The sequence below is a fragment of the Gallibacterium melopsittaci genome (genome assembly GCF_042433085.1).
Lineage (GTDB): Bacteria > Pseudomonadota > Gammaproteobacteria > Enterobacterales > Pasteurellaceae > Gallibacterium > Gallibacterium melopsittaci.
Window position 1 is genome coordinate 31,378 of sequence record NZ_JBHLWA010000014.1, and the last position, 57,671, is coordinate 89,048.

60 protein-coding genes, 1 tRNA gene and 2 pseudogenes (1 of these 63 running past the window's edge) are annotated in these 57,671 nt (G+C 36.6%); 24 read left to right on the forward strand and 39 right to left on the reverse strand.

The window, feature by feature from the left end:
- Together ACFFHT_RS03580 and ACFFHT_RS03585 are read left to right on the forward strand one after the other, a co-directional pair.
- A partial coding sequence (locus tag ACFFHT_RS03580; protein ID WP_382373542.1) for a restriction endonuclease subunit S occupies positions 1-612 on the forward strand: 612 nt, incomplete at its 5' end.
- A gap of 87 nt (positions 613-699) precedes the next feature.
- Positions 700-1,644 carry a site-specific integrase gene (locus ACFFHT_RS03585; protein WP_382373544.1) on the forward strand — a complete coding sequence of 315 codons (945 nt, stop codon included), beginning with the start codon at positions 700-702 and terminating at the stop codon, positions 1,642-1,644.
- 61 nt (positions 1,645-1,705) lie between these two features.
- On the opposite strand, the gene secB is transcribed toward ACFFHT_RS03585, so the two are convergent.
- From secB to ACFFHT_RS03600, 3 genes are all read right to left on the reverse strand, one after another.
- Positions 1,706-2,233 (reverse strand): protein-export chaperone SecB, encoded by a 528-nt coding sequence (gene secB / locus ACFFHT_RS03590; protein ID WP_382373546.1) that lies wholly within the window; start codon positions 2,231-2,233, stop codon positions 1,706-1,708.
- A gap of 23 nt (positions 2,234-2,256) precedes the next feature.
- Positions 2,257-2,688 (reverse strand): rhodanese-like domain-containing protein, encoded by a 432-nt coding sequence (locus ACFFHT_RS03595; protein ID WP_382373548.1) that lies wholly within the window; start codon positions 2,686-2,688, stop codon positions 2,257-2,259.
- 232 nt (positions 2,689-2,920) lie between these two features.
- The gene (locus ACFFHT_RS03600; RefSeq protein ID WP_065237373.1) at positions 2,921-3,604 is read right to left on the reverse strand and encodes a 2,3-diphosphoglycerate-dependent phosphoglycerate mutase; all 684 of its coding nucleotides are present in this window, start codon (positions 3,602-3,604) and stop codon (positions 2,921-2,923) included.
- A gap of 169 nt (positions 3,605-3,773) precedes the next feature.
- Between ACFFHT_RS03600 and envC the strand changes: the two genes are divergently transcribed.
- From envC to ppx, 5 genes are all read left to right on the forward strand, one after another.
- Positions 3,774-5,003 (forward strand): murein hydrolase activator EnvC, encoded by a 1,230-nt coding sequence (gene envC / locus ACFFHT_RS03605; protein WP_382373550.1) that lies wholly within the window; start codon positions 3,774-3,776, stop codon positions 5,001-5,003.
- Positions 5,004-5,016: 13 nt separating this feature from the next.
- Complete coding sequence (locus ACFFHT_RS03610) at positions 5,017-5,841, forward strand: divergent polysaccharide deacetylase family protein (protein WP_382373552.1); 825 nt, start codon at positions 5,017-5,019, stop codon at positions 5,839-5,841.
- A 96-nt stretch (positions 5,842-5,937) separates the two neighbouring features.
- The gene (gene tamA, locus ACFFHT_RS03615; RefSeq protein ID WP_382373555.1) at positions 5,938-7,677 is read left to right on the forward strand and encodes an autotransporter assembly complex protein TamA; all 1,740 of its coding nucleotides are present in this window, start codon (positions 5,938-5,940) and stop codon (positions 7,675-7,677) included.
- Entirely contained in the window at positions 7,674-11,624 is a 3,951-nt protein-coding gene (gene tamB / locus ACFFHT_RS03620; RefSeq protein WP_382373557.1) for an autotransporter assembly complex protein TamB, read from the forward strand. Before tamA ends, tamB begins: the two co-directional genes overlap by 4 nt.
- An 18-nt stretch (positions 11,625-11,642) precedes the next feature.
- On the forward strand, positions 11,643-13,127 hold the full coding sequence (gene ppx / locus ACFFHT_RS03625) for an exopolyphosphatase (RefSeq protein WP_382373559.1): 1,485 nt from the start codon (positions 11,643-11,645) through the stop codon (positions 13,125-13,127).
- A 34-nt stretch (positions 13,128-13,161) separates the two neighbouring features.
- On the opposite strand, the gene glpE is transcribed toward ppx, so the two are convergent.
- The 15 genes and pseudogenes from glpE to recA all read right to left on the reverse strand — a co-directional run bounded on the left by glpE (position 13,162) and on the right by recA (position 23,901).
- The gene (glpE, locus tag ACFFHT_RS03630; RefSeq protein WP_382373561.1) at positions 13,162-13,494 is read right to left on the reverse strand and encodes a thiosulfate sulfurtransferase GlpE; all 333 of its coding nucleotides are present in this window, start codon (positions 13,492-13,494) and stop codon (positions 13,162-13,164) included.
- Between the two features lie 140 nt (positions 13,495-13,634).
- Positions 13,635-13,931, reverse strand: a complete 297-nt coding sequence (locus tag ACFFHT_RS03635) for a DUF5374 domain-containing protein (RefSeq protein WP_382373563.1) — start codon at positions 13,929-13,931, stop codon at positions 13,635-13,637.
- Complete coding sequence (locus tag ACFFHT_RS03640; protein WP_382373565.1) at positions 13,921-14,574, reverse strand: DUF2572 family protein; 654 nt, start codon at positions 14,572-14,574, stop codon at positions 13,921-13,923. Before ACFFHT_RS03640 ends, ACFFHT_RS03635 begins: the two co-directional genes overlap by 11 nt.
- Positions 14,571-15,281: a Type II secretory pathway, component PulJ gene (locus tag ACFFHT_RS03645; RefSeq protein WP_382373567.1), complete on the reverse strand. Its 711-nt coding sequence runs from the start codon at positions 15,279-15,281 to the stop codon at positions 14,571-14,573. Before ACFFHT_RS03645 ends, ACFFHT_RS03640 begins: the two co-directional genes overlap by 4 nt.
- The gene (locus tag ACFFHT_RS03650; RefSeq protein WP_382373569.1) at positions 15,271-15,795 is read right to left on the reverse strand and encodes a prepilin-type cleavage/methylation domain-containing protein; all 525 of its coding nucleotides are present in this window, start codon (positions 15,793-15,795) and stop codon (positions 15,271-15,273) included. The genes ACFFHT_RS03645 and ACFFHT_RS03650 overlap by 11 nt, the downstream gene beginning before the upstream one ends.
- 131 nt (positions 15,796-15,926) lie before the next feature.
- Positions 15,927-16,406 (reverse strand): ClpXP protease specificity-enhancing factor, encoded by a 480-nt coding sequence (locus ACFFHT_RS03655; protein WP_382373655.1) that lies wholly within the window; start codon positions 16,404-16,406, stop codon positions 15,927-15,929.
- 15 nt (positions 16,407-16,421) lie between these two features.
- The gene (gene sspA, locus ACFFHT_RS03660; protein WP_382373571.1) at positions 16,422-17,060 is read right to left on the reverse strand and encodes a stringent starvation protein SspA; all 639 of its coding nucleotides are present in this window, start codon (positions 17,058-17,060) and stop codon (positions 16,422-16,424) included.
- Positions 17,061-17,168: 108 nt separating this feature from the next.
- Positions 17,169-18,140, reverse strand: coding sequence for a sigma 54-interacting transcriptional regulator (locus tag ACFFHT_RS03665; protein WP_382373656.1), 972 nt, complete (start codon positions 18,138-18,140; stop codon positions 17,169-17,171).
- Between the two features lie 270 nt (positions 18,141-18,410).
- Positions 18,411-18,746: pseudogene (locus ACFFHT_RS03670) on the reverse strand (ACT domain-containing protein); the annotation flags it as partial.
- A gap of 122 nt (positions 18,747-18,868) precedes the next feature.
- On the reverse strand, positions 18,869-19,546 hold the full coding sequence (yjjG, locus tag ACFFHT_RS03675; protein WP_382373573.1) for a pyrimidine 5'-nucleotidase: 678 nt from the start codon (positions 19,544-19,546) through the stop codon (positions 18,869-18,871).
- A complete protein-coding gene (gene dusC, locus ACFFHT_RS03680; RefSeq protein WP_382373575.1) occupies positions 19,536-20,480 on the reverse strand; it encodes a tRNA dihydrouridine(16) synthase DusC in 945 nt (314 codons plus the stop codon). The genes yjjG and dusC overlap by 11 nt, the downstream gene beginning before the upstream one ends.
- Positions 20,471-21,082 (reverse strand): DUF2238 domain-containing protein, encoded by a 612-nt coding sequence (locus tag ACFFHT_RS03685; RefSeq protein WP_382373577.1) that lies wholly within the window; start codon positions 21,080-21,082, stop codon positions 20,471-20,473. Before ACFFHT_RS03685 ends, dusC begins: the two co-directional genes overlap by 10 nt.
- On the reverse strand, positions 21,082-21,954 hold the full coding sequence (djlA, locus tag ACFFHT_RS03690; protein WP_382373579.1) for a co-chaperone DjlA: 873 nt from the start codon (positions 21,952-21,954) through the stop codon (positions 21,082-21,084). The genes ACFFHT_RS03685 and djlA overlap by 1 nt, the downstream gene beginning before the upstream one ends.
- A 272-nt stretch (positions 21,955-22,226) precedes the next feature.
- Complete coding sequence (gene recX, locus ACFFHT_RS03695; RefSeq protein WP_382373581.1) at positions 22,227-22,673, reverse strand: recombination regulator RecX; 447 nt, start codon at positions 22,671-22,673, stop codon at positions 22,227-22,229.
- Between the two features lie 172 nt (positions 22,674-22,845).
- On the reverse strand, positions 22,846-23,901 hold the full coding sequence (gene recA, locus ACFFHT_RS03700; protein WP_382373658.1) for a recombinase RecA: 1,056 nt from the start codon (positions 23,899-23,901) through the stop codon (positions 22,846-22,848).
- 245 nt (positions 23,902-24,146) lie between these two features.
- Between recA and mutS the strand changes: the two genes are divergently transcribed.
- The 4 genes from mutS to ACFFHT_RS03720 all read left to right on the forward strand — a co-directional run bounded on the left by mutS (position 24,147) and on the right by ACFFHT_RS03720 (position 29,420).
- The gene (gene mutS, locus ACFFHT_RS03705; protein ID WP_382373583.1) at positions 24,147-26,729 is read left to right on the forward strand and encodes a DNA mismatch repair protein MutS; all 2,583 of its coding nucleotides are present in this window, start codon (positions 24,147-24,149) and stop codon (positions 26,727-26,729) included.
- Between the two features lie 24 nt (positions 26,730-26,753).
- Positions 26,754-27,755 (forward strand): ornithine carbamoyltransferase, encoded by a 1,002-nt coding sequence (gene argF / locus ACFFHT_RS03710; RefSeq protein ID WP_382373585.1) that lies wholly within the window; start codon positions 26,754-26,756, stop codon positions 27,753-27,755.
- 42 nt (positions 27,756-27,797) lie between these two features.
- Positions 27,798-28,187, forward strand: a complete 390-nt coding sequence (locus ACFFHT_RS03715; protein WP_382373587.1) for a RidA family protein — start codon at positions 27,798-27,800, stop codon at positions 28,185-28,187.
- A 75-nt stretch (positions 28,188-28,262) separates the two neighbouring features.
- The gene (locus ACFFHT_RS03720; RefSeq protein ID WP_382373589.1) at positions 28,263-29,420 is read left to right on the forward strand and encodes an iron-containing alcohol dehydrogenase; all 1,158 of its coding nucleotides are present in this window, start codon (positions 28,263-28,265) and stop codon (positions 29,418-29,420) included.
- Positions 29,421-29,473: 53 nt separating this feature from the next.
- Here ACFFHT_RS03720 and nagE read toward each other — a convergent pair whose 3' ends face one another.
- Positions 29,474-30,946, reverse strand: a complete 1,473-nt coding sequence (nagE, locus tag ACFFHT_RS03725) for an N-acetylglucosamine-specific PTS transporter subunit IIBC (protein WP_382373591.1) — start codon at positions 30,944-30,946, stop codon at positions 29,474-29,476.
- Positions 30,947-31,254: 308 nt separating this feature from the next.
- Here nagE and ACFFHT_RS03730 point away from each other — a divergent pair, with 308 nt between their 5' ends.
- Positions 31,255-31,569 (forward strand): helix-turn-helix transcriptional regulator, encoded by a 315-nt coding sequence (locus ACFFHT_RS03730; RefSeq protein ID WP_382373593.1) that lies wholly within the window; start codon positions 31,255-31,257, stop codon positions 31,567-31,569.
- Between the two features lie 71 nt (positions 31,570-31,640).
- On the opposite strand, the gene ACFFHT_RS03735 is transcribed toward ACFFHT_RS03730, so the two are convergent.
- From ACFFHT_RS03735 to ACFFHT_RS03750, 4 genes are all read right to left on the reverse strand, one after another.
- Entirely contained in the window at positions 31,641-32,108 is a 468-nt protein-coding gene (locus ACFFHT_RS03735; protein ID WP_382373595.1) for a Cif family virulence factor, read from the reverse strand.
- A 102-nt stretch (positions 32,109-32,210) separates the two neighbouring features.
- On the reverse strand, positions 32,211-32,780 hold the full coding sequence (locus ACFFHT_RS03740; protein WP_382373597.1) for an NAD(P)H-dependent oxidoreductase: 570 nt from the start codon (positions 32,778-32,780) through the stop codon (positions 32,211-32,213).
- Between the two features lie 3 nt (positions 32,781-32,783).
- Positions 32,784-33,533 carry a carboxymuconolactone decarboxylase family protein gene (locus tag ACFFHT_RS03745; protein WP_382373598.1) on the reverse strand — a complete coding sequence of 250 codons (750 nt, stop codon included), beginning with the start codon at positions 33,531-33,533 and terminating at the stop codon, positions 32,784-32,786.
- Positions 33,534-33,543: 10 nt separating this feature from the next.
- Positions 33,544-34,395: an aldo/keto reductase gene (locus ACFFHT_RS03750; RefSeq protein ID WP_382373600.1), complete on the reverse strand. Its 852-nt coding sequence runs from the start codon at positions 34,393-34,395 to the stop codon at positions 33,544-33,546.
- A gap of 117 nt (positions 34,396-34,512) precedes the next feature.
- Here ACFFHT_RS03750 and ACFFHT_RS03755 point away from each other — a divergent pair.
- A pseudogene (locus tag ACFFHT_RS03755) lies at positions 34,513-34,689 on the forward strand (helix-turn-helix domain-containing protein); the annotation flags it as partial.
- Positions 34,690-34,704: 15 nt separating this feature from the next.
- Positions 34,705-35,412, forward strand: coding sequence for a LysR substrate-binding domain-containing protein (locus ACFFHT_RS03760; RefSeq protein WP_382373660.1), 708 nt, complete (start codon positions 34,705-34,707; stop codon positions 35,410-35,412).
- An 11-nt stretch (positions 35,413-35,423) separates the two neighbouring features.
- Here ACFFHT_RS03760 and ACFFHT_RS03765 read toward each other — a convergent pair whose 3' ends face one another.
- On the reverse strand, positions 35,424-36,284 hold the full coding sequence (locus ACFFHT_RS03765; protein ID WP_382373602.1) for a YicC/YloC family endoribonuclease: 861 nt from the start codon (positions 36,282-36,284) through the stop codon (positions 35,424-35,426).
- A 30-nt stretch (positions 36,285-36,314) separates the two neighbouring features.
- Positions 36,315-37,673, reverse strand: a complete 1,359-nt coding sequence (pssA, locus tag ACFFHT_RS03770; protein ID WP_382373604.1) for a CDP-diacylglycerol--serine O-phosphatidyltransferase — start codon at positions 37,671-37,673, stop codon at positions 36,315-36,317.
- 142 nt (positions 37,674-37,815) lie between these two features.
- Here pssA and ACFFHT_RS03775 point away from each other — a divergent pair, with 142 nt between their 5' ends.
- Entirely contained in the window at positions 37,816-38,805 is a 990-nt protein-coding gene (locus ACFFHT_RS03775; protein WP_382373606.1) for a TrmH family RNA methyltransferase, read from the forward strand.
- 43 nt (positions 38,806-38,848) lie between these two features.
- Here the strand turns inward: ACFFHT_RS03775 and dnaE are convergent, their stop codons facing one another.
- The 7 genes from dnaE to ACFFHT_RS03810 form a co-directional block, all read right to left on the reverse strand.
- Complete coding sequence (gene dnaE / locus ACFFHT_RS03780) at positions 38,849-42,322, reverse strand: DNA polymerase III subunit alpha (RefSeq protein ID WP_382373608.1); 3,474 nt, start codon at positions 42,320-42,322, stop codon at positions 38,849-38,851.
- A gap of 91 nt (positions 42,323-42,413) precedes the next feature.
- On the reverse strand, positions 42,414-42,668 hold the full coding sequence (locus ACFFHT_RS03785) for a BolA family protein (protein WP_382373610.1): 255 nt from the start codon (positions 42,666-42,668) through the stop codon (positions 42,414-42,416).
- 11 nt (positions 42,669-42,679) lie between these two features.
- A complete protein-coding gene (locus ACFFHT_RS03790; protein WP_382373612.1) occupies positions 42,680-43,015 on the reverse strand; it encodes an STAS domain-containing protein in 336 nt (111 codons plus the stop codon).
- A 1-nt stretch (position 43,016) separates the two neighbouring features.
- Positions 43,017-43,661 (reverse strand): phospholipid-binding protein MlaC, encoded by a 645-nt coding sequence (mlaC, locus tag ACFFHT_RS03795; RefSeq protein ID WP_382373614.1) that lies wholly within the window; start codon positions 43,659-43,661, stop codon positions 43,017-43,019.
- A 21-nt stretch (positions 43,662-43,682) separates the two neighbouring features.
- The gene (gene mlaD, locus ACFFHT_RS03800; protein ID WP_382373616.1) at positions 43,683-44,177 is read right to left on the reverse strand and encodes an outer membrane lipid asymmetry maintenance protein MlaD; all 495 of its coding nucleotides are present in this window, start codon (positions 44,175-44,177) and stop codon (positions 43,683-43,685) included.
- A 32-nt stretch (positions 44,178-44,209) separates the two neighbouring features.
- Positions 44,210-44,980 carry a lipid asymmetry maintenance ABC transporter permease subunit MlaE gene (mlaE, locus tag ACFFHT_RS03805; protein ID WP_382373662.1) on the reverse strand — a complete coding sequence of 257 codons (771 nt, stop codon included), beginning with the start codon at positions 44,978-44,980 and terminating at the stop codon, positions 44,210-44,212.
- Between the two features lie 11 nt (positions 44,981-44,991).
- Positions 44,992-45,786, reverse strand: a complete 795-nt coding sequence (locus ACFFHT_RS03810; RefSeq protein WP_382373618.1) for an ATP-binding cassette domain-containing protein — start codon at positions 45,784-45,786, stop codon at positions 44,992-44,994.
- A gap of 138 nt (positions 45,787-45,924) precedes the next feature.
- Between ACFFHT_RS03810 and lptC the strand changes: the two genes are divergently transcribed.
- From lptC to ACFFHT_RS03850, 8 genes are all read left to right on the forward strand, one after another.
- Complete coding sequence (gene lptC, locus ACFFHT_RS03815; protein ID WP_382373620.1) at positions 45,925-46,476, forward strand: LPS export ABC transporter periplasmic protein LptC; 552 nt, start codon at positions 45,925-45,927, stop codon at positions 46,474-46,476.
- The gene (gene lptA, locus ACFFHT_RS03820; protein WP_382373622.1) at positions 46,460-46,978 is read left to right on the forward strand and encodes a lipopolysaccharide transport periplasmic protein LptA; all 519 of its coding nucleotides are present in this window, start codon (positions 46,460-46,462) and stop codon (positions 46,976-46,978) included. The genes lptC and lptA overlap by 17 nt, the downstream gene beginning before the upstream one ends.
- Before the next feature lie 8 nt (positions 46,979-46,986).
- Positions 46,987-47,712 carry an LPS export ABC transporter ATP-binding protein gene (lptB, locus tag ACFFHT_RS03825; RefSeq protein ID WP_382373624.1) on the forward strand — a complete coding sequence of 242 codons (726 nt, stop codon included), beginning with the start codon at positions 46,987-46,989 and terminating at the stop codon, positions 47,710-47,712.
- A gap of 20 nt (positions 47,713-47,732) precedes the next feature.
- Positions 47,733-48,233, forward strand: a complete 501-nt coding sequence (ptsN, locus tag ACFFHT_RS03830; RefSeq protein ID WP_382373625.1) for a PTS IIA-like nitrogen regulatory protein PtsN — start codon at positions 47,733-47,735, stop codon at positions 48,231-48,233.
- A gap of 30 nt (positions 48,234-48,263) precedes the next feature.
- The gene (gene rapZ / locus ACFFHT_RS03835; RefSeq protein ID WP_382373627.1) at positions 48,264-49,136 is read left to right on the forward strand and encodes an RNase adapter RapZ; all 873 of its coding nucleotides are present in this window, start codon (positions 48,264-48,266) and stop codon (positions 49,134-49,136) included.
- A 12-nt stretch (positions 49,137-49,148) separates the two neighbouring features.
- Positions 49,149-49,225 (forward strand) — tRNA-Arg (locus ACFFHT_RS03840).
- Positions 49,226-49,243: 18 nt separating this feature from the next.
- Entirely contained in the window at positions 49,244-49,765 is a 522-nt protein-coding gene (tadA, locus tag ACFFHT_RS03845; protein ID WP_382373629.1) for a tRNA adenosine(34) deaminase TadA, read from the forward strand.
- A 129-nt stretch (positions 49,766-49,894) separates the two neighbouring features.
- Positions 49,895-50,722 carry a class II glutamine amidotransferase gene (locus ACFFHT_RS03850; protein ID WP_382373631.1) on the forward strand — a complete coding sequence of 276 codons (828 nt, stop codon included), beginning with the start codon at positions 49,895-49,897 and terminating at the stop codon, positions 50,720-50,722.
- 78 nt (positions 50,723-50,800) lie between these two features.
- Here the strand turns inward: ACFFHT_RS03850 and ACFFHT_RS03855 are convergent, their stop codons facing one another.
- From ACFFHT_RS03855 to ACFFHT_RS03880, 6 genes are all read right to left on the reverse strand, one after another.
- On the reverse strand, positions 50,801-51,394 hold the full coding sequence (locus ACFFHT_RS03855) for a restriction endonuclease subunit S (RefSeq protein ID WP_382373633.1): 594 nt from the start codon (positions 51,392-51,394) through the stop codon (positions 50,801-50,803).
- Positions 51,366-53,444, reverse strand: a complete 2,079-nt coding sequence (locus ACFFHT_RS03860; RefSeq protein WP_382373635.1) for an N-6 DNA methylase — start codon at positions 53,442-53,444, stop codon at positions 51,366-51,368. Before ACFFHT_RS03860 ends, ACFFHT_RS03855 begins: the two co-directional genes overlap by 29 nt.
- Entirely contained in the window at positions 53,428-54,579 is a 1,152-nt protein-coding gene (locus tag ACFFHT_RS03865) for a type I restriction enzyme HsdR N-terminal domain-containing protein (protein WP_382373637.1), read from the reverse strand. The genes ACFFHT_RS03860 and ACFFHT_RS03865 overlap by 17 nt, the downstream gene beginning before the upstream one ends.
- Positions 54,580-54,650: 71 nt before the next feature.
- Complete coding sequence (gene ubiA, locus ACFFHT_RS03870; protein ID WP_382373639.1) at positions 54,651-55,505, reverse strand: 4-hydroxybenzoate octaprenyltransferase; 855 nt, start codon at positions 55,503-55,505, stop codon at positions 54,651-54,653.
- Positions 55,506-55,513: 8 nt separating this feature from the next.
- Positions 55,514-56,284 (reverse strand): DeoR/GlpR family transcriptional regulator, encoded by a 771-nt coding sequence (locus tag ACFFHT_RS03875; protein ID WP_382373641.1) that lies wholly within the window; start codon positions 56,282-56,284, stop codon positions 55,514-55,516.
- A gap of 78 nt (positions 56,285-56,362) precedes the next feature.
- Positions 56,363-57,223, reverse strand: a complete 861-nt coding sequence (locus ACFFHT_RS03880; RefSeq protein ID WP_382373643.1) for a rhomboid family intramembrane serine protease — start codon at positions 57,221-57,223, stop codon at positions 56,363-56,365.
- Between the two features lie 72 nt (positions 57,224-57,295).
- Here ACFFHT_RS03880 and ACFFHT_RS03885 point away from each other — a divergent pair, with 72 nt between their 5' ends.
- Entirely contained in the window at positions 57,296-57,616 is a 321-nt protein-coding gene (locus ACFFHT_RS03885; RefSeq protein WP_382373645.1) for a DUF5389 family protein, read from the forward strand.
- Here the strand turns inward: ACFFHT_RS03885 and ACFFHT_RS03890 are convergent.
- Positions 57,610-57,671 carry the 3' end of an alpha/beta fold hydrolase gene (locus ACFFHT_RS03890; RefSeq protein ID WP_382373647.1) on the reverse strand. The gene runs 880 nt beyond the window's last position, so the window shows 62 of its 942 coding nt (coding positions 881-942); its start codon lies off the right edge, out of view — the gene reads right to left on this strand; its stop codon occupies positions 57,610-57,612. The genes ACFFHT_RS03885 and ACFFHT_RS03890 overlap by 7 nt on opposite strands.

The window sequence follows — 57,671 nt, forward strand, 5'->3', positions numbered from 1 at the left end:
AGTCTGAAAAAAGCGCTTTTACAAAAAATGTTCCCTAAAGAGGGGGAGGATTTTCCCGAGCTTCGTTTCCCTGAATTTACTGACGCTTGGGAACAGCGCAAGCTGGGGGAGATGGTAAATAACTTCAATAATTTAAGAATTCCTGTTACAGCCTCTGATAGAAATAAAGGAAATACTCCCTATTATGGAGCTAATGGCATTCAAGATTATGTAGATGGGTTTACTCACAATGGTGAATTTGTATTGATAGCAGAAGATGGAGCCAATGATATAAGAAACTATCCTGTTCAATATGTTAATGGAAAAATTTGGGTTAATAATCATGCACATGTGATAAGTGGGATAGATGGTTGTGTTAATAATTTGTTTTTAGTTTTCTGCTTACGTTCAATGGATATTTCATCATATTTAGTTGGAGGCGGTAGAGCAAAACTTAATGCAAGTGAATTAAAGAAGATTTTATTACAAATTCCAAAGCTCCCCGAACAACAAAAAATCGGCGAATTTTTCAGGCAGCTTGACGCCCTCATTACTCTTCATAAGCGTAAGTTTAATATATATCCTTATGTTTTTATTTATATTTTTAATAAGCTTGAAAAAGTTAATGAATAAAAATAATTTCATTTTGTTTTATGTGATTTGTTATCACATTTAAAACATCAATAAACATCTCATTTAAAACTTACTATAGGAGTATTTATGCCACACTCTCATCTTAATGATTCAAATGAACTTTTTCATCGTTATTACAAACGCTGGATTGGTATTTATAAAGAAGGCGCTATTCGGTCTGTTACAATGAATAAATATCATATGACACATACTTGGTTACTTCGTCTTGCACCAAAATTAAGATTATGTGATTTATCACGAAACAGTTACCAACAACTACTGAATGATTATGCTCTATGTCATGAAAGACAAACCACAATGGATTTCCATCATCAAATTAAAGGAGCAATTTTAGATGCTGTAGATGAAGGATTAATTCAGCGAGATCCTACTCGTAAAGCGATTATTAAGGGTAAAACTCCTCGAGAAAAAAAGCCCAAATATTTAAGTCAATTTGAATTACAAACCTTACTCTATCAATTAGATCTATATGAACAAATTAGTTTTGATTGGTTAATATTATTAATTGCCAAAACAGGATTACGCTTTTCAGAAGCCTTAGCAATTACGCCAAGAGATTTTGATTTTGCAAGACAAACGCTCACTATTAATAAGACTTGGGATTATAAAGGTGAAGGAGGTTTTCTACCAACAAAAAATAGATCATCTAATCGGAAAATACAGTTAGACTGGCAAACCATTATTCAATTTTCTCAATTAATTAAAAACAAACCTGAAAATCAACCTATTTTTTTACGTGAGGGGCAAAAAGTCTATAATTCAACAATTAATGATTTAATCGAAAGACATTGTAAACAAGGGAATCTACCAACAATTACAGTTCATGGCTTGCGCCATACACACGCTTCATTATTACTTTTTGCTGGTGTCTCTATTGCAAGTGTAGCTCGACGTTTAGGGCATGCTAGCATTACTACCACCCAAAAAACTTATTTGCATATTATTCAAGAATTGGAAAATAAAGATGTAGATTTGGTAATGAGGTCATTGTCTAGCTTGAACATAGCCTAATAAGATTAAAAAAGCGTGAGTCTATGAATATAACTACACGCTTTTTTAAATATAGACAAAATTAATTTACTGTCGCAGGTGCTTCTTCTTGTGCAGCTTGCTCTGCTTGTTGTTGACGTTGTAAATATTCGATAAAGAGTGCATCAAAATTAACTGGTGCAAGATTTAATGCTGGGAATGTACCGCGGTTTACTAAATTCGCCACTAATTCACGCACATATGGGAATAACATATTTGGGCATTGTGAAGTTAAGGCGTGTGCTAATTGCACTTCTTCTAAACCACTAATTGCAAAAATACCTGCTTGTTTTACTTCACAAATAAATGCAACAGTATCACTCTCTTCTAGTTTTGTTTCTACTGAAACGTGTAATACGACTTCATAAAGCCCATCTGCTAATGCCGTTGTTTCAGTATCAAGATCAAAATTTAAAACTGGTTTCCATTCTTGTTGGAATAAATGTGGTAAATTTGGTGCTTCAAACGAAATATCTTTCACATAAATACGTTGGATTTGAAGTACTGGTTGAGCTTGTTGCTCTTCTGTTGCTGGTTGTTGTTCGTCCACTGGTTTGTTTTCATCTGCCATAGTTAGTTTCCTTCTTTAGTGTCTTAATGATCTTTAACAAGTGGGAGATTTGCTGCTTTCCAGCCTTCAACCCCATCTTTTAAGGTAAATACTTGCTTAAATCCTTGTTTATAAAGTTGTGCAGCTGAGGTACGCGCCGTTAAACCTGAACGACACACTACCACTACTGGTGATTCTGTATGTTTGGCGATTTTGCCAATATTTTTTTGTTTAATATCATTTGGCAAAATATTTTGACTGCCTGCAATATGACCACGAGTAAACTCTTCTGTACTGCGTAAATCAATAATAATGCCATTTTGTTTATTAATTAATTGAGTTAAAGTCGCTTGGTCAATTTCTTTTGGACCAGGAAGCATACTTTTAAAAAATACATAAACTGTTCCAAAAAATACAACTACCCACGCAACGACCATCACAGTATGTTGTGAAGCGAATGCGATAGCTTTTGGCATAAATTCTTCCATTTATTTAATCTCTTCTTAAATGCTAGTCAAAAGTCGGATAAGTATAACCTTTCTCACTAGAACTAAACAATCGAAACCTTTATTTTTCTTAATATCGTTCAGCCCATTTTATTCATTATTAGGATTACACTCATAAAAGTCGCTTGAGAAATAAAATTACAATAAAAAGAAAGCACCTTTCTGGAATAACAGAAAAGTGCCTTACTTTTTCAATTAAGCATTAAAGGTAGTATTTTTTCACTACTTTAAGGTCATCGCTTAGTTCATAAACTAATGGTTGACCAGTTGGAATTTCAAGATCCATAATGCCTTCATCTGAAATGCCTTCAATGTGTTTTGCTAATGCACGAAGTGAGTTACCGTGAGCAGCAACTAATACACGTTTACCTGATAAAAGTGCTGGTGCAATTTGATCTTCCCAGAATGGCAATACACGATCTAAAGTTACTTTTAAGTTTTCACAATCTGGTACAACATCTGCAGGTAAATGTTTATAACGACGATCGTTATGTGCAGAGTTTGGATCATCTTTAGCTAACGCTGGTGGTAATACATCGTATGAACGACGCCAAATATGAACTTGTTCATCACCGTGTTGTTCTGCTGCTTCTTTTTTATTTAAGCCTTGCAAGCCACCATAGTGACGCTCATTTAAACGCCAAGTTTTAATTTGCGGTACCCATAATTGATTTGATTCTTCTAATACAAGGTTACAAGTTTTAATCGCACGAGTTAATACAGAAGTGAAAGCGATATCAAATTCAAAACCAGCTTCTTTTAATTTACGGCCTGCTGCTTTTGCTTCTTCTACCCCTTTTTCACTTAGGTTGACATCACGCCAGCCAGTGAAAAGGTTTAACGCGTTCCATTCACTTAATCCGTGACGAATAAATACTAATTGCATAATTACTCTCCTAAAAATTAGATCAAAAAACTGCGCCATTTATAACAAAAAATGATGCTTTTTAAAATAGAGCTCATCTGCTTTTGTTGGAATTGCTGATCTTTAGCAAAAAAAACTCTAAAATAATGGCTGTTTGTCCTATTTTTATTACGAGATCGTTTTATTCGTTATGATTAACTTTGGATTTATCTGGCATAACCCTGTTGTTTTGTTACGAAATACGCTTATTTTCGTAAGTTTTGCTACTGCGACTTACGCAGCAAACGATCTACAAAATATTCAACAACAAATTAAACAACAAGAACAAAAACTGGCACAACAACAACAGGAAAAAAGCCAGTTACAGACACAATTAAAACAACAAGAACAAAAGATTGAGCATATCAGTGATCAATTAAAACAGAGCCAAGCTGAATTAAAAAATTTGACTAAAAATATTCAAGCTGCACAAAAACAAATCCGCCAGTTACAACAACAAGAAAAAGAACAAAAAAAGCAATTAGAACGCTTATTGGATTCGGCATATCGTCAGAATTTACAACAACATGATCTAGAAAAAGTATTTTCAGAAGATGCCCGCAATAGTGATCGAATGAATACTTACTATAAGTATTTTAATCAGCAAAAAATTAAACTGATTCAAGAGCTTAAACAGACACAGCAGCAGTTAAAACAGCAACAACAGTTAGTTAAAGAACAACAACAGCAACAACAGCAACAAATCTCTGAACAACAAAAACAACAACGTTCATTACAACAAGTAAAAAATGAACATCAATCTACATTAAGTAAATTGAATCAAAGTATTGCCGTTAATCAGGATAAGTTAGCTCGCTTAAAAGAGAATGAAAATAGACTCCGCCAAGAAATTCTTGCTGCAGAACGAGCAGCCAAAGAAAGAGAACAACAAGAATTAGCCAATTTAAAACAGAAACAAAAACAAGCAGAAGAAAAACATCAAGACTATCAACCAACTGAAAAAGAACAACAACTTGTTGGCCGAGGCAATGGATTAGGATCTGCTAAACGTCAATATGCTATGCCAGTAGCAGGAAAAATTAGCAATCGTTTTGGTTCGATTCAGATGGGCGAAATTCGTTGGAAAGGTATTGTTATTCAAGCTAATCGAGGTGCGAGCGTGCGTGCTATTGCGCCAGGGAAAGTCATTTTAGCAAATCGCCTGCAAGGTTATGGTTTAGTTATTGTCATTGATCATGGTAAAGGTGATATGAGTATTTACGGTTATAACAGCTCACTTAATGTAAGTAATGGTGATGTTGTCCGTGCTGGTGAAACCATTGCACAAGTAGGACAAAGCGAAGATTCTCGCCATTCCGCACTTTACTTTGAAATTCGTCGTCAAGGAACACCTGTCAATCCAGCCCGTTGGCTAAAATAAGATTAGGAAAATTATGAAATATTGGATACGTTACCTAATAACACTTTTGTTATTATCTTTTCTCTCAATCGCTAATGCCGCTAAATTAGCCATTGTGATTGATGATATTGGTTACCGTACCCATGAAGACAATGAAATTTACGCTTTACCATTAGCCGTCAATGTTGCCATTATTCCGTCTGCACCTCATGCTAAAGTCCGAGCCAAACAAGCACAACAGCAAGGACGTGATACATTAATTCATATGCCAATGCAGCCAAAAGGTAATATTAAGCTAGAGGAAAATGGACTAGTGTTAGGTTTATCGACTGCTCAAGTAGCTCATCGAGTTGAACTGGCTCAGCAAATTGTCCCGAATGCTATTGGAATGAATAATCATATGGGTAGTGCAGCAACCTCTGATACCGCTTTAATGTCTGCATTAATGCAACAACTTGCTCAACGAGGATTATCTTTCTTAGATAGTAAAACGATTGGTAGCAGTGTTGTCAGTAAAATAGGCAAACTGTATGGGGTCAATATTTTAGAACGAAATATCTTCCTCGATGATAACAATGAATACAGTAGTGTATTAGCGCAATTTCAAAGTGCAATTCATTATGCACGCAAACATGGGACTGCAATAGTGATTGGACATCCTCGTAAAAATACTGTCGCTGTACTAAAACAACAACTTGCACAACTACCTCCCGACATTCAATTAACGAGAATTAGTCAGCTTTGGCATCATTCCCCTGAACTTATTCAACCATTTATTTTATGGTTTAGTGATCTCCCTGCACCAACATCTAAACCGCCCTTTCAATTTCAAGAAAATTTACGCGGAATTCCGCAGTAAATTTTATCTAGATCCTTGAAAAATCAACCTGATATTGTTAACGTTGGCAAGCATTAACGTAAATATATAATTTAGACATTACAAAGGATTAGTAAAATGCAGTGGAATAAATCCTTTTATCTTCCCCTTGTTGGGCTGTGCATTTTCACCAATGCAATGGCTGATAGAACTATCGAATTACAAGTGAAAGGTATCGATAATAAGAAAGCCTATAATAACGTAACCGTTCACCTTTCAACACTTAAAGATACGCCAGTAGAAGATTCAGATCGTTACCATTATTTAGCTAGCAAAGCGATTGACGAAGCCTTGCGGGCTGTCGGTTATTATAATAGTCAAATTGATTACCAGTTTGTGCCTCAACCTAACAAAGAGAAAGATCTTTTAATTGCTAATGTTACCTTAGATAAACCAGTCAAAATTGCAGAAGCACAAGTAAAAATTATGGGTGATGCTGCGCAAGATGAAAATTTTTTAGCACTGAAAAAACAATTACCGAAAGCAGGCAGTATCTTGGATCATAGTATTTATGATGATTATAAAGCGCAATTAGAAAAAACAGCCTTAGCAAAAGGTTATTTTGATTCACAATTTCTAACTCATCGTTTAGCCATTATTCCTTCTGCATACGAAGCCTATTGGCAATTAGAATTTGATAGTGGCAAACGTTATCACTATGGTGATATCAGTTTTAAAGGCTCACAAATTCAAGATGCTTATTTACGCAATATTTTGAGTATTCATAAAGGTGACCCTTATTTTATTAATGATCTTTCCGAACTGAGTACCGATCTCTCTGCGAGTAATTGGTTTAAATCAGTATTAGTACAACCTAATGTTAATAAACAAACCAAACAAGTAGATTTAGAGGTTCTAGTTCAACCTAGATTGAAAAACAGCTATGAAATCGGGATCGGTTACGGTACGGATATTGGTCCTCGTTTACAGTTTGGGTGGAATAAGCCATGGATTAATAGTCGTGGACACAGTTTTTCATCTAACTTCTATATTTCTGCACCGAAAAAAACGATTGAAGCCACATATAAAATGCCATTATTAAAAAATCCTCTGAATTACTATTATGAGATTTCTACTGGTTATGAAGAGGAAAACAAGAACGATACCGAAACGTCTGGTTTAACCTTAGCAATTCTTCGTTATTGGAATCGTGAAACTGGTTGGCAAAATTCATTCGGGGTAAGAGCAAGATACGACAATTTTACCCAAGCTGGGATTTCTAATCGTACCTTATTAATCTATCCAACCGCAGGTTTTAACCGCACTCGGATTCGTGGAGGTCTTTTTCCTTATTGGGGTGATGCTCAAAAAATTACCGTCAACTGGGGAAATAAGCTGTTTGCATCAGATGTTAACTTCTATTCTGCGATTGCATCAACTTCTTGGATTAGAACTTATCACGAAAATCATCGTTTTTTAGTCCGTGCTGAAATTGGCTATCTTTCAACCAAAGATTTCAGCAAAATTCCGCCTGCATTACGCTTCTTCGCTGGGGGTGATCGTAGTGTTCGTGGGTATGGTTATCACAAAATCTCTCCTCGCGATGCGGATAATAAATTAGTTGGTGGAAATCGCTTGTTTACATCTAGTATCGAATATCAATACCAAGTACACCCAAAATGGTGGGGTGCCATTTTTTACGATACTGGCTTTGCTGGCAATCGTTTTTCATTCAGTGAATTACGTAAAGGAGCAGGAATTGGTGTACGCTGGAATTCACCTATTGGTGCAGTAAAGTTTGATATTGCCACACCAATTAACGATAAAGATAACAGTAAAAATGTTGAATTTTATATCGGAATAGGATCAGAACTGTGAAACAACAACAATCAACGACAACAACTGACACCTCAACCACTTTGCCAACACCTAAAAGAAGCAAAGTTCGTCAAATTTTCAAATGGGTAATCATTAGCCTTTTGGTTTTATGTTTATTTATTGTTATTGCTCTTATTACCCTATTAAATAATCAAAATGCCCAACAAAAATTATTAACCTTTGTAGATCAACAATTAAATGATTTAACTATTGGAGAAATTAGTGGTGATTTACAACAAGGCTTACAACTTGATAATGTCAGTTATCGAACTACTGGTGTTGATGTTAAGGTTGCTCACCTTTTATTGAAGCTAGATACGAATTGCTTATGGCAAGCTAATATTTGTATTAATCAACTCGATATTACTGAACCTAAAATTGCCATTGATACCAGTCAATTCTCAGCAAAAGATCAACAAGATAACAGCAGTTCTGGTTTAATGATGCCAGTAAATATCGATCTAAAACAGCTTAATATCAATCAATTAGATCTTAAATTAGATAATCAACAAATTCTGCTTGAACATTTTTCAACTGGTTTACTTGCTACAACAGATCTTCAATTTAATTTATTACCAACCGCTATTAATGGTTTACAGATAATAGAAACGATAAATACGACTAGTGAATTACCATTAACCACCGAATCAGAACTCAAACAGCAGAATACAACCTCTCCAACTGATTGGGATGCACTAAAACAACAATTACAAAAGCCATTACTAAACGCAGATTCTGCATTTAAATTGCCATTAACGATACGTATTGATGATTTAACAGCTAAAAATTGGTTATATCAAAAACGCTCTGCGAAAGGCGATATTCTTTCTGAAATTAAAATGCCAACTTTGGCATTACAGGCCAACGCAGATCAAACCAACATTACACTTAATAAATTAACGTTAGTCAGTAATGTATTAGATTTATCAGCTCAAGGTGAATTACAACAAGTTGACCATTATCCTTTACAACTCACCCTTAATGGAAAATTACATCAACAACGCGAAAACACACAACAAAAAGAGGCAGCTATCACGCTACCAGAAAGCCAATTTAGCTTAAAAGCACAAGGTAATTTATACCAACAATTAACAACAGACATAGCCATTACAGGTCTTGCTGATGCTAAATTAACTGCTCAAGTTGCACTTGCTGAACCAAAATTACCATTAATGCTAAATTTAGCGATCCAGCAAGCAAAATATCCGCTCTATTTAGCAAAAGAAGCTAATCCAGCGACAGATCAAATCCGTTTAGTGAAAACTAACTTAGCTATCACAGGAAATTTATTAGATTATCAAGCAAACTTACAAGGGAATGTTGAAGGTATGCATTCACCAACAGTAGATCTTGATTTAAAAGGCGTAGGATCTATTGACCACTTTATCATTCAACAAGCAGCATTAGCTGGTCTAAATGGCAATGTTGATTTACAAGGTAATGTTTCTTGGCGTAATGGAGTAACATGGGACAGTCGGCTTAATTTACAACATTTAAATGTTTACCGTTATTTTCATAGTGTTGATTGGTTAGCTACATTATCAGGTAAACTAGCCTCCTCAGGAGCAGTCAATGCAGAAGGTTGGCAAGTGGATATTCCACTCATTGATCTGAATGGAAGTGCTGATAATAAACCTATTACTATTAAAGGCGATCTTGTGCTCAATAACACAACACTATTAACCAGCCAACTATTTGATTTTCACTATGGTGACAATCATCTGGCTTTCTATGGCAAGCTCGGTAAAGAATCTTTATTCAATTTAACTGTTGATGCACCAAACCTTGCTGGACTTTATAAAGGTTTAGATATCTCTGCTAAAGGTACAGCACAAATTACTGGTGATATTCAGCAACCAGAGTTAGATCTTGATTTAACTATTCCTCATCTCAAACTTGCTGACTTACTCCTACAAAAACTCGTGTTAAATGGCAAAGTACAAAGTGATCAGCAAAATATACGAGGACATCTCAACTTAGCTTTAAATCAACTTAAATATGGCGAAAATGTACAAATTGCTCAACTAGACCTCATAGCCAAAGGCGATGAAAAACAACATTCCTTATCACTTCGTTCACAAGGAAAACCAGCAGCCCTTAATTTTAATTTAACAGGACATTTTGATCGTACCAACCAAATCTGGTCAGGAGAGTTAGACAATACTCAATTAGATACTTTAATTGGAAAATTTAATGCCAATAAAGTGATTAAAATTGATTATCAAAATATTGATCAACAAGCAAAAATTTCTGCACATTGTTGGCAACATACTAGCTTGCCACTTTGCTTCCCGCAACAACTTGTCGTTGGTCATAACGGGCATATTCCATTTAAATTAGAAAAAGCAAATCTCGATTTTCTAAAACAATTTCTAACTGATAACACTAAGCTAAATTCACAATTTAATTTAGATGGAGAGGTCAACTGGTATCAAGATAAACCATTTGATTTAACCCTAAATTTAGAGAGTTCACATTTTTTATTCACACAAAAAATCGACTATCATCAATTTAATTTAGAGTTAAATAAACTGTCTTTAGAAAGCAAAATTAAAGACAATAAATTAACTGCTAAGAGTGAAATTACTATTCGTGATAATGGTTCTCTCAATAGCAATTTGACATTAAATGATATTGTAGGCACACCAACACTTGGTGGCACTCTACAAGCAGAGAATTTAAAACTATCATTAATCAAGCAACTACTTAATCCTGGAGATAATGTAGATGGCAATCTTAACGCCAATCTCTCCCTTTCAGGGAATCTCACAACACCGCAATTACATGGTAAGTTGTCATTAACTCAATTAACCAGTTCAATGCCAGCGTTGCCATTTAATATTACAGATGGTTTTGCTAATTTAGTTTTTAATGGCAATCGTTCCACATTAAATGGTGAAATTGTGACGCAAGATGGAACACTGCGCTTAAAAGGAGATAGTGATTGGCGAGTATTAAATAATTGGTACGCAAACCTATCCGCCACCTCAGATAAATTCTCATTGACCATTCCTGATTTAGCAAAACTCACGATTGTGCCAGATATTCATTTACACGCTCAACCAAATCATCTCAATATTGAAGGGAAAGTAGATGTTCCGTTTGCCAATATTGAAATTGAACAATTACCAGAAAGTGCGATTGGTGTGAGTTCTGATGAAGTTATTTTAGAACAAAAACCAAAACTCTCTACTAAACAGAAACTAGATAAATTCAGTGAAAAAACAGGAACTGTCTTATCAACTGATATTATGATTAATCTCGGACAACGAGTGAGAGTGAGTGCTTACGGTTTAAAAAGTCAGTTAGAAGGTGTGTTAAATGTCCGTCAGCAAGATAATCAACTTGGTCTATTTGGACAAATTCATTTATTAAATGGTCGATATGCCTCATTTGGACAAGATTTATTAATCCGTAAAGGTGAAATTATTTTTTCTGGTTTGCCATCACAACCAACCTTAAATATTGAAGCTATTCGGAATCCAAATGCGATGGAAACTAATACAGTAACAGCAGGCATTCGTGTTTCTGGTTTAGCTGAATCACCAACCATTCAAGTATTCTCTGAACCATCAATGTCACAAGATAATGCTTTATCTTATCTCCTAACCGGTCGAGCATTATCCTCGGAGAATTCTGGTTCTGGTGCTTCTTTAGGTGCTGCTTTAATTAGTATGAGTCTCTCTAAAACTGGGAAAATGGTAGGCCAAATTGGTGAAACCTTTGGGATAAAAAGTTTAAATCTTGAGACCCAAGGTTTAGGAGACCAATCACAAGTTGTTGTAAGTGGTTATTTAACACCACGCTTACAGGTGAAATATGGTGTAGGATTGTTCGAACCATTAGCAGAATTAACATTACGTTATCGCTTATTACCAAAATTATATTTACAATCAGTATCTGGAACATCACAAGCTGTTGATCTTCTATATCAATTTGAACACTAAGTACACAGGTAAATTATTATGAAAGAAATCGCTGTCGTAGACCTCGGATCAAACAGTTTCCATATGATTGTTGCTCGCATTGTCAATGGATCAATCCAAATTCTTTCTAGACTTAAACAAAAAGTCCAATTAGCTGAAGGGTTAGATAAAGACCAAATTTTGAGCCAAACAGCGATTGATCGTGGTGTGGCATGTCTTGCCTTATTCTCTGAACGTTTACAAGGATTTCCTGCGGAAAATGTTCAAGTTATCGGTACTTATACTTTACGCCGTGCCGTAAATAGCGATGAATTTCTTCGCCAAGCCGCTCGCGTTTTTCCTTATAAAATTAATATCATTTCTGGACAACAAGAAGCTAAATTAATTTATGCTGGTGTTTCACACACCCAACCAGAAAAAGGTAGAAAATTAGTTATTGATATTGGTGGCGGTTCAACAGAAATGATCATTGGCGATGATTTCACTCCTTTGATTGCAGAAAGCCGACATATGGGATGTGTGAGTTTTGCCAAACGTTTTTTTACTGATGGCAAACTCAGTGTAGAGCGTTTTCAACAAGCTAAACAGTGTGCTTTAGAAAAAATTGAAGATCTTGCGTGGGAATATCGTCAGTTAGGTTGGGATGCAACGTTAGGTTCATCTGGCACTATTAAAACTGTCAGTGAAGTCCTTCTTGCACTACATTATAAAGATGGTCTAATTACTCTTCCTCGCTTAAATGAACTCGTTGAGAAAACCCTGAAAGCCGAACATTTTACCAAAATTCAATTACCTGGTTTACATCATAATCGCATTGATGTTTTTGTTCCTGGATTAGCCATCTTAGTTGCCTTATTTGAAACATTTCAAATCAAAGCTATGCGTTATTCAGATGGTGCAGTACGTGAAGGCGTAATGTATAACTTTGAAGATAAATTTCGTGTTAGTAATATTCGTGAACGTACAGTAAATAGCCTAACGCAACAGTTTAACCTTGATCGTGAACAAGCTGCACGAGTTTCGCACGTTGCACAAATGCTTGCGAAACAGTTTACCGCTTGGCAAGAAGAGAAATTTGCCTATGAGTTAACTCAAATTCTATTTTATGCAGCACTCACACATGAAGTTGGTATTGTGATTAATCATCGTAATGTTCAAAAACATTCTGCTTATATTTTACAGAATACTGAACTTCCAGGATTTGATAGTGAACAACAACGTTTATTAGCCATTCTCGCCCGTTTTCATACAGGCAGCTTTCGTATGGCCGATATCCCTGATTGTTATCGTTATATTAATGAAGACGTACTTGCCTTAATTTTACTATTACGCTTTGCAGTAATTTTTAATAAAACTCGGCAAGCCACAGAACTAACCGATATTCAACTCATTAGCCCTTCAGTACAGCAATGGCAGCTAATCTTTCCTAGTGATTATTTATCTCGAAATCCATTACTACAAACTGAATTACAACAAGAACAGAAATTTTTAACGTCCTTAGGGGTTAATTTAATCTATCGTTAAAAGATAAGGGATAATGTACTATGTACATTATCTCTTATTCCATCAGTCCTGATTCAACAGGTAATTCAGCTTTCACCCAAGCATCAAAACCACCTCGGATGCTATATACACGTTCAAATCCTTGTTCCACTAAAAACTGTGCAACATTACGACTACTATTGCCGTGATAACAAATTACAAGGATTGGTTGCTCAAAGTCATAACGATCACAAAACAGACCATAACTTTGATTAGTTAAATGAAAAGCATTCTGTGGATGACTATAGGTAAAACGTTGGATATCTCGTACATCAACCAAAGCAGCTTGTTCTTGTTGGATTAATTGCCATGCTGCGACTGCGTCAATTTCTTCAAAAGTTTCTGCCATTAAATTTCCCTCTTAAACAAATTCGGCTGTTCATTATACTGATTTGAAGATAGAGCTAAAGTTAATTCTTCTTCTCTCAAACAGACATTAGTAGGGAACATAATAGCTATCATCCCCAACCAAGTATTCACCTTCAAAAATTAATCTTGAATCGTAATGTTCCCCAATGGATATTCCACCGTAATTTGTTCTGCTTCACAACGAATCCTAAACATTATTCCATTTTGTTCAACTTGATACTGACAAGGCTGTTGTATAAAACGTAAACTCTGTTGATTCTCTGCAATTTGTAATGCTTGAGCATATTGCCATAATTTTGCCATTTGATACTGTTGTTGGTTCAACCATCTTTGTCCAAACAGAAGTAGTAATGATAACAATCCTAATGCAACTAAGATGCTCATTAAGCTATGCCCATATATAAACCTAGAAATCATGCCAACCACCTTCAGCTATCTGCCAACGTGAAAATTGCTGTTCTATCTTTTGTATTACTGCTTGGTTAAAACGTATCTTTATCGTAGATGCTATGGTAATAGGTTGATCACTAATTACCGCACCAATAATCTGTCCTTTACCCTGCACTGTTAACTTAGCATTACTAATCACTACACCATAAAGATTGCCGTTTAATTGCCACTCTGTATCCTGATCAATTAACCAAAGTAACGGTTGGTTTGCGGTGTTATATACGGGTTCAGCATAAGCCTGATGAGCAACAAAAGCATAATCTGGATTTAAATATCGACTACGTGGTGCATTTTGTGCGGCAGTAAGTGGATTCAAGAAAAGCGATTCTTTCACACAATCTAGTGAATGTTGTAATGGAACATATACATTACGAGAAACCAATATCTCACTAAATGCCCTACTTCCCATTTCTGGTTGACACAAAGAGGAGCGATTTTGTTGATATTGCTTAAATAGTTCTCCTTGTGCCATTAAATAATGTTTACGCAATGATAGATTACGTTGATAAGACAACTGGCTATCCTGCATTAACCATAGCAGCAATAAACTTAAACTACTTAACACCAAAATCGCTAATAAATTAATATAACCTCGCTGATAAGATTTCATTCATAGCTCTCATTGATTAATGGAATAAATGATTGTGCCTGATAGCGTATGTTAGGACGATCACGCAAACTAACCGTTAAATCCGCACGAATCCCACGATTTTCAGGTAACCAACGAAAAGCCACATCTTCTACATAATAATGTTGATCAAAATATTTCATCCACCCTTTGCCATTACAAGTTGGATTATGCAAATGTTGTTGGCAACTAACGATTGAACAGTTGTCATTCATCGAACCAGAAAACATAAACAACACTTCTAAATTCCCTGACATCAAACGATAACCAAACAGTTCTTTTTGAATTGCTGTACTCTTATTCTGATTTCCCTGCATACAAGCGTTATTGCCTTGGCGGTTACCAATACAACCATCTTTATTTAAATCATAAAAAAATAGAGCACATTGATAATAATCTTGTTTAGGTAACACTAAATTGATACTACGATTTTGATAACGAAATAATGCTAAGTTATTATTTTTAATGGGATAATGGTATCCACTACGTCGAATATCTTTAGTCATTAATTGTAATGCCTGATGTACATCTTGTTGTAATTGGAGTCGTTGCTGTTGTTGTACATTGTAATGATAAACTGATATGCACCAATTACTTAACATAATAAGCAAAAAACTGGCTACCGTAATCGCTATTAATAATTCAGGTAATGTTGTTCCTGTCAGAAAAAAACGTTGGTTATAACGCATAATTTAAACAAGCACTTGTTGAATCATTATTCGTTATTTTTACTCCACCAACCCCACTATATTTGAATAATACTCGTTGTGAACCTGACTGTAATAAAAAACAAGCATTACGCATAGTATGCCGAGTATTATCAAAAGAAGTGATTAGCTGTGGATAATATTCTTTTGTAATGAAATTAATATTCTTGGTATATGGATAATAGACTAATTTAGCTGTCTCACTACAATTTGCTAAAGACAAACAATCACACAAAGATTCACCTTCTTGAGCAATTAAACACCAACGTTGTCGATCCGCAGAAATACTCGCACGTAATTTCCAATTCGTCATTGTATGATTAGCCCGTTGTTGTACTTGTAATAAGTATTGTTGTAAACGCCACTGTTCAATATAAAGTCTAATTTGCGTATTAAATTGTTGCCATGTTGGCATCATCCCAAACATAACTAACGTCATAATCAATAATACTGTTAAAACTTCAATTAATGTGATCCCAGCATAATACTTCTGCATTATCATCCCCCTTTTATTTGTACGTTATAAGGTAGATTAATCATGCAGAAACTTTGCTTACCTTCTTAGAAAATTGTGAGCAAGATCGAGAAAGAAAAAAATGCCGCAATTAAATGCGGCATAAGGGAGGATTAATCAAGAATACGCAGATGAGATGTTTTTTTCTCTGTTGTAGTTTTCTCTGCCTTTTTATTCTCTTTTTTATTGTTTTTACTAGATGAGTTTGTTGGAATATCGACAATTTCCTGAAAGCCAAATGGTTGTTCTGTATCTAATTCTTCAACATCATAAGCCTCTTCAGGTTCAAACATCACACCATCACCATTTTCTCGAGCATAAATAGCCAATGCTGCTCCCAATGGAATAACAATATGACGAATTACACCTTGAAACCTCGCACTAAAACGAATTTCTTCATTACCTAATGATAGATTTCCAACTGCATTTGGTGACAAATTCAACACAATTTGCCCATCTCGCACGTACTCAACAGGTACTTCTACATGAGGATAATTTGCATCGACTACTAGATAAGGTGTTAAATCATTATCCACTAGCCAATCAAAATAAGCACGTAACAGATATGGGCGTTTTGGTGTCGGTGTTGTCATTGCCATAACAAATCCTTATTTATCATCCATAATATTTAATGCGGCACTATTACCAAGCGATTTTGCAAAACTATCCCGTGAAAAGACTCGGTTCATATAACCTTTAATCGCTTTACTACCTGCTCCAGTAAACTCAATACCTAATAATTGAATCTGCCAAAATAAAGGTGCTAAATAGCAATCGACCAAACTAAATTCATCGCTCATAAAATAATTGAATTGAGAAAACACTGGTGCAACAGCTAAGAGTTCTTCTTTTAATTGTTTGCGTGCTGTCGCCACTTCAGGATGATTTTCATCTTTTGCTTTAGCAAAAAGCGGATACCAGTCATTTTCAATACGTTGCATTAATAAACGGCATTGTGCTCTTGCGACTGGATAAACAGGCATCAATGGTGGATGAGGGAAACGTTCATCAAGATATTCCATAATAATACGTGAATTAAAGAGGACTAATTCACGATCAACCAATGTTGGTAAACTACCAGTAGGATTGAGTTCTAATAAATCTTCTGAAATTTCACCTGGTTCGATATTTTCGGTTTCGTAAGCTACGCCTTTTTCGGCTAAGACAATTTTAACTTGATGGCTGTAAATATCATTTTTATCTGAAAAAAGGGTCATGATTGAACGTCTATTCGCTGCTACCGTCATTTATTCCTCCGCTAGTTATGGGTTAAAAGCTGTTACCCAGAAAAAATCAAAAAATTTGACCGTCTATTCTAGCATATTTTGTCATCATACTGTTATAGCTAATTTAGCCTACTTAGTAATTCCATATTGACGCAATTTATTTGCAATCGCTGTATGTGAAATACCCAAATGTTGGGCTAATTTTCGTGTACTTGGATACTGTGCATAAAACTTCTGTAAAATTGCCGATTCAAAATGTTTTAGTATCTCATCTAAAGTTGCTCCCTCAAATTGATCCAAACTAAAATTACTAATAAAACGATCTTGTAAATGTAAATCTGCGATCGAAAGCTGCCCATTCTCAGCTAATGAACAAGCACGATAAAGGGCGTTATACAATTCACGCACATTTCCACCCCAAGCATATTTTTGCAAAAAGGCAATAAAGTCCTCACCATAATGTGGTTGCGGAATCATAAGTTGAATTGCGATTTGTTGCACAAATTGTGCAACTAACCCTGGAATATCTTCTTGTCGTTCACGCAATGGAGGAATTGTTAACGCAAGTACATTTAAACGATGATATAAATCTTCACGTAATTTGCCTTGCTCAACATAGGTGGATAACGGTTCTTGTGTGGTACAAATAACTCGCACATTAACATAATGCTCCTGTTCTTCACCAACACGGCGGAATGTTCCGTCATTTAAAAATCGCAATAATTTTGCCTGCATTGGCAAAGATAATTCAGCAATATTATCTAATAACACCGTTCCTTGATTTGCATATTCAAAAAAACCAATACTTTTACGCTCATTTGTATGATAGCCAAACATTTCTGCTTCAGTATCTTCTGGCGGTAACCCTGCACAATTTACCGCAATAAATTTTTGTTCACGACGTTGGCTTAAATAGTGGCAAGCCTTAGCAATAAACTCTTTCCCCGTTCCTGTTTCACCTTGAATTAATAATGGGGCATCAGAAAACGCAAATTTTTTCGCAAGTTCTACTACTTCTGCCATTTTTTTACTTTTAGCAACTACTTCACTAAAGGTATTACTGTGGTAAGCATTAAATTTTTGTGGATCAATTCGTAACATTTCAAAAGATTGTAATGTCACGACACTACCGATCAATGTTTGCACCGAGTCTTGAAAGGTCAATGGTAATAAATCAAGTCGCCATGGTTGCTCATCTAATTCAAGATTGTGTGAAAATGCTGTTGAGAGGTGACGTTGCTGTGATTGTTGTAAAAACGTTTGATACCAACTCGCTTGTTGCAATATCGGTAAAACATCAACTAATAAATAATCCTGCAAACTCTTCGCTTTAGGTTTATTTTCTTGTAAGTATGGCAACAATAATTTACAAGCTGGTTGATTAGCAAATTCTATTTTGCCATTAAAATCAATCGACAAAATAGGATGCGGTAATGCTTCAAAAAGAGAGTTTAATTCTATTGCTTTACGTTCATAAGGAAGGAAATCCAGCAGAGAAACATTACTTACACCATCAATATCTCGTAATTTATCAATTAAATATTCTGTTTGAAAATGAGCTATATCCTCAATTTTCAAATAAATTACGCCATTTTGTTTAATTTTCTTTAACTCTATTCCTTCTAGATTTATTTGTTCTGTTGCTAATAAATCTAATACCTCTTTTGCGACACCAATCCGATCCACACAATCTATTGCAAAACGCATAGCCAGTATCTCCTTAAATATAATTCAACATCTCTGACTTGAACTTAGGGGCTGCCCTATTGTTGACACTGCGCTATCATACCGTGTGCTTGTATAGAAATAAAGACAGCGTAAAGAAATCTTTACGACTCTTGAGTGATAACTGGTAATAAATCAGCAATTTTAGTAATTTGATAAGTAGGTTTTATCGCAGTGAGGTTTTCCCTACCATGGTCTAACCAACAAGTATCTAGACCTACATTATTTCCACCTAAAATATCAGATTCTAAGGTATCACCAACGACTAACACCTGTTTACTATCTTGCGGACTAGCAAGTTCTAATGCGTGATGAAAAAATTGTGGATTCGGTTTTGATACGCCAATTTCTTCAGATACCACCACAAATTCAAAATAGTCTTTTAGTCCAGTTTTATGTAAACGTAATTGCTGCATTGCGGTAAATCCGTTAGTAATAATCGCCAATTTAGCTCTATCTTTAAGTTGTTGTAATAAATCAACTACACCATCTAATGGGCGACATACTTCTGCCATAGATAATAAAAAACCATGATTTAACTCTGCTGGTTTAACAGATAACTTTTTACCCCATTCAGAAAAACGGCTTTCCTGCAATGTTTTCGCATCAATCTTGCCATCTTGGTATGCTACCCATAATGGTTTATTTACTTGTTGATATTGAATAAAATCCTCTTGGGTAAAATCGACATTATAATTGGCAAATAATTGCTTTAACCCTGCAAAAGAGTCAAATGAGAATAATGTTTCATCCGCATCAAATAAAATCCAGTTATATTTCATTTTTCTCTCTATCCAACATCATTTGTAACGCTTCGGTTGTAGTACAACCTTTTATTTTTTCAAATAATACTTCGGCCTCAGCATAATATTTGAGTAAAAATCTTAACCACTGCTTGATTCTTGCCAAATGATAAAAACCACTATCCCATTGGTTTTCGACTCGACTATAATCCGCCAATATCGCAATAATCGTGGACCAAGCAATAGGTTCTTCTTGGTACTTAATGACATTACTTAAATTTGGAATTTGTAATGCACCTCGTGCAACCATCAAATCTTCACACCCCGTTATTGCTAAACACGTTTGTGCATCTCGCCAACTAAAAATTTCGCCATTAGCAATCACTGGTATTGATAAAAATTGGCGAATTTCACCAATTTTTTCCCAATCAATTCGATCAGCACGATAACCTTCCATTTTAGTTCGCCCATGCACTGAAATTTCATCTGCTCCACCTTGTTGCACTGCATCGGCAATCTCCAAAGCAAAAGTTTTCTCATTCCAACCAAGTCGAATTTTAACACTTAACGTTTCATCTACTCCAATCGCATCACGAATTGCTTTAGTTGCCTGATAAATCAACTCGGGTTGTTTTAACAGACTTGCTCCACCACAACTCCCATTAACAGTTTTAGACGGACACCCACAATTTAAATCAATACCATGCGAACCTAACTCAATCGCTAGATTCGCATTTTCTGCTAACCATTCTGGGGATTGTCCTAATAACTGAACACGAACTGGCGTACCACTATCGGTATAACCTTGTTGATGTAATTCTGGACAAAGTCGATAATAAACTTTTTTGGGTAAGCATTGATTAACAACACGAACAAATTCTGAAACACAAAAATCATATGTATTAAACGTTGTTAATAGTTGGCGCATAAAAGGATCAAGTACGCCCTGCATTGGAGCAAGAATTATACGCATTTTTTATCTGGTCTATAACAATAAAATAAAATCAATGCCGTAATAGCACCTAATGTATCTGCCAACATATCTTTTTGTGCATCCCAAACATCACCTTGTGATCCTAAAAAAGCAATCCCTGCTTCACCACCTTCTTGTACTGCGTATTGCCACTCAATAATTTCATAAGCAGCAGCTACGCTCATAATAGAAAACAGACCAAATAAGCCTGCGGTAATCACATTTGCCCAACCTTTTCGAACCAGTAATTCAGCAATAGGGAAACTATAAAAACCAATGATGCAATGGGCTACACGGTCAAAATGGTTTCGTCCTTCACCTAACCAACCAGATAATAATTCACTTCCCCATACAAAAGGAACACGTTCAAAAGTATAGTGTGCCCCAATCGTATGCATAATTAGCCAACCACTCATCAAAATATATGCAAATACACTAAATTGGAATTTAGGATAAGTTAAGATCAATATCACGAATACAGCAATGACAGGTATCATCTCTGCAATCCAAACATCTTGTGAATAAGGTTCAATAAATAACCAAATCATCAATCCAATGATAAATATTGCTAATACTATTGGTGAAATGGATGACAATTTCATTATTTTTTCCAACCTTTCACTTTACAGATCAAATCATATGCTGCTTGAATTTGTTGTGCTTTTTCTTTCGCTATTTCCATCATCTCCTCAGGTAATCCTTTAGCAACTAATTTATCTGGATGATGTTCATTCATTAATTTACGATAAGCACGTTTTACTACCTCACGCTCATCACTTGCAGAGACACCTAATACACGATAAGCATCTTCCAATGTTGGTCCAGATGAATTTTGTCTTGCCCCCTGATAACCACCAGAATGTTGTTGATAACCTTGTTGTTGATATTGTTGATACTGGTAGTGAAAGCCTCCACCTTGTGAGAATTGGCGTGCGGCATAAATCATTGCTAACATTTGCTCAAATTGGAATGATGAGTAGCCTAATTCCTCTGCCACAATAAATAGAATCTCTTTTTCATTTGGATGTAACTCTTGATCGCTTAATGCAACTTGAATTTGAATTTCAAGGAACATTCGCAATAAATCACTACGGCCACCACAACCAATACGAAACTCTTTAATCGCTTGACGAATAGGGAAATCCGCTGCTTTCCCTCGAGTAAACGCCTCTTGTGCCTGTTTACGCTGATCAACACTAAGCTGCATACGATCCATAATCGAATTAGCAAGATCAATATCCTCTGCCGTAACACGTCCTTTGGATTTACTTAAATGCCCCATCACTGCAAAAGTAGTTTGCATAAATAATGATTGGCGTGATACCCGATGACCAAATAATGAAGAACCTACATTACCTAATTCATATAATTTTTTGTCGGCAAGATGCCCTAAAATGCAACCAAAAATTGCACCAAAAAATCCACCAAATTTAAAACCAACAATGACACCAATTAATTTTCCAATAAAATTCATACTTTTCCTTTTTGCATTTTTGCTAGGTCAAGAAGTCAATTATTCTACTCCACAATCAATGTACGTGGAATGGAGCTACCTCTCAGATTTTCATGATATGAAGCTACACTATCCGAAAAATAAATAAAAATTAAGTGTAATAGAAGAAAATTAGAACTTTTATAGTGGGTGTAATTTTCTTGAAACCTTACTATATTCACAGCAATTAACGGACAACATTTCGTCTTTTCTAAGAACTAATTGTCCTTGTCGCAATAAAACATTTACCGCACTTAATCGTATTCCTTAAATAGTGCTGAAATTTCTTCTTGTGAAAAACCTCGAGAATATAAATAACGCCACATTTTTTGCTTATTTTTCAGATCTTTTTCCGCTGCATAATGTGGAAATTTCTTACTTAGTGTCTGTCTTGCCAATGCAAACCAATCAATCTCATTTTGTGCAAGCGTATGCTGCAAGATGTCATTTTGAATCCCCTTTTGCTGCATTTCTTGCTTAATTCGCTGTAAGCCATAACCTTTTTGTACACGAGATAAAAGAAAATGTTCACAAAAACGTAAATCACTCTGCCAATTTTTTGCTTGGCACGTTGCAATCACATCTTCAATTTCTTGTTCTGAAAATGCTTTTGCTTGCAGCTTACAACGTAATTCATATTCACTGTAATCACGAATAGCAAGAAGTTTAAGAACATAAGCAAGTGCAAGATTATTATTCATAATTTAAAAATGTATTAACTTGAATAAGGTTTATTATCTTTAATCTATTGTGAGCAAAAAATTCTTAATTAGATTGATAATGGATTTAAGAACTAGACCGACATTTTATTTACATCGATCTTATAAAAATATAGGTCGGATTTTTTGAACCCGACCTATATCACTTAGATGTTTATTCACTAAAATCTAGTGCATCATCATCTTGTGTATCTGTTTCATCAGCCACTAATAACTGATCTGGATTGGATAAGAGTTCTTCACGCAATTTACGCTCTAACTCGTTTGCAACTTCTGGATGTTCTGCTAACCATTTCATTGCATTTGTACGACCTTGACCAATTTTTTCATCATTAATTGAGTACCATGCTCCAGATTTATTCACTAATTTATGTTTCACACCTAACTCAATTAATTCACCCGTTTTTGAAATTCCTTCGCCATAAAGAATTTGGAATTCTGCTTGTCTGAAAGGTGCAGCAACTTTATTTTTAACAACCTTCACACGGGTTTCACTACCAATAACCTCATCACCATCCGTAATTGAACCAGTACGGCGAATATCTAAACGTACAGACGCATAGAATTTTAATGCATTACCACCTGTTGTTGTTTCTGGATTTCCAAACATTACTCCAATCTTCATACGAATTTGGTTAATGAAAACAACTAAACAGTTTGCTGATTTAATATGTCCTGTCAATTTACGCAATGCCTGTGACATCAAACGGGCTTGTAATCCCATATGAGAATCACCCATATCACCTTCAATTTCTGCTTTTGGCGTTAATGCTGCAACAGAGTCAATAATAATCACATCTACTGCACCAGAACGCACCAACGCATCACAAATTTCTAATGCTTGCTCACCATGATCTGGTTGTGACACCAATAATGACTGAACATCTACACCTAATTTAGAAGCATAAATTGGATCTAATGCGTGTTCTGCATCAATAAATGCACAAGTCTTACCTTGTTTTTGTGCTTGAGCAATGACCGATAAGGTTAATGTTGTTTTACCTGAAGACTCTGGCCCAAAAATCTCCACAATACGTCCCATTGGTAAACCACCGATTCCCAATGCGACATCTAATCCTAAAGAACCTGTTGAAATTGCTTCAACATCTAGCGTCTGTGTATCACCAAGACGCATAATAGAACCTTTACCAAATTGTTTTTCAATTTGACCTAATGCTGCAGCCAATGCTTTCTCTTTTTCTTCATTCATTCCAAAATCTTTCATTTTCATTGCCTTTGTTATGATTTATAGGGGAATTATCGGTGGCTATTATACTGTATAATTATACAGTATCAAGTACTTTATTCTGCATAGATAAAATTTTGCGATCTCGTTTCCAAATTCAGATCAAGATTTAATAATCTACAACTAATTTAGTTAATCCTCCTCTTGGTAACTTTCGATTTCTATCATCATCTTTTATACTATCGGTCGCACTCAAGCAAGGATACATTATGATAACTCAAGATAGCGATCTCTCTTCTTATACCCCAATGATGCAGCAATATCTCCAAATAAAAGCAGAATATCCAAATATTTTGCTGTTTTATCGTATGGGGGATTTTTATGAATTATTTTTTGAAGATGCTAAACGTGCTTCTGCATTATTAGATATATCTCTGACTAAACGTGGTCGTTCTGCTGGTGAACCTATTCCAATGGCAGGCGTGCCTTATCATGCAGTTGAAGGCTATTTAGCAAAACTTGTGCAATTAGGGGAATCCGTTGCCATTTGTGAACAAATTGGCGATCCTGCTACTACAAAAGGCCCTGTTGAAAGACAAATCGTCCGTATCGTTACTCCTGGTACCGTCAGCGATGAAGCATTATTACCAGAACGCCAAGATAACTTAATTGCTTGTATCTATTATGAAAAGAAAACTTTTGCACTAGCCACATTAGATATGAGTTCTGGTCGTTTTCAAATCAGCGAACATCATGATGAAACCAGTATTACTGCCGAATTACAACGTTTATTGCCAGTAGAAATTTTATACCCTGAAGATTTCGCCTTTATGTCGTTAATTGAACAACACAAAGGCTTACGCCGCCGTCCAGTTTGGGAATTTGAATTAGTTACTGCAATAAAACTTCTTAATAAACAATTTGGTACTCAAGATCTAAAAGGCTTTGGTGTAGAAAAAGCATTAGTCGCACTTTGTGCTGCTGGTTGCTTGTTGCAATATGCAAAAGAAACTCAGCGAACTGCTTTGCCACATATCAATTCGATTTCATTAGCACAAGAAAGTGATTTCATTATTATTGATGTCGCCTCTCGACGTAATTTAGAACTCACACAAAATTTATCTGGCGGTACTGAAAACACACTCGCTGCGATTCTTGATCACTGTAATACACCAATGGGAAGTCGTTTATTAAAACGTTGGATTCATCAGCCTTTACGCCAAAGTGAAAAATTATTAAAACGCCAAAATGCGGTTAAGCGATTATTAGATACTGATGTATATAGTGAACTTAAGCCCTTACTCCAACAACTTGGTGATATGGAACGGATTCTTGCGCGAGTCGCATTGCGTTCAGCTAGACCACGCGATCTAACGCGATTACGTCATGGCTTAGCACAAATTCCCGAAATCATTGCTCTACTAAAACAACAAAACCAGGGACAATTTGCTTTATTACTATCGCAAATAAAAGATTTTACGGAATTATACCAACTACTTAATCGAGCTATTATTGAAATACCACCATTGCTGATTCGTGATGGCGGTGTGATTGCCCCTGGTTATAATGCAGAATTAGATGAATGGCGAGATTTAGCAACTGGTGCGACACAATTTCTTGAAAATCTTGAGGCAAGAGAACGCCAAGCAACAGGCATTGATTCACTAAAAATCGGTTTTAATGCTGTACATGGTTACTACATTCAAATCAGTCGAGGTCAAGCGGATAAAGCGCCTGCACATTATACTCGTCGCCAAACGTTAAAAAATGCAGAACGTTTTATCATTCCAGAATTAAAAAATCATGAAGATAAAGTCTTAAAAGCACAAGGTGCAGCACTTGCTTTAGAAAAACAGCTTTATGAAGAGTTATTCGAAATACTATTGCCTCATCTAGCCGATTTACAACAAACCAGTTTAGCCTTAGCGGAATTAGATGTATTAGCGAACCTTGCTGAACGTGCCGAAACCTTAAATTATGTTGCACCAACTTTTAGTCATAAAATCGAGATTAATATTCAAGGCGGTCGTCATCCTGTGGTGGAAACCGTATTGCAGCAACCTTTTATCGCTAACCCATTACAACTCAACCAACAACGCCATTTATTGATTATTACTGGGCCAAATATGGGTGGTAAAAGCACTTATATGCGCCAAACGGCGTTAATTACCTTAATGGCCTATATCGGCAGTTTTGTTCCTGCTGATTCTGCTGTAATTGGTCCTATCGACCGTATTTTCACCCGTATTGGTGCATCTGATGACTTAGCTTCAGGACGTTCTACCTTTATGGTCGAAATGAGTGAAATGGCAAATATTCTGCATCAGGCAACTGCCAATAGTTTAGTATTAATTGATGAAATTGGACGAGGCACATCAACTTACGATGGGCTATCCTTAGCTTGGGCTTGTGCTGAATGGCTAGCAACAGAATTAGGTTCATTAACGCTATTTGCCACCCATTATTTTGAATTAACTGCACTGCCAGCACAATTATCAGGCTGTATGAATATTCATCTTGACGCCAAAGAACATGGTGATACGATTGCATTTATGCACGCCGTTCAAGATGGTGCAGCAAGCAAAAGTTATGGTTTAGCAGTAGCACAATTAGCTGGCGTTCCTCGCCCAGTTATCCAGCTAGCTAAACAAAAACTGAAACAACTAGAAACCTTATCGCAGCAATATTCACAAACCAATCAACAACCAGAATTGGATTTTTCATCTGAACCAGAAACAGATTTACGAACAAACGCCATTCTGCAAAAATTGGCTAGTTTAGATCCTGATGACTTAACGCCAAAACAAGCTCTTGCTGCGTTATATCAGTTAAAACAAATACAGCAATCATAAATAACAAATACATAGGGAGTTCTTATGCCAGTAAATTTACGCCAACGTCATTTCTTACGCTTATTAGATTTTACCCCGCAAGAAATTCAGTTTTTGCTTGATTTATCCGCTGAACTAAAAAAAGCCAAATATGCTGGCACAGAACAACCTCGCTTAAAAGGGAAAAATATTGCCTTAATTTTTGAAAAAACCTCAACTCGTACTCGTTGTGCATTTGAAGTCAGTGCTTTTGATCAAGGTGCAAATGTTTCATATATTGGACCAAGTGGTTCACAAATTGGGCATAAAGAGAGTATGAAAGATACCGCTCGTGTCTTAGGCAGAATGTATGATGCGATTCAATATCGTGGTTATGGACAAGAGCTGGTCGAAACGCTAGCTCAATACTCTGGTGTACCAGTATGGAATGGGTTAACTGATGAATTCCATCCAACACAAATTTTAGCTGACTTTTTAACTATGTTGGAGCATGGTAAAGGCAAGCGCTTAGATCAAATGAAAATGGCTTACTTAGGTGATGCCCGCAACAATATGGGGAACTCTTTTGTTGAAGGTGCCGCATTAATGGGCTTAGATTTACGTTTAGTCGCGCCAAAACAATTCTTCCCAGAACAAAAATTATTAGATGAGGTCGCTGATATTGCCAAACAGACAGGGGCAAAAATTACCTGCACCGAAGATATTGCGGCTGGCGTGAAAGATGTAGATTTTATTTATACCGATATTTGGGTTTCAATGGGTGAACCAGAAAGTGCTTGGGCGGAACGTATCGAGCTAATGAAACCTTATCAAGTCAATACTGAGTTAATGGCATTAACAGGTAATCCAAATGTGAAATTTATGCACTGTTTGCCATCTTTCCACGATGAACACACCACCGTTGGTAAGGAAATTGCCGCTAAATATGGCTTAAAAGGATTAGAGGTTACAGATGAGGTATTTGAATCACCAGCCTCTATTGTTTTTGACGAAGCAGAAAATCGTATGCACACCATCAAAGCGGTGATGGTTGCCACCTTGGCTTAAATTCATAACATAACTATTTTTCAATCTAAAAAAGGAATAACTATGACTAAAATTATTCATACAGAAAAAGCACCGGCCGCAATCGGACCTTATGTTCAAGCTGTCGATTTAGGAAATTTAGTGCTTACTTCTGGACAAATCCCAGTTAATCCAGCAACAGGTGAAATTCCAAGTGATATTGTGGTGCAAACTCGCCAATCCTTAGAAAATATCAAAGCGATTGTAGAACAAGCTGGTTTAAAAGTAGCAGATATTGTTAAAACAACTGTATTTGTTAAAGATCTTAATCAATTCGCAACGGTAAATGCGGAATATGAACGTTTCTTCAAAGAGAACAATCATCCAACATTTCCTGCTCGTTCTTGCGTAGAAGTGGCTCGTTTACCAAAAGATGTCGGCATTGAGATTGAAGCAATTGCAGTAAGAAAATAATTTTTATAACGAACAGTTTTCGATGCTTTCCGCTGTTTGGAAAGCATTTTTTATTATCAAAAAAGGAGTGTCTTTATGGAAAATTTTACTCTTCATCTACCAACAAAAGTGTTATTTGGTAAAGGTCAAATTGCCGCTATCAAACAACAAATCCCTACTGGGGCAAAAATTTTAATGACTTATGGTGGGGGAAGTATCAAGAAAAATGGTGTGTATGATCAGGTTATTACTGCCTTAAAAGATTTTGAAATTATAGAGTTTTCTGGCATTGAACCTAACCCACAATTCAATACCTTGATGCAAGCTGTGGAATTAGCTCGCAAAGAAAAAGTTACTTTCTTACTGGCTGTCGGTGGCGGTTCTGTCTTAGACGGTACGAAATTTATTGCAGCAGCCATTAATCACATTGGTGATGAATGGGAAATTGTAAAAAGCCACGGGCAAGTGATAAAAAGTGCATTACCAATCGGGGCAATTTTAACTTTACCTGCAACTGGATCAGAAATGAACGGCAACGCAGTGGTTAGTCGTAAAGAAACGCAAGATAAACTTGGTTTCTTCTCACTGCTCGTTAAACCACAATTTTCCGTTCTCGATCCAACAACAACGTATTCATTACCAGCAAAACAAACAGCAAATGGTGTTGTTGATGCGTTCGTACATACTTTTGAACAATATATGACTTATCCTGTTAATGCGAAAATTCAGGATCGCTTTGCAGAAGGCGTTTTCTCAACATTAATTGAAGAAGGCCCAAAAGCCTTAGTAGAACCAGAAAATTATGATGTGCGAGCTAATATTATGTGGGCAGCAACAATGGCATTGAATGGTATTTTAGGCGTTGGCGTACCACAAGACTGGGCATCGCACGCTATCGGACATGAACTTACTGCACAATATGGCTTAGATCATGGGCAAACCTTAGCGATTGTTGTACCTGCGATTATGTGGCATCAACGTGAATTCAAAAAAGCAAAATTAATCCAATTTGCTCAACGTGTTTGGGGTTATCAAGGTAGTGATGAAACTGAAGGCGTAAAAATTGCGATTGAAAAAACCCGTGCATTCTTTGAACAAATGGGTACGCCAACTCGCCTATCTGCTTATGGTATTGATGATAGCCAATTCCCAACGGTATTGAAGAAACTTGCTGAACATCGTAGTGAAAATATCGGTGAACACAAAAATATCGATAATGCTGCAGCAGAAGAAATTTTACGTTTAGCACTTTAAGGCAAAATTAAGCCCCATAATAATGGGGCTTATCTGATCATATTCATCAATTATTAAAGTTTTTTCATCTCATCGGCAACCATTTCAGCTTCTGGTCCAAGAATCACTTGTAATGCATTGTCACCTAATTTGATATTGCCTTTTGAACCTAATGCTTTCAATTTATTTTCATCAATCTTATTACGATCAACGAGAATTAAACGTAAGCGAGTAATACAAGCATCAATTTCTTTAATATTTGCTTGTCCACCTAAGGCTGCAACAAAGCTCTTCGCACGAGCAACTTTAGCCTCTGCACTAATTTGCGGTTCGCTTGAAGTTGAAACTGTTGCATCATCTTTTTCATTATCACGTCCTGGTGTTTTTAAATCAAAGGCTTTGATAACAGCACGGAATAACACATAGTAAATACCTGCAAATACAATACCTTGAAGAATTAACATATACCATTGGGTTGCTAATGGGTTGCGTGAAGATAATACAAGGTCAACTAGCCCTGCACTAAATCCAAAACCTGCAATCCAATGTAGGCTTGCTGCAAGGAATACAGATACCCCTGTTAACAAGGCATGAATGAGATAAAGTACTGGTGCAACAAACATAAAGGAGAATTCTAATGGTTCAGTTACCCCAGTGAAGAAAGAGGATAATGCAGCAGCAAACATAATCGAACCAACCATCGCTTTCTTCGCTGGTTTTGCACTATGGTAAATCGCTAATGCTGCAGCTGGTAAACCAAACATCATAATTGGGAAGAAGCCTGCTTGATACATACCAGTTTGACCTAAGATAGCCTTACCTTCTGCTAAAGATTTCGCTCCACCTAAGAAGTTAGGAATATCATTAATACCCGCCACGTCAAACCAGAATACTGAGTTGAGTGCATGATGTAAGCCAACTGGAATTAATAAACGGTTAAAGAAAGCGTAAATACCTGCTCCAACAGCACCTAAACCTTGAATGGACTCCCCAAAACTTACTAAACCATTGAAAATCACTGGCCATACATAAAGGAGAATAAATGAGACTAAAATCATCACAAAAGAAACGACAATTGGCACTAAACGTTTACCACTAAAGAATGCCAATGCTTGGTGCAATTCTACTTTAGAGAAACGGTTATACAGTTCGGCAGAAATAATTCCCACTAAAATACCAATAAATTGGTTATTAATTTTGCCAAATGCCGCAGGGACTTGATCAACTGGAATACCTTTTAATTGAGCTACTGCTCCTGGTGAAAGTAAAGTCGTTACCACTAAATAACCCACTAAACCAGATAATGCTGCAGAACCATGTTTGTCTTTAGAAAGACCAAATGCCACACCAACTGCAAAGAGCAATGACATATTATCAATAATCGCAGCACCAGATTTAATTAGTAATGATGCTAAGGCACTGTTACTACCCCAACCATCTGGGTCAATCCAATAACCAATACCCATTAAAATAGCTGCTGCTGGTAGTGCCGCAACTGGCACCATCAAGGCACGCCCTATTTTTTGTAAATAAGAGAGAGTACTCATAATAAAATCCTTACTTGTTGTGTTTGATAGAAGGGAAACTAAGATTTATTAACCGATAGGTAGTATAGAAAGAGGAAAAGTATAAGTAAAACAAAGATTACAATATTTGTGATAATGATCACTTTAAAATTTTTTAAAAAATGAAGTGATACTTCATTATAAATATTTGCTTTCCCTATAAAAAATTTGTAACTAAGCGATTCTAGTCTTTCACAATGTCTCAAAAGTATCGATTTTTTAACAGCAACAAAATTTAAGAAATCACATTATCAGTCTCGAAAAAACAGGAGCAGTCCCCTGTCGAAAATATGGTGCAATATATTGATTCTCATATTGATAATGTATCGTTGAAAAATTTATCCAAACAGTTTCACTATCACCCCAACTATATTTCCAACCTACTGGCAAAAACGTTAAATAAAACATTTTCGGGAATTGTGCTAGAGCAACGAATACAGCGAGCAGTGGCTTTGTTGCAAGGTTCAACATTACCAGTTAGTGAAATCGCAGACTTACTGGGTTATAGCAACAGCAGCAATTTTTACAAGGCGTTCCGAGAGTATTTTCAGATGTCGCCGAGAGAATGGCAGATGCGTCAGGATAAACGAACGGATAGATTTTAATGAAAAATTTTGAGGTTGGTATCAGCGTGCCAACCTCAATAGAAAAATGTTGTAAGTCTTTTATATCAACATCAAACGGCTTGCACAATTTTGGAAAAATCCATATCCATCGGACGAATAAACGACCATGTTGAATGAATAACACGCCAAACACCGTCTTCTTCTTTTTGAAAAAGCTCAATACAATTATATTTCATATCAATTAAGGTCGTGTCGGCATACAATTCATATGTCAATAATGCCATATCTTGTCCAAATTGAATGCGCGGATTGACAAATTCATAGCTGTCTGCAAACAGTTTGCCTTCAATCGTATCCAAAAATTCACAAATTTGACCATGTTCATCAATACGATGAAGTTGCGCACCATCGCAATAAGAAAAATTTTTCTGTGACCATAACTTCCGATAACCCGAAGTTTGACCTTGAAACCAAAGATCCAGTGCTTCACGTTCAAGTGCGATAAGATGTTCTGCTAATGCTTGTTGCTCGGGCGTATAATGTTGCGCGTGTGTGGTTGCTATCGTCGATAGTGTCATCTTAACCTCAATTCACTAAATAATTAGCCAGTTTATAACAAATGGTTTGTTTGGTATAGCGGTTGACGGAAAAATAAATCACTAACCTTACCCGTCTTCCAACTACTTTGCATAAAGCCTATCTATTACATCAAGTAATTTCCCAGCATGAATTTTTGCTTGTTCGATAACTGCATTTTTCACCGTTTCAGAACTGAAATTGGGAAGATACATCATGTCAAAAGAATAAACAGGATCTTGATAATCCATTCCACAATATAGGGCAGTTTGGCGTAATGCAGGCAGAAAATCTGGTATGGGATAATTCATTTCGCCATCATAGCGATATGCTTCGGCGGAACCACCTATCGTAAATGATAGGATTAACTTCTTATTTTTTAACCGATTTCCAGTTGAACCATAGGCAAACCCATGTAGAAAAACTTGGTCAAGCCAGACTTTCATCAATCCTGGCAATGAATACCAATAGAACGGAAATTGCCAAATGATAATGTCTGCCTGCATTAACGCAGCTTGTTCAGCAGCAACATCTATTCGATAATTCGCACAGGATTTATCCAAATATCGAACTTGAATATCTGAACGATTTGCCAATACAGTATCAATAATCGTTTTATTCGCCAACGATTGATTTAAATCAGGGTGTCCTGAAATCAGCAAGATATTTTGCATGACCTATTCCTCAATATGTTGATGTATCTCTGCATATTGTACATCACTCACCGGCTCCAACCATTCCGTGCTTGCGCCGTCTTTCGGTACCATAATCGCGATATGGGAAAACCAGCTGTCTTTAGCCGCACCATGCCAATGCTTTACTTCTGCCGGAACATCAATCACATCACCTGCTTGCATCATTTGTGCAGGTTCGCCCCACGCTTGATACCAGCCTTTACCAGCAACACAAATCAATAACTGGCGTTGTCCGTGATGAATATGCCAATGATTACGGCAACTTGGCTCAAAAGTAACGTTATGTGCAACGCAATCACCATTAGCGAGCGGCGCGAGATAACTTTGTCCTGTGAAATATTGTGCATAAGCGGTATTCGGTTCGCCAATCGGAAAGTCTGCCTGAAAAGGTCTGTTTTCCGATTGGTCGTTTGTCCAAATTTCTTTTGCCAATCGAAACGCCGCCCATGCTTTTGGCCAACCGGCATAAAAACCAATTTGGGTCAAAATTTCGGCGATTTCGCTACGAGTAATGCCGTTATTTTTGGCGGTTTGCAGGTGATAACGCAAAGAATCATCGGTAATGCCTTGGCTAATCAGCGCGGTAATGGTTAAAAAACTTCTATCGCGTAAACTCAACTGCTTCGTTCTGCTCCAGACTTCGCCGAATAATACATCATCATTCAACCGAGCAAATGTCGGCGCAAATTCACCTAATTGATCCCTGCCAGCGGTTTGTTTGATTTTATTCATTTTTTTGTCCTTAAACTTCCGGTTTCCAACCTGCCAACCATTCCACACGTTCGGGATTACGATGGTCAAAAAACAAACTTTGTTGCGTATCCAAAGCGGCGATTTTCACCATGTCTTTGGCGTCCAATTCAAAATCAAAAATGGCAACATTTTCCGCCATGCGTTCGGCGTGCACGGTTTTTGCCAGTGACGCAATATTGCGTTGATACAGCCAACGGAGTACCACTTGTCCGACGGTTTTTCCATATTTTTTAGCAATTTCTGCCAATACCGGCTGTTCAAATAAATTGTTGCGCCCTTCGGCAAACGGCGCCCACGCCTGCACCGCAACATCATGACTTTGCATCCACGCCGCATCGTACACACGTTGATGGAACGGATTGACTTCGATTTGATTCACCATCGGCGCCATGCGGTTAAACGCCGTCAAATCCGCCACACGGTCGGGATGAAAATTGCTCACACCAATCGCGCGAATTTTGCCGGCCTCGTACAATTTCTCAATCGCACGCCACGCGCCATGCACGTCGCCATAAGGCTGATGAATCAAATACAAATCGACATAATCCATTTGCAAACGGTTCAGGGAGCGTTCAAATTGCGCTTTTGCTCCCTCATAACTCGCGCCTGTAATCCATAATTTTGTGTTAATAAACAACGATTTACGTTCAATACCGTGTTCCCGAATCGCTTGCCCGACTTCGCGTTCATTTTGATAAACTGCCGCCGTGTCGATTAAACGATAACCGGCATCTAAAGCTGCCTGAACCGATTGTTTGCATTGTTCTGGGGCGACTTGATACACGCCAAAGCCGACCAACGGCATTTCGACACCGTTCGATAAGGTAATGGTTTTATTCATGATTTTGTCCTCATTCATCATCGCATTATGGTTTCATTATAGACAGCTTGATTATTCGGATAAATGTGGCAAAATGAAAAGAACTTGTGAATTTAATTCAATAATTGCACGAAAAACATGGAAAATCTCAACGACTTACGCATTTTTCTTTGCGTCGCCGAACAAAACAGTTTTACCAATGCCGCGGCACGTTTGGGCGTTTCACCGTCCGCCGTCAGCCACGCCATTCGCGGTTTGGAAAATCGTTTGGGCGTGCGCTTGTTACATCGTAGTACCCGCAGCGTTTCCCTGACCCATGCCGGCGAACGTTTGCGGGCAGATTTAACGCCGTTAATGCAAGACATTCACCAAGCAATCAACAACTTAGCCGAATACCACGGCAGTTTGCGCGGCAGCTTGCGCATCAACGGCACAGAAAGCGCATTTTTCTGTTTATGGCATAAATTACAACGCTTTATGGATCAATATCCCGAAGTCAAATTGGAATTAACCTCCGAAATTCGCTTTGTCGATATTGTGGCAGAACGTTTCGATATGGGTATCCGCTTGGGCGAAGATGTCTCTAAAGATATGATTGCCGTGAGAATTTCGCCCGATATGCCGATGGCAGTCGTCAGCAGCCCTGACTATTTTGTCCGACATGGTAAACCCGAAACGCCAGCCGATTTAATCCATCATCAAACCATTGCCTTACGCCTACCGACACACGGTGGTTTGTTAGCTTGGGAATTTCGTGATAAAAATCATTCAGATAAAATTATTAAGGTACAGCCAAATGATAGGTTTGTTACCAACACCACAGCCTTATTTTCTCAACTGGCAACCAGCGGACGTGGCTTAATTTGGACCATGTTGGAACACGTCAAAGACGATATCCAATCGGGAAGATTAGTCGAAGTATTGCAAGATTGGCGCATGGTCTATCAAGGCTATCATCTCTATTATCCTAATCGCCGTACCAATGATGCATTGTTTTCGGCATTTGTGGAAACCATGCGGTATGAGGGAGAGGAGTAGTGTTTGTAACACTACTCAATATTTTGTACTTGTTCTCTCATCTGTTCAATTAGTACTTTCAATGTTACTGCTGAATTCGTCACTTCAGTATTAATTGACTTAGAGGCTAAGGTATTTGATTCTCGATTTAGCTCTTGCATCATAAAGTCCAAACGGCGACCGACCACACCACCTTTATGTAAAATATCTTTTGTTTCTTTAATGTGCATTTCTAAACGATCAAGCTCTTCTGCCACATCAACACGTTGTGCTAACAGAATCATCTCTTGCTCTAAACGGGTTGGATCGAATTGTAGTTGTACCTCTTCAAAACGTTGTAATAAACGTTCACGTTGCCATTGTAGAACCTCTGGCATTTTTTGGCGTACAAAACTTACTTCATTTTGAATACCATCAAGGCGTGACAAAATTGCTTCTGACAATTTTTCACCTTCTCTAGCTCGCATCGCAATAAAATCCGTTAATAAGGTATTAAAGCCTTGCAAAATTTGTTGATTAATTTCATCAAGATCTACACTTGGATCATCCACCACACCTGGATAACGTAATACATCAATCGGATTAATTTCCCCTTCATTTAACTGAGTTTTAATCCAACGTAATGAATCAATAACTTGTGTCGCTAAGGTTTGATTAAGTGTTAAACCTGTGGTGTTATGGCTTAACTCAACTCGTAAATTACACTCTATTTTTCCTCGAGAAAGGCGTTGGCGTAGGATTTCACGCAAATTATTTTCTAAACCACGAAATTGCTCTGGTAAACGAAAAAAAGTTTCTAAATATCGTTGATTAACAGAACGAATTTCCCAAACTGCACTCCCCCATTCTGCTTGAATTTCTTGGCGTGCAAATGCCGTCATACTATAAATCATTGCTAAAACTTCTCTTTAAAATTCATCAAATTACAAAATCATCTTCACTAAATGATCGGCTTTAATCCGTTCAAAACGGCGTAATACACGTTGTGCTGGTGCAGGATAATTGCTCGGTTTCTCGAGCTGTTGGTAGCTACTCAAAATGGTAGTATGTGTTCGGATTAATGCTAATTCCGTACAGTTTTTTTCCGTTAATTTATGATCAGGATCGTGAATCAATAAGCCATTTTCCGCATCTAAACGCCAAGCTCGAGGATTAAGATTATTACCAGTTAGCAACACATAATTGTCATCAACCCAAACGCCTTTCAGATGATAGCTATTTTCGCCATCTTTCCATAAACGAACTGTTAATTGTTGATTATCAATAAACTCCGCAAAACGTTTAGTAAATTGACGCAAGTTTTTCTCATACAAATATGGCAACGCACCTGCTAATTTGAATGGTTCTGATGGTGGAATATAGAAATCATTGGCAGTTTTATCCCCCACAATAATTTCTACTTTTTTCCCCTCATGCAACAAAGTGCGAATTCGATGTTGTAACGAACGAGGAAAATTAAAATAAGGCGTACAGATTGTTAATTTTTTCTGTGTAACAACAAATAATGCTTCAATCGCTTTATTTAATAAATTATTTTTACCTAAGCCAAATAATGGCGTGATCGTCATCTTATCCGCTGCTAAACGTTGTGTAGTACGATAATGATATTTACCACTTAACGCTAAATTTTTACGGAATGCACGAATCGTTGGACGTAATTCACGAGTAGATTTACGTGCTTGATCTAAGCGATTTACCGCTGAAATATCGTTTAAATGTTGTTGAATAAAATCAACTAAACAATTCGCTAATTGTGGATGAGTAATTGCTTGATAGCGATCATAACGATAACGATCTTGCTGATGTAAATAAACATTATTGATGCTCGCTCCGCTATACAACACCGTATCATCAAACACAAAACCCTTAATATGCAATACCCCAAAAATTTCACGGGTATTAATCGGTACACCATAAAAAATCACGTCATCAATGCCATATTTTTGACGCATTTCTGCATACCAATCCGCATTACTACTACCTTGTTCTTCGCCAATTCGCCCACGCTGTGCACGATGCCAATCTACAAAAATTTTCACATCTAAATTTGGATGTTTTTGCTTAGCTTGATAGATTGCTTCGAGGATTTCTTGACCAGCCTCATCTTTTTCCCAATAGAGGGCTGTAATATAGACTCGCTTTTCAACTTGTTGAATTAATTGAATAATTTTTTGTTTAAACGCTTTTGCTGAAGGAAGAATCTCAACTTGCTCTTCATTTAAATCAAATGCTGGTAAACGAGATAACCTTCTTTTAGCACGTTCTAATCTTGATAGTAACATAACTTCATCATGGTTATGCAGCTCCCCCAACGGAACTGCTTTTATATGAAATGCTTAAGTTTACAATTAATTGTTAATATATCTCAACTGTTTCAGTTATAATGTGCGAAATTTTCCTATTGACCAATCTAGATACAATCCAATGAATAAAAAACCAACTTTCCAAGAAAATAAATTTCGTGCAAACAATCAAGATAAACGCCAATCTAAACCACAACAACCTCGCTTTTCAGATACTCCCCGTCGTGAAAGATCTATTGAAAAAACATCAATTTGGGGAGGTCAACAACAACTTACTGCTCGTAAAGCTAATCAAGCACAAGGTGCAGTCAATGTTCGCATTAAATCTTCTGCAAATATAGTAAAAGAGAAAAAAACAGGACCGCTTTCCCCTCGTGCTCCTGAAAAAATCCGTCAAAATCGTGCTGAAGAAGTGAAAGTTTATGGTGAATTAGCTTGCTTAACCTTATTTGAGCATCGCCCACAAGATATTGTACGTTTATGGGTAACACAAGAATTAAGCAAAAAAGCAGGCGAAATGATGAGTTATCTCGCCAATAATAAAAAAGCCTATCATGTAGTTAAAAATGATGAAATGCAACGTGTTACAGGGACTGAACACCACGGCGGAATCTGTTTATTAGTGAAGAAACGCCCACCTCTCAGTTTAAGTGGTTATTTAACGATTCCACGCCAACGAGATTGTATCGTGTTATTAGATGGTGTCGGTAATGCAGCAAATATTGGTGGCGTACTCAAAACCTTAGCATTTTATGGTGTACAAAATGTCATTACCGACAATATTGATCTTGTACAAAGCCCAGCATCAATGCGTGTGGCTGAAGGGGGTATTGAGTTTTTACGTTTATTTGAAACTGAACATCCAACATTGGCGATTGATCAACTACAACAAGCTGGTTATCAGATTGTACGTGCAAGTTTAGCCAAACAAGCTACGCCATTAGATCAAGCCACATTTGCCGATAAAGTCGCTTTAGTGTTATCAGAAAATATGTGGAAAGAACTTGATCCTAACGCAACGAATATCTCACTTTCTCGTTCAAATCAACTCGCCTCAGGCTTAAATATTGCCGTTGCAGCGGGTGTTTTATTAGCGAAGTGGTATTTTTAGTTTTATTTTAAGGTTCCACTACAACAGTGGAACCTATATTCATCTAACTAAACTCCAATTCAACTTGTTCTTCACCAATCAGTGCGGTGAGTTCTGAAATTAAATCATCATGTGGAGTAATATGCCACTCTACCCCTAACGTTAGCATTGCCCGACCTTTTGGGCTGTCATAATAGATATGAATTGGCGTTGTGCCTTGTGCATATGGCGTAATGATTTGTTTAAAGCGATCGATAAATTGCGTCGTCAACTGTTCTTCTTTTAAGGCAATCGCTAAACTTTTGACAAATTTTTGCCGCATCTCTTCTAAGGTACTAACTTCACGCCCTATCATTCGGATACCGCCCGTAAAATCATCGGGTAACACCGAACCACTTACAATTAAAATATGATCTTTATGAATTTTAGACTCAAACTCAGTTAATGGATCAGAGAAAAGCGTGATATCCAAACGTGCAGAACGGTCATCTAATGTAATAATACCTAAACGATTACCCCGTTTGGTGAGTACCGTACGGAAATTTACCACTAAGCCACTAACCGTTACTGATTCATTGCGGCGAGTTACCGATACTTCCGCTAAACGATTACTGTAATGAGAAAGTTCTTTCACATATGGACTAATCGGATGGCTACTCAAATACAAACCTAACGTTTCTTGTTCGCCATCCAACACCATTTTTTGTGTCCATTTTGGCGTATTCGCATAGGCTTGTTCTACTTCTTTCGGTGAACTGGTTAACACACCAAACATATCCGTTTGTCCTAAGGCTTCATCTTTAGCATGCTGATCAGACGCTTTTAACGCATCATCTAAATTAAGTGAAATCGCCGCTCGATGTGGTCCTAATTTATCCAATGCTCCTGCTTTAATCAGATTTTCTAACGCACGGCGATTGATTTTTTTCAGATCGATTCTGGCACATAGATCAAATACATCTCTAAATAAACCGCCTGTTTCTCGCGCTTCAATAATATTTTCAATGGCCGCTTCACCTACACTCTTAATTGCCCCAATTCCATATACAATTTCGCCTTTCTCATTCACACTGAAATGATACTTACCGCTATTAATATCTGGTGGAACAACTTTTAACCCCATCCGTAAACTTTCGTCATAGAAATTCACAATTTTTTCGACTTTATCCATTTCCGAAGTCATTACTGCTGCCATAAATTCCGCCGGATAATGCGCCTTTAGCCATAAAGTCTGATAAGAAACTAATGCATAGGCAGCGGAGTGCGATTTATTGAAACCATAACCAGCAAATTTTTCTACCAAGTCGAAAATTTTCATGGCTAATTCACCATCAACGCCGTTTTTAATCGCTCCCTCTTTAAATACCGAACGTTGTTTTGCCATTTCTTCTGGTTTCTTTTTCCCCATCGCACGCCGTAATAAATCCGCACCACCTAATGTATAACCAGCTAATACTTGGGCAATCTGCATTACCTGTTCTTGATACAAAATAATGCCATAGGTTGGATCTAAAATCGGTTTAAGCGATTCATGTTGATACTCAGCATCTGGATAAGAGATCTGTTCCTCACCATGTTTACGACGGATAAAGTTATCCACCATCCCTGATTGCAGCGGACCAGGTCGGAATAATGCTACCAATGCGATGATATCTTCAAAGCAGTCAGGTTTCAGACGGCGAATTAAATCTTTCATTCCTCGAGATTCTAATTGGAAGACCGCTGTTGTTTGTGCATCCAGCAATAATTTAAAGGACTTTTCATCATCAAGAGGAATGTGGTGAATATCAATTTCTGGCTTACCTTCTCGGCGCATACGTTCATTAATCATATCCACCGCCCATTGGATAATGGTTAACGTCCGCAAGCCTAAGAAGTCAAATTTTACTAATCCCGCATATTCAACATCATTTTTATCAAAGTGAGTGACAGGATGCTTACCTTCGGAATCGCAATAAATCGCAGAAAAATCGGTGATCTTAGTTGGTGCAATTACCACGCCACCAGCGTGTTTCCCTGCATTACGAGTTACCCCTTCCAGTTTACGCGCCATATCGATCAGCTCTTTAACTTCTTCGTCAGTATCGTAAACCTCAACTAACTTAGGTTCTAAATCGAAGGCTTTTTGCAACGTCATTCCTGGATCACCTGGAATCAACTTAGCAATGCGATCGACAAAGCCATATGGATGACCCAATACCCGCCCCACATCTCGAATTACCGCTTTTGCCGCCATCGAACCAAAAGTAATAATCTGTGATACTGCATCACGTCCATACATATCTGCAACGTGTTCTATCACTCGATCGCGTCCATCCATACAGAAATCGACATCAAAGTCTGGCATCGATACCCGTTCAGGATTTAAGAAACGCTCAAAGAGTAAATCAAACTCAAGTGGATCGAGATCAGTAATGCGTAAGGCATAAGCAACTAATGAACCCGCCCCTGAACCTCGCCCTGGTCCTACTGGAATATTGTTATCTTTTGACCATTGAATAAATTCCATCACAATCAAGAAATAACCAGGGAATCCCATTTGGTTGATAACGTTTAATTCGGTTTCTAAACGTTGATCATATTCAGGACGACGTAGTTTCCGCACCGCTTCATCAGGGAATAGCACTGCTAAACGCTGCTCTAAACCAGTCCGTGCCTTTTGAATTAAGAAATCTTCTGTACTTAATTCACCTGTTGGGAATTGGGGTAGAAAATATTCGCCTAAACGAATCGTAACATTACAACGTTGTGCGATATATACGGTATTTTCTAATGCTTCTGGCAGATCAGCGAATAGTTCGCACATCTCTTGTTCCGTACGGAAATATTGTTGTGGCGTATAATTTTTTGGTCGCTTGGGATCATCCAAAGTAACAATATCATGAATTGCTACCCGAATTTCATGAGCTTCAAAATCATCCTCACTAATAAACATCACATCATTCGTTGCGACTAATGGAATTTGATGTTGTTCGCCTAATGCTGCAGCGAGTTGTACATAGCGAGCTTCATCACTACGACCAGTACGACTCACAGCTAAATAATAATGATTCGGGAAATATTGACGATAAAAATCTAAACAAGCTTCAGTTGCAATTTGATTATCACGTAAGAGAAATTTGCCCACATCACCATTCTTGCCACCAGATAGGATAATAATCCCCTCTGCATATTCAATTAGCCACGATCGATCAATGGTCGGTTTATCTTTATAACCACGTTGATAAGCACGAGAAAGAAGTAAGGTAATATTCTGATAACCTTGGTTATTTTTAGCCAATAGTGTTAATTCAAAAGGCTCATCAGGTAATTCAGGCGAATCTACTAATACATCTGCTCCAACAATAGGTTTAATTCCTTTTCCTAAAGCTGCACCATAAAAACGCACTAAACCACAAAAGTTAGTAAAATCTGTCAATGCCATCGCTACCATCTGTTGCTTAGCACATTCATCTACTAAGGATTTAACTTTGGCTAATCCATTAATCATAGAAAAATCACTATGCACGCGAAGATGTACAAATTTTGGTGATGACATAAAATTTCCTAATAAATTAAACAACTATGGATAAAAGTAATGCGGTAACACATTATTCGTGCCTACCGCATCGTCTGAGAGCAAAAAATAATTATAGATTAAAAAATAGTCTTTCTTTTTTCCATTTTTCAACGGTAAATGTTTTTATTGTTAAAGCATGGATTGCATTACTCGCAAGATGATCCATCAAAGGTGCATAAATCATCTGTTGTTGTTTTACCCGTGAAAGATCAGCAAATTTATCACTCACCGCAATCACATCAAAATGTGCATTTTCACCACGTACATAAACTTCGTCTAAGCCAAGTTCTTGTTTTAATAATTGTTCAATCTCTTTTGGTTCCATGTTTTACCCTATCAATTAATATATTTTTCTAGCCACCCTTTTAATGAAAATAGTGCAGCTAAATTAAGACACTGTTCAGGAATGTTCACTAATTCGACTTGATCAACTGGATTAAGCGTTAATAGCTCCGTCAATAATGCAAATCCCGCAGAATCAATATGATTGATTTGCCTTAAATCCCATACGATTTTCTGGCAATTTGTTAATTCCGTATTTTGTCGTAATACAAACTGTTGACGTTGCTGCCATAATGGCAACAACGTATGACGATTTAATACCCCAATTAACGAAACAATGGCTTGTTGATCAAACTGCTCTAATTGCCAACGTAACTCTATCTCACTCATTTTATTTTTTATCTAATGTAACTGGTAAGCTAGCAGATTTCTCGATTTGAGCTGTCAACGCCTCAATACCTTTTTGACGTAATACACCACTCCATTCATTTTTCTTTGTTTCAACCATACTGACACCTTCTGCTGCCATATCATAAGCCTGCCATTCATTGGTTTTACTATTTTTACGCCATTTAAAATCTAATTTAATTGGTGCTGCACCATTATTTTGTTCTACCACCACACGAATATTCACAATATTCTTACCTTCTACTGATTTTTCAGGCTCAATACTCACTTTTTGCCCATTATAGAAAGTTAATACTTGTGCATAAGATTGTTCAATAAAATTACCGAATGCGGTAAAGAATGCTTCACGTTGTTCTGCTGTGGCGGTTTTAAAATAGTTACCTAATACCAAAGAACCTGCATATTTTACGTGGACATAAGGCATTAAATCTTGCTTCACAATCGTCCGTAAATAATTAGGATTTTGCTTAATTTGACTTTGACTTGCACCAATATCAGCAAATAATTTATCTGATGCTTGCTGCATTAATTGATAAGGATTTTGCTCAGCAACTGCAAATACACTTGTTAACATTAAACCTACTGTTAATACCGCTCTTACCACTCGCTTTGTGTAACGTTTCAACATACACTTTCTCCTCTTAGTTAATTATTTTGTTTCTTCTGGTGTGTCACTTGATTTCTTATCGCCATATAAAAATTGTCCGATAAGATCTTCTAATACCATCGCAGATTTGGTGTCAGTAATCTTACTACCATCTTTTAACATTGGTGTTTCACCATCATCAAAACCAATATTTAACGCAATATATTGTTCACCTAATAAACCTGCTGTTTTAATTGAGAGTGAACTATTATCTGGAATTTGATTATATTTCTCATCAATCATTAAAGTCACTTGAGGCAAATATGTTTTTGCATCTAACTCAATATCACTCACTCGTCCAATCACAACTCCACCAATTTTGACTGGCGCACGTACTTTTAGCCCACCTATATTATCAAAAGTTGCAGTGACTCGATATGTTTGCGATTCACCAAAACTTTGAATATTTGCTACTTTTAAACCAAGAAATATTAACGCACCAATACCTAATAATAGAAATAATCCTACCCAAAATTCATATTTCATTCCGTTTTTCATAATTTATCCTTATCTCAGTAATGCTGCTGCAATTAATTGCCACCAAACATTAATGCAGTCAAAATAAAATCTAATCCTAATACCACTAAGGAAGCCTGTACTACCGTTTTAGTGGTTGCTTGGCTAATACCTTCTGAAGTTGGCATTGCGTTATAACCATTAAATAATGCAATCCACACCACACTCACAGCAAAAAATAAACTTTTGATAATGCCATTACCAATGTCCTTTCCCCATAGCACTGCATTTTGCATTACTGACCAGAAACTCCCGCTATCAACGCCTTTCCAATCAACACCAACTAATGAACCACCCCAAATACCAACTGCAGTAAAAATTAATGCTAATAATGGCATCGCAATCATACCAGCCCAAAATCGTGGTGCAATTACCCGTCGCAATGGATTAACCGCCATCATCTCTAAACCAGATAATTGTTCTGTTGCTTTCATCAAACCGATTTCTGCTGTTAATGCCGAACCAGCTCGTCCCGCAAATAATAATGCTGTCACCACTGGCCCTAACTCACGCAATAACGATAATGCCACTAATTGCCCTAAACTCGTTTCGGCAGAAAAATCGACTAAAATTACATAGCCTTGCAACCCCAAGACCATACCAATAAATAGACCTGACAATACAATAATTAATAAAGACTGCACGCCTAGAACATAAAGTTGTTTTACCACTAATGGGAAATTTTTACGAAACTGTGGTTTCCCAACTAATGCACCATACAACATCAGTCCTGACTTGCCCAAAGTACGAATCCAACGTACACCATATTGTCCAAGTCGCTCAATCACTGTTAATTTCACTGAAATAATTCCTCTTCATAAGGCTCAGCAGGATAATGGAATTTTACAGGTCCATCTGCTTGCCCTGATAAAAATTGAATCACACGGGGATCAGTACTCGCTTTTAATTGTTCTGGCGTTCCTTCGGCAATGATTTTTTGCTCTGCCACAATATAGCCATAATCCGCAATACTTAATACTTCAGTAACATCATGTGAAATCACAATAGAAGTTAAATCCAACGTTTGGTTCAACTTTTTAATTAAATCAACAATCACACCCATACTGATCGGATCTTGTCCAGTAAAAGGTTCATCATACATAATTAAATCTGGATCTAAGGCAATCGCACGGGCTAATGCCGCACGCCGAGCCATCCCGCCAGAGAGTTCATTTGGCATTAATTCTGCTGCACCACGCAATCCAACTGTTTCTAACTTCATCAATACCATTTTGCGGATAATTGACTCGGGAAGATGAGTGTGTTCTCTAATGGGAAATGCCACATTTTCAAAGGTCGTCATATCCGTAAATAAAGCACCTGACTGGAATAACATCCCCATTCTCTCACGCACCTGATATAACGCTTTTGTAGATAGACTACAAATATCCTGCCCATCTAATAAGATTTGCCCTTGTTCAGGAATTAATTGTCCCCCAATCAGTTTTAAAAGGGTCGTTTTCCCAATTCCTGAAGGCCCCATAATGGCAGTGATTTTACCTTTTTCAATGCTTAAATTCAGATTGTTATAAATCGTTCTGTCACCACGTTTAAATGTTAAATTTTTAACTTCGATAAGAATATCTTGCATCCTTTTGCTGCCTTCTGCTCTTGATCGTGAATTCGTTATTCTAGCAGAATATCGCTTACTTGTTGAAAAAGAACTCATTTATTACGATTTTATGGTATGATCCGCCAGCTAAAATTTTCCTAAAAAGGTAGATGATTTATGTCCATTCGTTGGAATATCGTACTTTCAATTATCGCAATTACATTATTAGCGTGGCTTTATTCTTTACAACAAACCGATGTGCCACTGTTAAGTAAAAAAGATTCTGATCCTGAATATATCGCAAAACAAATGACCACAACTGTTTATGGTCCGACTGGTACAATTCAATATCAAGCGGAATCAGATAATGTTGATTATTTTAATGATGATAAAGCGATTTTTAGTCAGCCAATTCTTTATGTCTATGATGAAAATGAAGTAAAAACTTGGCGTTTACAGGCAGATAAAGCCATTTTAACGAATAAAGATAAATTAACTTTGCAAGGTAATGTGAAGCTACAAAGCCTACAAAAAGATTCCAAATTACAAACAATTAATACTGAGCAGGCTTTCGTCAATTTAACGACACAAGATATAACATCTGATACAATGGTCACGCTTACTGGGCTAAATTTTACCAGTAATGGCAGAGTATTAGATGGTAATCTTCATAAGCAAACTGCGACTTTAAAAGAACAGGTTAAAACATATTATGAAATTAAAAACTAATTTAACGCTACTTGGTTTATTAACCTTATTATTTAGCTATTCTGCACTCGCCTTAACTGGGGATTCTGAACAACCAATTAATATTGAATCCAATAATCAATCACTTGATTTAACCAGCAATGTGGTCACTTTTACTGATAATGTTGTTATCACACAAGGTAGTGTCAAAATTAATGCCGACAAAGTTGTCATTACTCGCCCAAATGAAAAAGAAAAATCAGAAAATAAGAAAGAAACCGTAGATGCGTTTGGTGCACCAGTGAAATTTCAACAAAAATTAGACAATGGCAAAATGGTATATGGTGATGCGAATAAAGTACACTATGACTTAGGAAAAGAATTCCTCACCTTAATCGGAAATGCAAAATTAAAACAAGAAGATAGCAGTATTAATGGCGAATTAATTACTTATGATGTGAAAAAACAACAACTTAAAGCCAATGGTAATGGTTCTTCACGTGTTAAGACTATTTTAATTCCAAACCAACTTAAATCTAAATAGAGCAAATTATGTCTGTTTTATCTGCTGAACATCTAAGCAAAAGTTATAAAGGTCGTTCTGTAGTGAATGGTGTTAGTCTAACCATTAACTCAGGGGAAATTGTGGGCTTGTTAGGTCCAAATGGTGCAGGAAAAACCACAACATTCTATATGGTCGTTGGTTTAATTAGCCATGATGACGGTAAAATTAGTATTGATAATCAAGATATTAGCCGTTTACCTATGCATCAACGTGCCAAACAAGGTATTGGCTATCTCCCACAAGAAGCCTCTATTTTCCGCCGTTTATCTGTATATGATAATTTAATGGCGGTATTAGAAATCCGTAAAGACTTGACAAAAGATCAACGTATTGATGAACTCGAACGCCTACTTGATGAATTTCATATTAGCCATATCAAGGATAATTTAGGGCAATCACTCTCTGGTGGTGAACGCCGCCGTGTTGAAATTGCACGAGCTTTGGCCGCTAATCCAAAATTTATCTTATTAGATGAACCTTTTGCTGGCGTTGATCCAATTTCAGTATTAGATATTAAAAATATTATTCAAGCATTACGTGATCGTGGCTTAGGTGTCTTAATTACCGATCATAATGTGCGTGAAACATTGGATGTTTGTGAACGTGCTTATATTGTGAGCGAAGGTAAAATGATTGCGAATGGCACACCACAACAAGTTCTAGCAGATGAACACGTAAAACGTGTTTACCTTGGAGAACATTTTAAACTTTAATTTGACGAATCAATCCTTGTATGAAAATTACAGACTTTCTTAAAAAAGAAAATATTCGCACTGGTTTATTGTGTTCAAGCAAAAAACGTGTTTTTGAATTAATTTGTAATATTGTCTCTTCACAAATCGAAGAACAAGAAAATAGTTGTTTTGAAGCAATCTGTCATCGAGAACGAATGGGAAATACTGGTTTAAACAATGGTATTGCCATTCCTCATGCCAAACTCTCCGTTGGGGATAAACCTGTTGCTGTCTTTTTACAGCTTGATACACCAATTAAATACGATTCTGCAGACCATCGTGATGTAGATTTGATTTTTGCAATTTTAATTCCTGAAACCTGTTGTCCTAGTTGTTCGCCATTACTGCCTTATCTCGCCGAATGTTTTTCGGATAAAAACTTATGTAAACAGTTGCGTTTGGCGAAAAGCCCTGATGAGGTTTGGTCTATTTTTCTTGCCCATGATCACGCTGAAGTAGTTGAAGATCAGCAAGAAAGCGAGCAAACTACCGATTATTAACCATAGGTGCAGCAGTAATGGGAGGATATAATGGAACTTGTCATTATTAGTGGTCGTTCAGGTGCAGGTAAATCTATTGCACTGCGAGCTTTAGAAGATATTGGCTATTATTGTATTGATAATCTACCCTTATTCCTTATTCCTCAACTCATTGAAAAGTTAGCAACAAGCCAACAAACTGTCGCAATTAGTGTCGATATTCGTAATATTCCATTACAACCACAAGAATTAGAAACGACTCTCGATCAGTTACCTCACTCATGCAGCACTAAGATTATTTATCTTGATGCGGATCGTAACACCTTAATTCGCCGTTATAGTGATACACGTCGTGTACACCCACTTTCTAAAGATAACCTCTCTTTAGAAGGATCGATTGATTTAGAAAAAGAACGACTTGAACCATTATTTCAGCACGCTAATTTTGTGATTGATACAACGAATCTCTCTACTCATCAACTCGCCGAGAAATTACGTGAATTTGTTCGTGGGAATGGGAATAAAGAGTTACAAATTGTCATTAAATCATTTGGTTTTAAATATGGTATTCCACAAGATTCAGATTATATTTTTGACGTTCGTTTCTTACCTAATCCACATTGGGAACCAAAATTACGTCCATTAACTGGCTTGGATCAACCGATTATTGATTTCTTACGGCAATATGATGTAGTCCGTGAGTTCCTTTATTCAACACGTAATTACATCGAAACGTGGTTACCTTTACTTGAACAAAATAATCGCAGTTACTTAACAATCTGTATTGGTTGTACTGGCGGTAAACATCGTTCCGTGTATATAGCACAAGAGTTAGCAGATTACTTTAAAGCGAAAGGAAAAAATATTAAAATTCAGCACATCTCTCTACTTCGCCAAGAACATAAAAATAGCAATTCAAATTAAATCAAATTTTGCGAATGTGTAGCTCAGTTGGATAGAGCAACCCCCTCCTAAGGGGTAGGTCGGCGGTTCAAATCCGCCCACGTTCGCCAATCATTTTTATGCACATTATGACCGAACAAGATCAACAATTTATGCGATATGCTTTAGCACTAGCCGATAAAGCAGCTGCAATGGGAGAAATACCTGTTGGTGCAGTATTAGTCGATGCCCACGGTGAAATTATTGCCGAAGGTTGGAATCAATCAATCACCTTATCAGACCCAACTGCTCACGCAGAAATCATCGCATTACGCCAAGCAGGGCAACAAATTCAAAATTATCGCTTACTGGACACGACCTTATATGTCACCTTAGAACCTTGCCCAATGTGTGCTGGAGCTATTCTGCATAGTCGGATTAAACGTTTAGTCTTTGGAGCAATGGATTACAAAACAGGTGCTATCGGTTCCCGTTTTCATCTATTCGATGATTATCGAATGAATCATATGGTAGAAATTACTTCGGGTGTATTAGCCGAAGAGTGTAGCCAAAAAATTAGCCAATTTTTCCAACAACGCCGTGCACAACAAAAATTAGCTAAAGCGAATTCATCTTCAGAATCATCAATAATCACTCAAGATAATAATTAATAACCATTCCACAACAAAATAGACTTTCATATAACAAATTATTATTAATAACCTTACTACTAATATGTGAATTATCCGTTTATAATACGCACTCTTATTTTTATTGAATTAGTTTTCATAGGTTAAATTATGTGTCAATTATTGGGAATGAACTGTAATACCCCGACCGACATTGTGTTTTCCTTTGAAGGTTTCCGTCGTCGTGCTGGGATAACAGATTGCCATTCAGATGGCTTTGGAATTGCATTTTTTGAAGGAAAAGGTGTTCGTGTTTTTCGTGATGATAAACCGTGTAGTTCATCACCGATTGCTGATTGCGTTAAACAATATCACATCAAATCACTTAATGTGATTGCCCATATTCGTAAAGCAACGCAAGGCGATGTGAACTTAGAAAATACGCATCCATTTATGCGTGAAATCTGGGGAGAAAACTGGGTTTTCGCACATAATGGTAATTTAAAAACACTACCAGATTTATCTGAGTGCCGTGCTCAACCAATTGGTTCAACTGACTCAGAGGCAGCTTTCTGTTATATGACAGAATTTTTAAAACGTCGCTATCATCGTAAACCAAGTGAAGAAGAAATCTTTGCTGCTGTCTATGAAGTTACCCAAGAACTTGCTCAATTAGGTACATTTAATTTTATTTTATCTAATGGGCAATTTATGATTGCACATTGCTCAACTTTCTTACATTACCTCACACGTAAAGCACCTTTTGGTAAGGCTTTCCGTGTCGATGATGATGGCTTTATTGACTTTAATGACTACGCCAAACCAGGTGATAAAGTTACCATTATCTCTACCCAACCATTAACTAAAAATGAATGTTGGACCAAAATGGAAAATGGCGGATTTGTGATGTTTAAAGATGGTGAAAAAATAAAAGAAATTATCGGACAAGCAAAACAAATCGAAGATGACGGAACATTAGGCAATATGAAAATTGCTTAATCTCCCATTTCTTTCCTAGCAGATTAATAACAAAAAAATAGCCGACAGACTGCTCGGCTATTTTAATTTAGAGGGGTTCTACTTTAAAAGCCTATCCAACACTGCTTTTTTCTTGTCGGCACAGCCTTGCATTTGGGTTTCGAGTTGGGTGATTGCTTGTTCGTATTGCGTTACTTCAGCAATGATTTTTTCTTGTTCGGCAAGTGGTGGGACGGGGATTTGCAGATTCTCATAAAAAGAGCTGGGCACTCTGCGGTGTCCGCTTGTTCCCGTCATATTTTTTTCTGCTTCAATTCTGACTTCTTTTCTGTTTAAACTAAAAAATAAAAATTGTGGGTAAATGGTTTCATTTGCCCTAAAAATATGAAACTCAGAACTTCCTATACCGATTTGATTGGTTAGGTTTACCGCTAAAGCACATTTGCCATTTTCCATACACGGCGTTATTTTGGCGATAATGACATCATTTTCTTTAAAATAAGTGTAACTGCCTTTGCGAAGCGTTCCCAAAGCTCTATCTACTTTGCGTTCTATATAGCCATTATTACTCACAGAAGCCATTTCAATAAAAGAAACCAGTAGATTATCAGATAAGTGTTTTATCTCATTTTTTGATGGATTAATAATACATAACTCACTGATTTTAAATAGTTTTACCCCCCCCCCGTACAACTTCTAGATCATTGAATATTTGTGCAATTTTGGCACGATATTCTTCTATTTTCATACGGCTGTTTTCGTATTCCTCATCAATTTTTCCACATTCAGCTATGATTTGTTGTTGAATTCCTTGGGGTGGTAGGGGGATTTTGATATTTTTCAAATTGGTAGAATTTAATCCTCCTTGTGCAGAACCAGTAATATTATCTTTTAAAAGTGCTTGCCCCATCTCCGAATATAAATAGTTAAATAGATATTTTTGGGTTGTTAATTCTTGACAACGCAAGATAAATAAATGCTCATTTATCATTGCCATTATTCCATCTAATTCATCTCGCACAATGGCTACTTTTCCTGTTAATGCACCATCTTTACATAATAAAATATCGTGCTTTTGAATAATCCCTTTTTTTGCAGCATTGAAAAAACTTATAGGAACATATTTAATTGTGTTTAGTTCTAATCTGCCGTTATCTTTTCCAATATGCTCTCCACCTAGAGAATAAGCACCTTCGTTATATTGACCGACCCCACCAGATGGACGCTTACCACTTTCTATAGTTATAGTAATTTCAGCTATACTCACCAACGGATACTTACTCACAATCTCAATCTTTTTCTGAGCGCTGGTTTTTAGTGCATAATTGAGATAAACACGATTAAAATCCAACATATCAAGGGTATCTAGGATTTTTGCGTATTCTGCTTGTTCTGGTGTGATGTTGAACATTTGATCGTTAAACATATAACGTACACAAGCGGCAAGTGTGTTATCTGCAAAACGATTTTCAGGGTTATAGAGTTTACCACCCGCTTGGAGAATTTGAATGCCTTCCGCGCCTTTGCGATTACTCCAATCGTAGCCTAAAAATGCTTTTTGTTGTGCGTTGTCGCTTGGTGCGGTAATAATCAATGTTTTTTGTTGATACAACAAAGCAAACAGTGCGATTTTTTCTTGTTCAATGCTAATAAATTTATCCAAAAACTTACGCATTTTGAGCTTTTGTTGTTGCTCATTTGTAGGGTTTTCTTTTTGTTCTGTTTTGCTTAATTCTAGCGTGTCTAATAAAGCCGTGCGATAGGTAACGATGTATTTATTTATTTTTTCTTCCTGTATCTCTTCCCACGTAATGGTTTTGTTTCTTAATTTTTCATATTGATCAGCAGGCACATCAATATATGTCAGATAAGCAGTTAGAATATCTTGATCATATTTTTGTTTGATTGAAGCGTTAGTAAAGATAGTTGTTGCGGTATCCTTTGCTAAGCTGATTTGCTTAGGTGGATAGGGTGTTTTTTCTAAAAATAATATAACGGTATTCGTTCCTGTTGCACCGAATGTTTTTGAACCTAGCTGGATAATAGCTCGAAAACGAAATTCATTGAGTAGTAATTTACGAGCAGCGGTATAGCTACTACTATCGTTACTTAAAATGCTTGAAGGTAAAATAACAGCAGCAACACCATCTGAGACTAATAATTGGGCTATCCGTTCACAAAACAGTACTTCAATTTCACCACCATTGTTACTGATAGAATCTAATAGACTTAATTGATTGTTTTTCAGTTTTAAATGTGATTTGAATGCAGCAACAGAGTAAGGGGGATTGGCAACTAAAATATCAAATGTTTCATTTTGTATGCCCTTATTATTATCTAAGCCATCGCCAAAAATAATATTAGCATTGCCTGCACCGTTCATAAACATTGATACTTGTGAAACGCGTGCAAGGCGATAGTCTTTTTCAACACCGTAAATACTTTCTTTTGCCCAGTCATTATTTTCTGTTGGGCGTGCGGCATTGATAGCTTCTACTGCTTCTGTTAAAAAATGCCCAGAACCACAAGCATAATCAATGACTTTGGGATAACTACCGCCTTTATGTTGTAAAATTTTTTGAATGGGTAAGGAGTCCCAAATAAATCGGGTAATCGGCATAGGAGTAAAGAATTGCCCTTCGTTTTGTTTAAATCCTTTGTTGAGCAATTGTTCAAACATATCGCCCAAAAATTGATGTTTTGACGCATAACTAATTCTGTATTTTTCAAAAAGTTGTACCATTTTGTAGAAATAACTCTTCGTTATGTACATCTTTAAAGGAAAAGTCGTTATTACTGTAAAATTTCAGTTTTCGAATGGTTTGTTCTAAGTCTGAAATAGCATGATTTCTGGTTTCAAGATCTAAGTTTTTAAATAAATTTTGTGCATAGTCATTTGAAACATAAAAGATTTTCTCTTTCATGAATTTTTCCATACCCGTTTTATAGAGATGTTGCAGACGATCCTGCAAAGTCTCATAGGTATCACTACCAATCTTGTATTGAAATTCTACTTCGCTATCATCATTCTTTTGCTCATCTACCAATTTGCAGATGAATAGGGCAATTAAGCGATTAAAGGCATTTTCTTTATCAGAAACGGCATTATGTCTTAATATTTCTTCAAATTGATTAATGATTTTGTCATCAGGAGAGAATGCCTTTAAGTCTTTTATTCTAAGTGGTGGTAAGTCTAGGTCATAAATTTGGGCATCTTGCCCAAAAATTAAATTTTCAGATAATTTTTGTAAATAAGTTTCCGTCCAAACTTCGTGTAATTCTTCAACATTATTGGCTTTTTGGTAAATTTTAATACTGTCATCTTTTTTGGCCAGCTGAATTAAGTTTGCATCATCATGGCAACGAATAATTGGGTTTTTATAGGTAAGTATTCCGTCAGTAAAATCAGATGTATAGAGCGAAATACAGTGCACTTTTTTATCTTGTTGCCAATAACTAAATAACTGCCCACCATCTTCTTTTAAAATTTTAAGTGCTTTGTTGTATTCTGTACCGTCAGTTTTGCACTCAATAATCATAAACAGGCTAGTTTTTTCACGATCTTGATATACGCAAATATCCGCTCTACCGCTTTTTTGTGTATGTCCAAGTTGCCAACTTTTTTCTAATTCAAGGTGTGCTGCAGGATAACCTTTTTCTAATAAGCGATGAATACACTCAAAAACCACAAAATTTTCATTGGAAGAAAAATTCAGCGTGGTTTCACGGTGTTTTTTTAATTCAGCAGGATAAATGATTTTTTTATTTTTAAAATCAACGACTAATTCATTTCCGTTGATGGTTTTGGAAAACTTATCTTGATGCTCGGTGAAATTTAAGTGAACAAGTAAATCTCTAAAGTTATTTTCTTTTAACATAAAAACCTTAAATGCTTGATATATTCAATCTATAAAATAAAAACTACAAAATAAACATTAATAGCTTTCTATTAAAACACACCCACAACAACCGCAATAAAAACCCACATTCCAACATAATTATTATTAAGGAATGCTTTAAAACAGGCTTCTCTCACACGCATTTTTGTCATTTTGCATTGATAAATAAAATGAACGGCTGCAATTGCTAATACAATAAAATAACCGTTGTTTAAGTTTTTCTCTTGCCCTAAATAGATTAGCAATAACAAGGCAATAAACTGTAATAAAGCGATAATTTTATTATCATATTCGGCAAATAAAATTGCGGTTGATTTAACACCAATTCGCAAATCATCATCACGATCAACCATCGCATATTGCGTATCGTATGCGATTGTCCACGCTAAATTTGCTAAAAATAAAATCCAACAATCCAAAGGCAATGATTCTACTGTTGCCCCATATGCCATTGGAATAGACCAACCAAAGGCAGCACCTAAAAATATCTGCGGTAAATGCGTGTAACGCTTCATAAAAGGGTAGATAAAGGCTAATACTACCGCAATAACTGATAAACCAATCGCATAGAGATTCAGTTGAATCACTAATAAAAATGAAAGCAGAATCAACGTCACAAAAAGAATTTTCGCTTCTTTTTCGGATACTGCACCCGTAGCCAATGGACGTTGATGAGTACGTTTTACTTGGCCATCAATATGTCGATCCGCATAGTCATTGATCACACAACCTGCGGAACGCATAAACACAACGCCTAATACAAAAATAAGCAATATCTTCAGATCTGGCATACCGCCCTGAGCTAACCATAATGCCCATAATGTCGGCCATAATAATAAAAAAGAACCAATTGGCTTATCTAGACGCATTAATTGCGTATAGCTTACCCATTTAGAAAAATTCATAATTCCGATCATACTTGGTGGCAAGGACAAACTTTAACGACCAAATTGGTATTTTCTACCATTGCAGCAATTTCTGCTGGTAACGGACGATCAGTAAATAAATAATCAAACATAGTAAGTGGTCCTAAACGAACCATAGCTCGACGTGAGAATTTTGAATGGTCAGTGACTAGAATACTTGTACGAGAACTTTCAATAATTGTCCGTTTTACTTGTACTTCGTGATAATCATAATCCAATAATGAACCGTCATGATCAATTGCACTAATTCCTAAAATGCCAAAATCTAAACGAAATTGAGAAATAAATTCCATTGTTGCTTCCCCAATAATTCCACCATCGGGACGTAATCCACCGCCAGCAATGATAATTTGAAAATTCTCTTTCTCCATCAAAATATGTGCAGCATTTAAATTATTAGTTACGATTCGCAAATTTTCATGATCTAACAATGCACGAGCAACCGCCTCCGCAGTAGTCCCAATGTCAATGAATAATGAAGAACCATTAGGAATTTGTTGCGCTACACATTTAGCGACCCACTCTTTTTCTTGACATAACAATGTCTTACGCGAAGCATAATCACTATTTTCAGACGTTGATGGCGAGGCAGCTCCGCCATGATGACGGCGAATTTCATTTTTGGCTGCTAACTCATTTAAATCTCGACGAATCGTTTGTGGACTAACATCTAATTCAGCAACTAATTCTTCCGTACTGATATAACCGTGTAATTTGACTAATTCAATGATACGGTTATGGCGTATTGCTTGTTTCATAACTCCCTCGCCTACTCTAATTATCCCGCTGTCATTCTACTAAAAATCGCTATCTTTTCATTAAATTTTTGTGAAAAATCATTGTGATTTACTTCTATTCCACCAAATATCTACACCTGCTAACACACATCCAGTGCATAATCCTGCAATATGTGCACTATTCCCCATCGATAACCCAATTAATGGTGAAAAGAAGCCACTTACAATCCCAATAATCAAAAACCAACTAAATCCGATTGGCACATCAAAGATTTTTTGCTGATTAAACCGACTTTCAATCCAAACGTAGCCTAAGACAGCATAAACAACACCAGATAAACCAAAAAAACCGATCCCAGAAGCAAAGTATTGTGCAAAGCCACTCGCTACACCAGCAACAAGATAAATCAATACAATTCGATGAATTCCTTGCAAACGTTCAATTAATCCAGCAAAAATCCACCACCAAAGCAGATTAAAGACTAAATGTGGGATCGATAGATGTACTAATGTATGCGAAAGATAACGCCATATGTCGCTAGATTGGGCTGGTAATTCAGGAAAATGAAAAGTGTCAAAAATGATTTCACTATTCAACCATGTCGTTCCATAAATCACTATACAAACTAACGTAATTAAAAAAGTAAATTTTGAAGAGAATAAATGTTGCCAATTAAGCCCAATAGAACCTTGTATAAAAGGACGATAAATTTGTGCAAAAGAAACCGTATTAGCACTTTGCCACTCTGCTTGATTAAATTTAGCAGCATCTGGATTTTGCATAAATTCTGCTACAAGTTGTTGTGTGTTATCTAACGACTCTGGAGAATCATTGATCAAATAGAGATGAAAATAATCATCTTGTTGCCGAATATCAATTTGATAATGATATTGTTGATAAATGACTTCTTGAAAGCGCTTGGCTAAAGCCAATTCTCTACAACTAAAAAGATAATACATGATGGGTAATCCTAGAGGTGAGTTATAAAATTCGCTATACTGTCGTCCACCATTTTTAATCAGTTACTCTATATGCGTAAAAAAAATAATTTTCCTGATGGATTTTCCAAATTTTCATGGGCAATCGCAATGTTTTGTGTGCCTGCTTTCCTTTGGCCACTCTCTTTATTACTCTCACCCAGTTTAAAATATAATCCAACTTTATCTGAAACAGCATTAACAAATATGTCTGTTTTTATGTGGAGTTATCCATTACTCCTTTTCATCTTAGCAAGGATTATTTACAAATTACATCTACGTTATCCGAAATTTGCCAGCTATTTATTAGCCATATGTTTTGTTTTATTTTATTTGGCTGTATTAATTATTGCTGTACAAGGCTTTAATTACTGATTTAAAAATTGAATGATGGTTTGCAATGCGGTCGATCTGATCGCATCTGTTTCAA

Coding starts and splice junctions, on each gene's coding strand:
- ACFFHT_RS03775 (WP_382373606.1), top strand. CDS start 37,816: ATGAATAAAAAACCAACTTTCCAAGAAAATAAATTTCGTGCAAACAAT.
- ACFFHT_RS03740 (WP_382373597.1), bottom strand. CDS start 32,780: ATGCAAAATATCTTGCTGATTTCAGGACACCCTGATTTAAATCAATCG.
- ACFFHT_RS03875 (WP_382373641.1), bottom strand. CDS start 56,284: ATGAAACAAGCAATACGCCATAACCGTATCATTGAATTAGTCAAATTA.
- djlA (WP_382373579.1), bottom strand. CDS start 21,954: ATGAATTTTATTGGAAAATTAATTGGTGTCATTGTTGGTTTTAAATTT.
- lptB (WP_382373624.1), top strand. CDS start 46,987: ATGTCTGTTTTATCTGCTGAACATCTAAGCAAAAGTTATAAAGGTCGT.
- ACFFHT_RS03865 (WP_382373637.1), bottom strand. CDS start 54,579: ATGTTAAAAGAAAATAACTTTAGAGATTTACTTGTTCACTTAAATTTC.
- recA (WP_382373658.1), bottom strand. CDS start 23,901: ATGAATGAAGAAAAAGAGAAAGCATTGGCTGCAGCATTAGGTCAAATT.
- ACFFHT_RS03730 (WP_382373593.1), top strand. CDS start 31,255: ATGGTGCAATATATTGATTCTCATATTGATAATGTATCGTTGAAAAAT.
- ACFFHT_RS03665 (WP_382373656.1), bottom strand. CDS start 18,140: ATGTTACGAATTGATCCACAAAAATTTAATGCTTACCACAGTAATACC.
- ACFFHT_RS03750 (WP_382373600.1), bottom strand. CDS start 34,395: ATGAATAAAACCATTACCTTATCGAACGGTGTCGAAATGCCGTTGGTC.
- ACFFHT_RS03885 (WP_382373645.1), top strand. CDS start 57,296: ATGCGTAAAAAAAATAATTTTCCTGATGGATTTTCCAAATTTTCATGG.
- ACFFHT_RS03810 (WP_382373618.1), bottom strand. CDS start 45,786: ATGCAAGATATTCTTATCGAAGTTAAAAATTTAACATTTAAACGTGGT.
- ubiA (WP_382373639.1), bottom strand. CDS start 55,505: ATGAATTTTTCTAAATGGGTAAGCTATACGCAATTAATGCGTCTAGAT.
- ACFFHT_RS03635 (WP_382373563.1), bottom strand. CDS start 13,931: ATGATTTCTAGGTTTATATATGGGCATAGCTTAATGAGCATCTTAGTT.
- ACFFHT_RS03715 (WP_382373587.1), top strand. CDS start 27,798: ATGACTAAAATTATTCATACAGAAAAAGCACCGGCCGCAATCGGACCT.
- lptA (WP_382373622.1), top strand. CDS start 46,460: ATGAAATTAAAAACTAATTTAACGCTACTTGGTTTATTAACCTTATTA.
- dnaE (WP_382373608.1), bottom strand. CDS start 42,322: ATGTCATCACCAAAATTTGTACATCTTCGCGTGCATAGTGATTTTTCT.
- ACFFHT_RS03735 (WP_382373595.1), bottom strand. CDS start 32,108: ATGACACTATCGACGATAGCAACCACACACGCGCAACATTATACGCCC.
- ACFFHT_RS03720 (WP_382373589.1), top strand. CDS start 28,263: ATGGAAAATTTTACTCTTCATCTACCAACAAAAGTGTTATTTGGTAAA.
- envC (WP_382373550.1), top strand. CDS start 3,774: ATGATTAACTTTGGATTTATCTGGCATAACCCTGTTGTTTTGTTACGA.
- ACFFHT_RS03880 (WP_382373643.1), bottom strand. CDS start 57,223: ATGTATTATCTTTTTAGTTGTAGAGAATTGGCTTTAGCCAAGCGCTTT.
- mlaD (WP_382373616.1), bottom strand. CDS start 44,177: ATGAAAAACGGAATGAAATATGAATTTTGGGTAGGATTATTTCTATTA.
- ACFFHT_RS03640 (WP_382373565.1), bottom strand. CDS start 14,574: ATGAAATCTTATCAGCGAGGTTATATTAATTTATTAGCGATTTTGGTG.
- ACFFHT_RS03655 (WP_382373655.1), bottom strand. CDS start 16,406: ATGACAACACCGACACCAAAACGCCCATATCTGTTACGTGCTTATTTT.
- ACFFHT_RS03790 (WP_382373612.1), bottom strand. CDS start 43,015: ATGAGTGAGATAGAGTTACGTTGGCAATTAGAGCAGTTTGATCAACAA.
- secB (WP_382373546.1), bottom strand. CDS start 2,233: ATGGCAGATGAAAACAAACCAGTGGACGAACAACAACCAGCAACAGAA.
- ACFFHT_RS03645 (WP_382373567.1), bottom strand. CDS start 15,281: ATGCGTTATAACCAACGTTTTTTTCTGACAGGAACAACATTACCTGAA.
- ACFFHT_RS03585 (WP_382373544.1), top strand. CDS start 700: ATGCCACACTCTCATCTTAATGATTCAAATGAACTTTTTCATCGTTAT.
- sspA (WP_382373571.1), bottom strand. CDS start 17,060: ATGACGGTAGCAGCGAATAGACGTTCAATCATGACCCTTTTTTCAGAT.
- ACFFHT_RS03860 (WP_382373635.1), bottom strand. CDS start 53,444: ATGGTACAACTTTTTGAAAAATACAGAATTAGTTATGCGTCAAAACAT.
- glpE (WP_382373561.1), bottom strand. CDS start 13,494: ATGGCAGAAACTTTTGAAGAAATTGACGCAGTCGCAGCATGGCAATTA.
- ACFFHT_RS03610 (WP_382373552.1), top strand. CDS start 5,017: ATGAAATATTGGATACGTTACCTAATAACACTTTTGTTATTATCTTTT.
- ACFFHT_RS03685 (WP_382373577.1), bottom strand. CDS start 21,082: ATGAAATTGTCATCCATTTCACCAATAGTATTAGCAATATTTATCATT.
- rapZ (WP_382373627.1), top strand. CDS start 48,264: ATGGAACTTGTCATTATTAGTGGTCGTTCAGGTGCAGGTAAATCTATT.
- ACFFHT_RS03600 (WP_065237373.1), bottom strand. CDS start 3,604: ATGCAATTAGTATTTATTCGTCACGGATTAAGTGAATGGAACGCGTTA.
- recX (WP_382373581.1), bottom strand. CDS start 22,673: ATGAATAATAATCTTGCACTTGCTTATGTTCTTAAACTTCTTGCTATT.
- tadA (WP_382373629.1), top strand. CDS start 49,244: ATGACCGAACAAGATCAACAATTTATGCGATATGCTTTAGCACTAGCC.
- dusC (WP_382373575.1), bottom strand. CDS start 20,480: ATGCGTATAATTCTTGCTCCAATGCAGGGCGTACTTGATCCTTTTATG.
- mutS (WP_382373583.1), top strand. CDS start 24,147: ATGATAACTCAAGATAGCGATCTCTCTTCTTATACCCCAATGATGCAG.
- ACFFHT_RS03650 (WP_382373569.1), bottom strand. CDS start 15,795: ATGCAGAAGTATTATGCTGGGATCACATTAATTGAAGTTTTAACAGTA.
- ACFFHT_RS03850 (WP_382373631.1), top strand. CDS start 49,895: ATGTGTCAATTATTGGGAATGAACTGTAATACCCCGACCGACATTGTG.
- ACFFHT_RS03765 (WP_382373602.1), bottom strand. CDS start 36,284: ATGATTTATAGTATGACGGCATTTGCACGCCAAGAAATTCAAGCAGAA.
- ACFFHT_RS03595 (WP_382373548.1), bottom strand. CDS start 2,688: ATGCCAAAAGCTATCGCATTCGCTTCACAACATACTGTGATGGTCGTT.
- mlaC (WP_382373614.1), bottom strand. CDS start 43,661: ATGTTGAAACGTTACACAAAGCGAGTGGTAAGAGCGGTATTAACAGTA.
- yjjG (WP_382373573.1), bottom strand. CDS start 19,546: ATGAAATATAACTGGATTTTATTTGATGCGGATGAAACATTATTCTCA.
- pssA (WP_382373604.1), bottom strand. CDS start 37,673: ATGTTACTATCAAGATTAGAACGTGCTAAAAGAAGGTTATCTCGTTTA.
- ppx (WP_382373559.1), top strand. CDS start 11,643: ATGAAAGAAATCGCTGTCGTAGACCTCGGATCAAACAGTTTCCATATG.
- ACFFHT_RS03745 (WP_382373598.1), bottom strand. CDS start 33,533: ATGAATAAAATCAAACAAACCGCTGGCAGGGATCAATTAGGTGAATTT.
- argF (WP_382373585.1), top strand. CDS start 26,754: ATGCCAGTAAATTTACGCCAACGTCATTTCTTACGCTTATTAGATTTT.
- lptC (WP_382373620.1), top strand. CDS start 45,925: ATGTCCATTCGTTGGAATATCGTACTTTCAATTATCGCAATTACATTA.
- tamA (WP_382373555.1), top strand. CDS start 5,938: ATGCAGTGGAATAAATCCTTTTATCTTCCCCTTGTTGGGCTGTGCATT.
- ptsN (WP_382373625.1), top strand. CDS start 47,733: ATGAAAATTACAGACTTTCTTAAAAAAGAAAATATTCGCACTGGTTTA.
- ACFFHT_RS03785 (WP_382373610.1), bottom strand. CDS start 42,668: ATGGAACCAAAAGAGATTGAACAATTATTAAAACAAGAACTTGGCTTA.
- nagE (WP_382373591.1), bottom strand. CDS start 30,946: ATGAGTACTCTCTCTTATTTACAAAAAATAGGGCGTGCCTTGATGGTG.